Annotated in this window: 43 protein-coding genes (1 of these 43 running past the window's edge); 20 read left to right on the forward strand and 23 right to left on the reverse strand. The window is 72.4% G+C overall.

The genetic code is table 11. The features are described 5' to 3' along the window. Nucleotides 1–49: 49 nt before the first annotated feature. Entirely contained in the window at nucleotides 50–538 is a 489-nt protein-coding gene (locus NHG27_RS09285; protein ID WP_497016079.1) for a MarR family winged helix-turn-helix transcriptional regulator, read from the reverse strand. Nucleotides 539–611: 73 nt separating this feature from the next. Here NHG27_RS09285 and NHG27_RS09290 point away from each other — a divergent pair, with 73 nt between their 5' ends. After that, a complete protein-coding gene (locus NHG27_RS09290) occupies nucleotides 612–1,967 on the forward strand; it encodes an FUSC family protein (protein WP_497016081.1) in 1,356 nt (451 codons plus the stop codon). On the opposite strand, the gene NHG27_RS09295 is transcribed toward NHG27_RS09290, so the two are convergent. From NHG27_RS09295 to NHG27_RS09310, 4 genes are all read right to left on the reverse strand, one after another. Continuing rightward, entirely contained in the window at nucleotides 1,945–2,571 is a 627-nt protein-coding gene (locus NHG27_RS09295) for a GrpB family protein (RefSeq protein ID WP_497016082.1), read from the reverse strand. The two genes, NHG27_RS09290 and NHG27_RS09295, sit on opposite strands and share 23 nt — an antisense overlap. 159 nt (nucleotides 2,572–2,730) lie before the next feature. Next, nucleotides 2,731–3,990 carry an RNA 5'-3' helicase PhoH2 gene (phoH2, locus tag NHG27_RS09300; protein WP_407671875.1) on the reverse strand — a complete coding sequence of 420 codons (1,260 nt, stop codon included), beginning with the start codon at nucleotides 3,988–3,990 and terminating at the stop codon, nucleotides 2,731–2,733. A gap of 530 nt (nucleotides 3,991–4,520) precedes the next feature. Then, nucleotides 4,521–6,224, reverse strand: coding sequence for a DHA2 family efflux MFS transporter permease subunit (locus NHG27_RS09305; protein ID WP_497016084.1), 1,704 nt, complete (start codon nucleotides 6,222–6,224; stop codon nucleotides 4,521–4,523). A 78-nt stretch (nucleotides 6,225–6,302) separates the two neighbouring features. Beyond that, nucleotides 6,303–6,908 (reverse strand): PadR family transcriptional regulator, encoded by a 606-nt coding sequence (locus tag NHG27_RS09310; protein WP_497016160.1) that lies wholly within the window; start codon nucleotides 6,906–6,908, stop codon nucleotides 6,303–6,305. A 495-nt stretch (nucleotides 6,909–7,403) separates the two neighbouring features. Here NHG27_RS09310 and NHG27_RS09315 point away from each other — a divergent pair, with 495 nt between their 5' ends. From NHG27_RS09315 to NHG27_RS09335, 5 genes are all read left to right on the forward strand, one after another. Further along, on the forward strand, nucleotides 7,404–8,432 hold the full coding sequence (locus NHG27_RS09315; protein ID WP_497016161.1) for a formylglycine-generating enzyme family protein: 1,029 nt from the start codon (nucleotides 7,404–7,406) through the stop codon (nucleotides 8,430–8,432). A 4-nt stretch (nucleotides 8,433–8,436) separates the two neighbouring features. Further along, a complete protein-coding gene (locus tag NHG27_RS09320; RefSeq protein WP_193719593.1) occupies nucleotides 8,437–8,997 on the forward strand; it encodes a DUF1697 domain-containing protein in 561 nt (186 codons plus the stop codon). Between the two features lie 128 nt (nucleotides 8,998–9,125). Then, complete coding sequence (gene nhaA / locus NHG27_RS09325; protein ID WP_497016086.1) at nucleotides 9,126–10,523, forward strand: Na+/H+ antiporter NhaA; 1,398 nt, start codon at nucleotides 9,126–9,128, stop codon at nucleotides 10,521–10,523. 77 nt (nucleotides 10,524–10,600) lie between these two features. Beyond that, a complete protein-coding gene (locus tag NHG27_RS09330) occupies nucleotides 10,601–11,761 on the forward strand; it encodes a hypothetical protein (RefSeq protein WP_497016087.1) in 1,161 nt (386 codons plus the stop codon). Between the two features lie 71 nt (nucleotides 11,762–11,832). Continuing rightward, nucleotides 11,833–13,710, forward strand: coding sequence for an alpha/beta hydrolase (locus tag NHG27_RS09335; protein ID WP_497016088.1), 1,878 nt, complete (start codon nucleotides 11,833–11,835; stop codon nucleotides 13,708–13,710). 88 nt (nucleotides 13,711–13,798) lie between these two features. Here the strand turns inward: NHG27_RS09335 and NHG27_RS09340 are convergent, their stop codons facing one another. Continuing rightward, nucleotides 13,799–15,958 carry a catalase gene (locus NHG27_RS09340; protein WP_193719589.1) on the reverse strand — a complete coding sequence of 720 codons (2,160 nt, stop codon included), beginning with the start codon at nucleotides 15,956–15,958 and terminating at the stop codon, nucleotides 13,799–13,801. Nucleotides 15,959–16,290: 332 nt separating this feature from the next. Between NHG27_RS09340 and metG the strand changes: the two genes are divergently transcribed. Then, nucleotides 16,291–17,877, forward strand: coding sequence for a methionine--tRNA ligase (metG, locus tag NHG27_RS09345; RefSeq protein WP_497016090.1), 1,587 nt, complete (start codon nucleotides 16,291–16,293; stop codon nucleotides 17,875–17,877). Between the two features lie 13 nt (nucleotides 17,878–17,890). On the opposite strand, the gene NHG27_RS09350 is transcribed toward metG, so the two are convergent. Further along, a complete protein-coding gene (locus NHG27_RS09350; RefSeq protein WP_193719587.1) occupies nucleotides 17,891–19,411 on the reverse strand; it encodes a helix-turn-helix domain-containing protein in 1,521 nt (506 codons plus the stop codon). A 178-nt stretch (nucleotides 19,412–19,589) separates the two neighbouring features. Here NHG27_RS09350 and aceA point away from each other — a divergent pair, with 178 nt between their 5' ends. From aceA to NHG27_RS09365, 3 genes are all read left to right on the forward strand, one after another. Then, entirely contained in the window at nucleotides 19,590–21,023 is a 1,434-nt protein-coding gene (gene aceA / locus NHG27_RS09355) for an isocitrate lyase (protein WP_321575347.1), read from the forward strand. A 108-nt stretch (nucleotides 21,024–21,131) separates the two neighbouring features. Further along, nucleotides 21,132–22,871, forward strand: a complete 1,740-nt coding sequence (gene aceB / locus NHG27_RS09360; RefSeq protein ID WP_497016092.1) for a malate synthase A — start codon at nucleotides 21,132–21,134, stop codon at nucleotides 22,869–22,871. A 785-nt stretch (nucleotides 22,872–23,656) separates the two neighbouring features. Next, nucleotides 23,657–24,265 (forward strand): hypothetical protein, encoded by a 609-nt coding sequence (locus NHG27_RS09365; protein WP_497016093.1) that lies wholly within the window; start codon nucleotides 23,657–23,659, stop codon nucleotides 24,263–24,265. Between the two features lie 24 nt (nucleotides 24,266–24,289). Here the strand turns inward: NHG27_RS09365 and NHG27_RS09370 are convergent, their stop codons facing one another. The 7 genes from NHG27_RS09370 to NHG27_RS09400 all read right to left on the reverse strand — a co-directional run bounded on the left by NHG27_RS09370 (nucleotide 24,290) and on the right by NHG27_RS09400 (nucleotide 34,080). Further along, on the reverse strand, nucleotides 24,290–26,320 hold the full coding sequence (locus NHG27_RS09370) for a glycerophosphoryl diester phosphodiesterase membrane domain-containing protein (RefSeq protein ID WP_497016096.1): 2,031 nt from the start codon (nucleotides 26,318–26,320) through the stop codon (nucleotides 24,290–24,292). A 62-nt stretch (nucleotides 26,321–26,382) separates the two neighbouring features. Continuing rightward, complete coding sequence (locus tag NHG27_RS09375; RefSeq protein WP_497016098.1) at nucleotides 26,383–27,285, reverse strand: DUF1353 domain-containing protein; 903 nt, start codon at nucleotides 27,283–27,285, stop codon at nucleotides 26,383–26,385. Nucleotides 27,286–27,295: 10 nt separating this feature from the next. Continuing rightward, entirely contained in the window at nucleotides 27,296–28,393 is a 1,098-nt protein-coding gene (locus tag NHG27_RS09380) for a 5'-nucleotidase (RefSeq protein WP_497016100.1), read from the reverse strand. A gap of 23 nt (nucleotides 28,394–28,416) precedes the next feature. Continuing rightward, nucleotides 28,417–28,962 carry a hypothetical protein gene (locus NHG27_RS09385; RefSeq protein WP_497016101.1) on the reverse strand — a complete coding sequence of 182 codons (546 nt, stop codon included), beginning with the start codon at nucleotides 28,960–28,962 and terminating at the stop codon, nucleotides 28,417–28,419. Nucleotides 28,963–29,147: 185 nt separating this feature from the next. After that, nucleotides 29,148–31,961 (reverse strand): multicopper oxidase domain-containing protein, encoded by a 2,814-nt coding sequence (locus tag NHG27_RS09390; protein WP_497016103.1) that lies wholly within the window; start codon nucleotides 31,959–31,961, stop codon nucleotides 29,148–29,150. Beyond that, nucleotides 31,958–33,172: a DUF8744 domain-containing protein gene (locus NHG27_RS09395; protein ID WP_497016106.1), complete on the reverse strand. Its 1,215-nt coding sequence runs from the start codon at nucleotides 33,170–33,172 to the stop codon at nucleotides 31,958–31,960. Before NHG27_RS09395 ends, NHG27_RS09390 begins: the two co-directional genes overlap by 4 nt. Next, nucleotides 33,169–34,080 (reverse strand): helix-turn-helix transcriptional regulator, encoded by a 912-nt coding sequence (locus NHG27_RS09400; RefSeq protein WP_497016108.1) that lies wholly within the window; start codon nucleotides 34,078–34,080, stop codon nucleotides 33,169–33,171. The genes NHG27_RS09395 and NHG27_RS09400 overlap by 4 nt, the downstream gene beginning before the upstream one ends. A gap of 64 nt (nucleotides 34,081–34,144) precedes the next feature. On the opposite strand from NHG27_RS09400, the gene NHG27_RS09405 reads away from it, so the two are divergent. From NHG27_RS09405 to NHG27_RS09425, 5 genes are all read left to right on the forward strand, one after another. After that, nucleotides 34,145–35,017: a DUF2249 domain-containing protein gene (locus tag NHG27_RS09405; protein WP_497016110.1), complete on the forward strand. Its 873-nt coding sequence runs from the start codon at nucleotides 34,145–34,147 to the stop codon at nucleotides 35,015–35,017. A 284-nt stretch (nucleotides 35,018–35,301) separates the two neighbouring features. Beyond that, nucleotides 35,302–37,035 carry an anti-phage ZorAB system protein ZorA gene (zorA, locus tag NHG27_RS09410; RefSeq protein WP_497016113.1) on the forward strand — a complete coding sequence of 578 codons (1,734 nt, stop codon included), beginning with the start codon at nucleotides 35,302–35,304 and terminating at the stop codon, nucleotides 37,033–37,035. Next, nucleotides 37,001–37,795, forward strand: a complete 795-nt coding sequence (locus tag NHG27_RS09415) for an OmpA/MotB family protein (RefSeq protein ID WP_497016115.1) — start codon at nucleotides 37,001–37,003, stop codon at nucleotides 37,793–37,795. Before zorA ends, NHG27_RS09415 begins: the two co-directional genes overlap by 35 nt. Nucleotide 37,796: 1 nt before the next feature. Continuing rightward, on the forward strand, nucleotides 37,797–39,389 hold the full coding sequence (locus tag NHG27_RS09420) for an EH signature domain-containing protein (RefSeq protein WP_497016116.1): 1,593 nt from the start codon (nucleotides 37,797–37,799) through the stop codon (nucleotides 39,387–39,389). Nucleotide 39,390: 1 nt separating this feature from the next. Beyond that, nucleotides 39,391–42,417, forward strand: a complete 3,027-nt coding sequence (locus NHG27_RS09425; protein WP_497016118.1) for a DEAD/DEAH box helicase — start codon at nucleotides 39,391–39,393, stop codon at nucleotides 42,415–42,417. A gap of 84 nt (nucleotides 42,418–42,501) precedes the next feature. Here NHG27_RS09425 and NHG27_RS09430 read toward each other — a convergent pair whose 3' ends face one another. The 3 genes from NHG27_RS09430 to NHG27_RS09440 form a co-directional block, all read right to left on the reverse strand. Next, on the reverse strand, nucleotides 42,502–43,950 hold the full coding sequence (locus tag NHG27_RS09430) for a phospholipase D-like domain-containing protein (RefSeq protein ID WP_497016119.1): 1,449 nt from the start codon (nucleotides 43,948–43,950) through the stop codon (nucleotides 42,502–42,504). Then, complete coding sequence (locus NHG27_RS09435; protein WP_497016121.1) at nucleotides 43,947–47,228, reverse strand: type I restriction endonuclease subunit R; 3,282 nt, start codon at nucleotides 47,226–47,228, stop codon at nucleotides 43,947–43,949. Before NHG27_RS09435 ends, NHG27_RS09430 begins: the two co-directional genes overlap by 4 nt. Nucleotides 47,229–47,648: 420 nt before the next feature. After that, nucleotides 47,649–48,206 carry a hypothetical protein gene (locus NHG27_RS09440; RefSeq protein WP_497016123.1) on the reverse strand — a complete coding sequence of 186 codons (558 nt, stop codon included), beginning with the start codon at nucleotides 48,204–48,206 and terminating at the stop codon, nucleotides 47,649–47,651. A 231-nt stretch (nucleotides 48,207–48,437) separates the two neighbouring features. Between NHG27_RS09440 and NHG27_RS09445 the strand changes: the two genes are divergently transcribed. After that, nucleotides 48,438–48,719, forward strand: a complete 282-nt coding sequence (locus tag NHG27_RS09445; RefSeq protein WP_497016124.1) for a DUF2510 domain-containing protein — start codon at nucleotides 48,438–48,440, stop codon at nucleotides 48,717–48,719. A gap of 34 nt (nucleotides 48,720–48,753) precedes the next feature. Here NHG27_RS09445 and NHG27_RS09450 read toward each other — a convergent pair whose 3' ends face one another. From NHG27_RS09450 to NHG27_RS09470, 5 genes are all read right to left on the reverse strand, one after another. Next, entirely contained in the window at nucleotides 48,754–49,152 is a 399-nt protein-coding gene (locus NHG27_RS09450; RefSeq protein WP_497016127.1) for a hypothetical protein, read from the reverse strand. A 91-nt stretch (nucleotides 49,153–49,243) separates the two neighbouring features. Continuing rightward, a complete protein-coding gene (locus NHG27_RS09455; protein WP_497016129.1) occupies nucleotides 49,244–49,927 on the reverse strand; it encodes a hypothetical protein in 684 nt (227 codons plus the stop codon). A gap of 188 nt (nucleotides 49,928–50,115) precedes the next feature. Beyond that, nucleotides 50,116–51,309: a restriction endonuclease subunit S gene (locus NHG27_RS09460; protein ID WP_497016131.1), complete on the reverse strand. Its 1,194-nt coding sequence runs from the start codon at nucleotides 51,307–51,309 to the stop codon at nucleotides 50,116–50,118. Next, a complete protein-coding gene (locus NHG27_RS09465; protein WP_497016134.1) occupies nucleotides 51,302–52,882 on the reverse strand; it encodes a class I SAM-dependent DNA methyltransferase in 1,581 nt (526 codons plus the stop codon). The genes NHG27_RS09460 and NHG27_RS09465 overlap by 8 nt, the downstream gene beginning before the upstream one ends. A gap of 112 nt (nucleotides 52,883–52,994) precedes the next feature. Next, nucleotides 52,995–55,034, reverse strand: coding sequence for a hypothetical protein (locus NHG27_RS09470; protein ID WP_497016136.1), 2,040 nt, complete (start codon nucleotides 55,032–55,034; stop codon nucleotides 52,995–52,997). Between the two features lie 194 nt (nucleotides 55,035–55,228). Between NHG27_RS09470 and NHG27_RS09475 the strand changes: the two genes are divergently transcribed. From NHG27_RS09475 to NHG27_RS09490, 4 genes are all read left to right on the forward strand, one after another. Beyond that, nucleotides 55,229–55,507, forward strand: a complete 279-nt coding sequence (locus NHG27_RS09475) for a DUF3892 domain-containing protein (RefSeq protein ID WP_497016138.1) — start codon at nucleotides 55,229–55,231, stop codon at nucleotides 55,505–55,507. Between the two features lie 6 nt (nucleotides 55,508–55,513). After that, nucleotides 55,514–55,825: a hypothetical protein gene (locus NHG27_RS09480; RefSeq protein ID WP_193719566.1), complete on the forward strand. Its 312-nt coding sequence runs from the start codon at nucleotides 55,514–55,516 to the stop codon at nucleotides 55,823–55,825. Nucleotides 55,826–55,897: 72 nt separating this feature from the next. Next, the gene (locus NHG27_RS09485) at nucleotides 55,898–56,569 is read left to right on the forward strand and encodes a hypothetical protein (RefSeq protein ID WP_497016140.1); all 672 of its coding nucleotides are present in this window, start codon (nucleotides 55,898–55,900) and stop codon (nucleotides 56,567–56,569) included. A 268-nt stretch (nucleotides 56,570–56,837) separates the two neighbouring features. After that, a complete protein-coding gene (locus NHG27_RS09490) occupies nucleotides 56,838–57,665 on the forward strand; it encodes an alpha/beta fold hydrolase (RefSeq protein WP_193719564.1) in 828 nt (275 codons plus the stop codon). A gap of 4 nt (nucleotides 57,666–57,669) precedes the next feature. Here NHG27_RS09490 and NHG27_RS09495 read toward each other — a convergent pair whose 3' ends face one another. After that, nucleotides 57,670–57,671, reverse strand: a 2-nt sliver of a protein-coding gene (locus tag NHG27_RS09495) for an esterase/lipase family protein (RefSeq protein ID WP_497016142.1). The gene runs 742 nt beyond the window's last position; just 2 of its 744 coding nucleotides fall inside the window; its start codon lies off the right edge, out of view; its stop codon straddles the right edge of the window (only 2 of its three bases are visible, at nucleotides 57,670–57,671).

A 57,671-nucleotide genomic window follows, 5' to 3' on the forward strand; every position in this document is an offset into this window, starting at 1 on the left:
GTGCTGACACCCGGCCCACGCCGTTCGTCGTCCCGGGCCGGGGACGGCGTCAGTACTCGACGGGGTCCACGCGGCGCAGCACGATCGCGAGCAGCTCGGCGAGGCGCGTGCGCTCGTCGTCGGTGAGCCCGTCGAGCGCGGCACGCTCGCGGTCGAGCTGGGCGGGGAAGAGCTCGTCGACGAGCCGGGTCCCCTCCTCGGTGAGCGAGAGCAGCACACCCCGGCGGTCGCGCTCGACGACGGTCCGCTCGACGAGGCCTTCGCGTTCGAGGTGGTCGAGGCGCTTGCTGATCGAGGCACCGGGGGCCCGGGTGATGGTCGTGACCTCGCGGGCCCGCAGGGGGCGGCCGGCGCGTCGGAGCGCGGTGAGGACCTCGAGCTCGGGGCGGGTCAGCGACCGCTGCGCGAGCACCGTGTCGCTCGACTCCGCCAGGAGCGCCGCGATGCGGGTGATCCGGCCGATCGAGTCGATGGGCGACACGTCGACGTCGGGCATCTGCTGCGCCCACTGCTCGCGCAGGCGTTCCACGTAGTCCACGGCACCAGGGTAGGGCCTCGGCGCAGATAGTTCACTTGTGAAACATCTTCGAACGAAGCGTATCCTCGAAGAGATGCCACTCTCCTCCCCCCTCACCACCGCTGCGCCCGGCCACACCCCCACCGACCAGCGCCCACCCGACCACGGCTCTCCCGTGCGCACCGCGGCGCGCGAGGTCCTCGACCCCGCGCACCTGCGTGCGGCCCTGCGGCTCACCTCGGTCGACGCGACGCTCGCCGCGGCCCTGCTCTGCGGAGCGAGCGTCGCGATCGCCCTGGTGATCGCCGCCACGAGCGGCCACCAGGACCTCGCAGGCTTCGCGGCCCTCGGAGCGCTCACGTCGCTCTACGGACGGTTCGACCCGTACCGGCGCCGGGCGGCGCTGCTCACGCTCGTGGGCGTGGCCATGGTCGGGTCGATCCTCCTCACGTCCGCGGTCACGGCCGCAGGCGCCCCCACCTGGGTCGCGCTCGGGGTGGTCGCCCTGCTCGCGGGCGGGATGACCGCGCTGTGCCAGCTCCTGCGCACCGGGCCACCCGGCGCGACCATCGTGGTCTTCGCCGCCGGTGCCGGGCTCGCCGGCGCCCCCACGTTCGCCGACCTCGCCCCGCGCGGCCTCGCCGGGCTCCTGGGCGTGGCCGTCGCCTGGGTCGTGTGCCTCGCCGGCTTCCTGTTCCGTCCCAGCGGACCGGCCCGGCTCGCGGTGCGCCGCGCGACCCTCGCCGCCGAGGCCGCCGCCCTCGCGCCCGACGACCGCGGCGCCGTCGGGCGGGCGCACGACGCCGTGGCCCTCGCACGGCGCGTCCTCGCCGACGACGCCTCCCACCGACGCACGCGCGCCACCGCGCTGCGGCTCGCCGACGACCTCTCCGGGGCCGCCGGGACGCCCGCCGACCTGCCGCCACGCCTGACGCTGCGCGCGACCGCGCGCGAGTCCCTCACCGGGAGCGCAGGCTGGCGGCTGCGCTCGCTCCGCGTGACGCTCGCCGCGGCGGTCGCGGCCGCGGTCGCGCACGTCGCCGGGTTCGGCCACCCCGCCTGGGCCGCGATGGGCGCGACCGCGACCCTCCAGGGCACGACGACGCAGCACGCCGTGGTCCGCGCGCTCCAGCGCGCGCTCGGCACGGTCGTCGGCGCCCTGGTCGCGTGGCCGCTGCTCGACGCGCACCTCGGCTTCTGGGCGACCGCGGCGCTCGTCGTCGCGCTGCAGGTCGTGACCGAGATCGTCGTCGGACGCCACTACGGCCTCGCGATGCTGACCATCACGCCCATGGCGCTGCTCATGACGTCGCTCGGCGGGTCGGGCGAGGGCATCGCGCTCGACCGGGCCCTCGACACGGCCGTGGGCGCGGTGGTCGGCGTGCTGGCCGTCGTGCTCGTCCACGCGCGGCGTGGCGCGTCCCGCGTCAGCGGTACGGCGCGGACCTGACCGGCCCGCCGACGGCCCGCACCCTGCGCTCGAGCTCGTCCTGGACCTCGTCGAAGAACACCGTCTTGGCGCGCGTGTAGTCGTCGTAGTCCTCGTCGGCGGCGTGCTCGTGCGCGAGCCGCCGCTTCAGGCCCTCGTACTGCGTGCGCCGGCCCGCGTCCTCTCGCAGCAGGTCCCGGAGGGCGACCGTGTACGCGGCCCAGGGCGAGTCGGCCCGGCGGACGTGGAGGATCGCCGCCGGCGCCTCCGACACGAAGAGCGCCTTACGCCAGACGAGCGGGTCGTCCGGGCGTGAGGTCCCCCGCGGGACGTCGGCCGTGACCCCCGGGGAGTCCGGACGGCTCCCCCGCGCCCGGACGAACGTCGTCGCGCGCAGCGCGTCCTCGTAGTCCTCGACGGCCACGAGGACCGGGACGCGCACCTGCAGGTCCAGGAACGGCTTGGCGGCGAGGCCGGGCACGGCCGTGGACCCGATGTGGTCGTAGGCCATGCCCTGCGCCCCGTCCAGGACGGCGAAGGCGGACCGCACGACCGCGAGGAGCCCCACCGCCTGCTCGCCCCAGGCGGGATCCGGCGGGACGAGGGCTGCGGGGCCTGGGCTCATCCGTCGATGATGCCGTGCCGTCGCGCCGCGGCCCGTCCCGACTCGCCCGCCGGGCGCGACGGGCGCGACGGGTGAGATGGGCGCGCGCCGGTGCCGGGCTCGCTCGCGCCGCGTCGTGGCCCCGAGGCACGCGCACCGGGGCCACGACGGGCGCCGGGCTCAGACCTCGATGCTCTCCAGCATCTCCGTCACGAGCGCCGCGACGGGCGAGCGCTCGGAGCGCGTCAGGGTCACGTGCGCGAACAGCGGGTGCCCCTTGAGCGCCTCGATCACCGCGGCGACGCCGTCGTGCCGCCCGACGCGCAGGTTGTCACGCTGCGCGACGTCGTGCGTGAGGACGACCCGGGAGGACTGCCCGATGCGCGAGAGCACGGTCAGCAGGACGTTGCGCTCGAGGGACTGGGCCTCGTCGACGATGACGAACGCGTCGTGGAGCGAGCGCCCCCGGATGTGGGTCAGGGGCAGGACCTCCAGGACGTCACGGTCCACGATCTCGTCCATGACCTCCGTGGACACGAGCGCCCCCAGGGTGTCGAACACCGCCTGCGCCCACGGGTTCATCTTCTCGGCCTCGGAGCCCGGCAGGTAGCCGAGCTCCTGGCCGCCCACGGCGTACAGGGGGCGGAAGACCATGATCTTGCGGTGCTGCCGCTTCTCGAGCACCGCCTCGAGGCCCGCGCACAGCGCGAGCGCGGACTTGCCCGTGCCGGCACGCCCGCCGAGCGACACGATCCCGATCTCCTGGTCGAGCAGCAGGTCGATCGCGATGCGCTGCTCGGCCGAGCGCCCGTGCACGCCGAACACGTCCTGGTCGCCCCGGACGAGCTGCACGTGCTTGTCGGCCGTGACCCTGCCCAGCGCAGAGCCCCGCGGCGAGTGGACCACGAGCCCGGAGTGCACCAGGAGCGGCTCGGCGGCCGCGACCGTGGCGGCGTCGAGCGCCGAGAGCTCGACCGACTCGTGCTCCCACAGGTCGGCCATCTGCTCGTCGCTCACGTCGATCTCGCCCATGCCGGTCCAGCCCGAGTCGATCGCGAGCTCGGCCCGGTACTCCTCGGCACGCAGCCCCACGGCGGAGGCCTTGACCCGCATGGGCAGGTCCTTGGACACCACGGTCACGTCGCAGCCCTCGCTCGCGAGGTTGGCCGCGACCGAGAGGATGCGCGTGTCGTTGTCACCCAGGCGGAACCCTGCGGGGAGCACCGTCGGGTCCGTGTGGTTGAGCTCGACGCGCAGCGTCCCGCCCACGGCCCCCACGGGCAGCGGGGCGTCGAGACGCCCGTGCCTGACCCGCAGGTCGTCGAGCATGCGCAGCGCGCTGCGGGCGAAGTACCCGAGCTCGGCGTGGTGCCGCTTGGCCTCGAGCTCGGTGATGACGACGACGGGCAGGACGACGTCGTGCTCGGCGAACCGCAGCATGGCTCGCGGATCGGACAGGAGCACGGACGTGTCGATGACGAAGGTGCGACGCCCGGCAGGGGTCGGTTCAGGGGACTCGACGGTGACGTCGGGTGCAGCTCCAGAAGCAGGGGCGGTTCGGACCACAGCAGGCTCCCTCCGGCGCGCGGCGCCGTTCTCGCTGGGTAGGGCAGGCGACCGGCCGACGAAGGGCCGGTGCCGGCCCTCCTGCACGGAGCGAAGACTCCATCGGACGGCCTCCCGGAGGACGACGTGTGTCGTCCGTCACGTTCGAAACTACGCCCGTGCGGTTCTCCCGTGTCGAGGCAACACGCCGTGCGTCCGAGATGTCACGAGCTGTTCACGTGAGCGTCCCGCCCGCCCCCTGGGACGGGGCGGGCGGGACGCGGCTGAGGGGCGGTGCCGGGCGGGGCCGGCGGGGCACCTGCGCCCGGCACGGCGCGAGCCGGCCCGACGACGGCGCTCGCGTGCCGCCGTCGGGCCCGGTCCGCCGTGGTCCGCACGGCAGGGCGCCCCGCGGACCGGTGCGCTCAGTCCGCGTGCGCGACGTGCGTGGCACGCATGCTGAGCGCCGCGACGAGCCCGATCACGAGGACCCCCGCCGTGACGAGCAGGGTCTGGCCGACCGCGAGCGAGAACCCCTGGTGCAGCGCGGTGGTCGCGGCCTGGCGGATCTGCTCGGCGGCCTCGGGCGGGATGCCCGCAGGCAGCTCCATGCCCTGCGCTCCCCCGGTGAGCGAGCCGCCCGCCGCGGCGAACCCGTCGACGAACTGCTGGCGGAGCTCGGCAGGCAGGGCCGCCGACGCGTCGCGCGCGGCGGCCGGCAGGGTCGCCGAGAGCCTGCTCGTGAGCGTCGCGACGATCGCGGCCGAGCCGATCACGCCGCCCACCTGGCGGAACGTGTTGAACGCGCCCGCGCCCGCCCCGGCCGTGCGGTGGTCGAGCCCCGAGGTCGCGAGGTTCGCGAGCGGCGAGAACAGCGCGCCCGTCCCGATCCCGAACAGGGTCATGGGCGCGACGATCGCCCAGACGCTCGCGTCGGGCGTCGCCGCGACGCTCAGCCACACGACCGAGGCCGAGAGCAGCGCGAAGCCCGAGGCCACGACCCACTTGCCCGGGACCCGGTCCGAGAGGCGGCCCGCGAACGGCGCCACGACGCCGGACACGAGCGAGCCGGGCAGGTTGATGAGCGCCGCCTCGAGGGGAGAGAGACCCAGGATCGACTGCAGGAAGATCGTCAGCGGGAAGAAGATCCCGATCATGCCGAACGACACGGCCATGCCGGACACGTTCGCGAGCGAGAAGTTGCGCGAGTGGAACAGCGTGAGCGGCAGGAGCGCGCGCTCACCGAGGTGCCGCTGCCACAGCACGAACGCCGCGAGCACCAGGACGCCCAGGCCGATGATCGTCCAGATGCTCAGCGGGCCCACGACCGTGCCCCAGTGGTACGTCTCGCCCTCCTGCAGGCCGAACACGAACAGGAACAGCCCCACGATCGAGAGCGCGACGCCGATCATGTCGAAGCTGCGCTTGCTGGTCGGCAGGGACGGCAGGCTGCGCAGGGCCAGGACCAGGGCCACGACCCCCACGGGGATGTTGACGAAGAAGATCCACTCCCAGCCCCAGGTCTCGACGAACACGCCGCCGAGCAGCGGGCCCGCGATGGTCGCGACGCCCGCGACCGCGCCCCACAGCCCCATCGCCGCACCGCGCTGACGCGGCGGGAAGACGCGCGTGATCATCGACATGGTCTGCGGGGTCATGAGCGCGGCACCCACGCCCTGGACCGCGCGGGCCACGATGAGCATCTCGACGGACCCGGAGAGCCCGCACCACAGCGAGGAGAGCGTGAAGACGACGAGCCCCAGGACGAACACGGGCCTGGGGCCGAACCGGTCACCCAGGCGACCGGCCAGCAGGAGCAGCACCGCGTACGTGAGCAGGTAGGCGCTGTTGACCCAGCCCACCGCGGTCAGGGTCGTGTCGAACGTGTCGACGAGCGTGGGCACCGCGATGTTCACGATCGTGGTGTCGACCATGATCATGAAGAAGCCCAGGCACAGGGCCGGGAGGATGCTCCACGGGCTGCGCCCGCCGAGGTCGACGAGCGGGGGTCCGGCGGGAGCGCCCGACGCGGGGCCCGCGGGAGCGGTGGCCGTGGCCGACGGCGCCGCAGCGCTCGACGCCGGGTCACCGGTCGCGGGCAGGCTCCCTGAGGGAGGGGTCGTGGTCATGGGGTCCTCTGAGGTCGGAGAAGTGTGTTCGGGAGGCTGCGCGAGCAGCCGCTCGCCGGGCGCGATCCCGGCGGAAGGTCAGGGCACGTGGTCCGTGGCCTGGGCCCGCGAGCGGGCGGCGACGAAGTCGCGGAAGGACTGCGGGACGGGTTCGTCCCAGTCCAGGGCGCCGGAGTCGAGGTCGGCCAGCAGGCCGTCGAGCCAGGTGAGCTCCGACTCGATCCGGTGGAGGTCGTGCTCGACGTCGAGCAGGAGGCGACGGGGCAGCCCGTGGCTCCGCACGTCGTCGTACCTGCGGGTCCAGGCGGTGAGCTCGTCGGCCAGCGCGGCGCGACGGGCACGCAGCGCCGTGAGGGCGCTCGCCCGGTCGATCGCGTGGGCCTGGGACAGTGCGAGCGGGAACCAGGGGTGCTCGCGCCGCGGCGCACCGAGCAGCCGGGCCGTGCGGGCCGCGAAGACCTCGCGTCCTGCATCGGTCAGGCGGTAGGTGGTCCGCTGGGGCCGGTTGCCCTCGCGGTCGGTGCCGACGACCTCGACGAGCCCGTCGGACTCGAGCCGTTCCATGGCGTGGTAGACCGAGCCCGGGGTGATGCTCGCGAGCCGGTCGTCGCCCCGCTGCTTGAGCGTCTGGTGGACCTGGTAGGGGTGCATGGGCTGCTCGTGGAGCAGCCCGAGGAGGAGCAGGGCGGCAGCGGAGAGCTCCTTGCGTGCCGTGTCGCCTCCTCGTGCTCACCCCTGACGGAATACTCCGGCTGGAATATACGCCTCGGGCAACGGTCTGGTCGAGGGGGTTCGCCCTCCCGTGAGCGGCATCACGGCGAGCACCCGGACCGCCCGGGCTGCGCGTCCCCCGGAGGTCCGGGGCTGACGGACGCACGTGCCCGGCGCTAGGGTCGGGGGAAGCAGCCCGGGGCTCCCCTGTCGGACGGGTGTCGTCGCAGGTCAGAGCGACGACTGCACCATCCTGGGGAGGCCTTGCGCACGCCGGGTCCCGGCCGCCGACGACACCGGGACGGCATCGAGGACGAGCTCGACACGAGGAGACGCATGGACAGGACAGCGGGCACGGCGCAGGCAGCGCGCACGACAGGTGGACCGAAGGGTGAGACGCCGCTCGCGCACGCCGACGCCCCGGCCGGGCTCTCGCCCCTGGTCCCCCTGCCGGGCGGCTCGTTCCGCATGGGCTCGACCGAGTTCTACCCCGACGAGGCGCCGGCCCACGAGGCGACGGTCGCCGCGTTCGAGATCGAGGCGCACCCCGTGACCAACGCGCAGTTCGCCGCGTTCGTCGCCGCGACGGGGTACGTGACCGTCGCCGAGCGCGCGCTCGACCCCGCCGACTACCCCGGCGTCGCGACCGAGGACCTCGTGCCCGGAGCGCTCGTGTTCACGCCCACGACCGGCCCCGTCGACCTCGCGGACTCGCAGCAGTGGTGGCGGTGGCGACCCGGCGCACGGTGGGACGCGCCGCACGGGCCGGGCACGTCGGTCGAGGGCCGCGAGGACCACCCGGTCGTGCAGGTCTCGTTCGCGGACGCCCAGGCGTACGCGACGTGGGCAGGACGGTCGCTGCCGACCGAGGCCGAGTGGGAGTACGCGGCCCGCGGTGGGCTCGACGGCGCCCGGTTCGCGTGGGGCGACGAGCACCGCCCGGACGGCGAGCTGCTCGCGAACCACTGGCAGGGCTCGTTCCCCCACCGCAACACGGGCGCGCAGGGGTGGGTCGGGACGAGTCCCGTCGGGACGTTCCCCGCGAACGGGTACGGCCTGGTCGACATGACGGGCAACGTCTGGGAGTGGACCACGTCGTACTACACGCCCGACCACGCCGGACGGGCGCGCTCGGCCGCCGAGGTCGCGGCGGCCCGCGCCGCCCTCACGGTCGAGATCCCCGCGTACGTCCTGACGGGCGCGGCGCAGGACGGGCCCGGCGAGCACCCCGACCGCGCGATCGCCGGGTCCGGCGACGCGCCGGACCCGCGTGCGGCCGCGAGCGCCGAACCCGGCTCGACGATCCCCCGCATGGTGCTCAAGGGCGGCTCGCACCTGTGCGCGCCGGAGTACTGCCTGCGCTACCGCCCCGCGGCCCGGTCGCCGCAGGCGGTCGACACCGCGACGAGCCACATCGGCTTCCGCTGCGTGGTGCGCCCTCCGGTCGCGGTGGCCCCCGCCGTGGCGCCCGTGTCCGCGCGCGACCTGCTGGGCTGAGCCCATGACGTCGGGGTTCGCCGTGCTCCTGCGGGGCGTCAACGTGGGCGGGGGCCGCAAGGTCCCGTCGGCGGACCTGCGCGCGGTCGCGCAGGACGCGGGGTTCGCGGGAGCGCGCACGCTCCTCGCGAGCGGGAACCTCGTCGTCGCGCCGGGGACGTCGGGGATCACGGGGCCCGACGACGTCACGCACCTCGTCCGCGCAGGCCTGCGCGAGCGGCTGGGTCTGGACGTCGACGTGCTCACGCTGACCGCTGCGGAGCTGGCGGCGGCGGTCGCGGACAACCCGTTCCCCGAGGCGGCCCGGGCGGATCCCTCCCACCTGCTGCTGGCCTTCCACCCCCACGCGCCCACGCCGGACCGGCTCGCCGCCCTGGACCCGGCGCGGTACGGCGTCGAGCACATGGCGTGGTCGGGGCGCGTGAGCTACACCTGGTACGAGGGCGGGGTCGGGACCTCGAGGCTGACGCCCGCGGTGCTGCTCCGGACGCTCGGGGTGTGGGGCACGGCGAGGAACTGGAACACCGTGACCCGGCTGGCCGCACTGGTGGAGGATCCGGGCTGACCGAGCCGGTCGGCCCGCCGTGCGCCACGGGCTCACCCGCCGAGCCACGCACCCCGTACGATGGGACGCTGGTGTGCCGGGAAGTCTGGTCGGCGTGACGTCGACGACCCCTCAACCGCAGGAGACCTGTGAGCACGCACGAGCACACCCCCACCCCGGACGAGACCCCCCGCGAGGCCTCCCCGTCGCCCGTCCCGGCCCACCCGCAAGGCGGCACGGGTGCCCCGACGGGCGCGACGGCGTCGGGCGACGTCCCTCCCGCGACCACCCGGCCGAGCGCCGCACGCCGCTGGAAGCGCTGGGTGACCCGCGAGACCACGGGTGGGGCGCTGCTGATCGGCGCCGCGGTCCTCGCGCTGCTGTGGGCCAACTCGCCCTGGCGTGCGGCGTACTTCGACCTCGCGGCCTTCACGATCGGCCCCGAGGCGCTGCACCTGGACCTCTCGCTGTCCACGTGGGCCGCCGACGGCCTGCTCGCGATCTTCTTCTTCGTCGTGGGCGTCGAGCTCAAGCAGGAGTTCGTCGCCGGCTCGCTGCGCAACCCGCGCGAGGCGGGCGTGCCCATGCTCGCGGCCGTGGGCGGCATGGTCGTGCCCGCGATCATCTTCGTGAGCGTCGCCCTGTGGGGCGGGGGCGCGGACGCCGTGCACGGCTGGGCGATCCCGACCGCGACCGACATCGCGTTCGCGCTCGCTGTCCTCGCGGTGTTCGGCCGCGGGCTCCCGACGGCGATCCGCACCTTTCTCCTGACGCTCGCCGTGGTCGACGACCTGCTCGCGATCGTCGTCATCGCCGTGTTCTACACCGACACCCTGCACTGGGCACCGCTGGGCGTCGCGCTCGTGGGCGTCGCGCTGTTCGCCGTCCTGGTGCGCCGCCGCCGCACGCGCTGGTGGCTCCTGCTGCCCCTCGCGGTCGTCGTGTGGGCGCTCGTCCACGCGTCCGGCATCCACGCGACCGTCGCGGGCGTCCTCCTCGGTTTCACGGTCCCCGCCCTCGCGATCCACGGCGAGCGGACCTCCCGGACCCACCGGTACGAGCACCGCATCAAGCCGATCTCCGCCGGGATCGCGCTGCCGATCTTCGCGTTCTTCGCGGCGGGCGTCTCGCTCGTCGACGGCGGCGGGATCGGGGAGATGATCGGCCAGCCCGTCGCGATCGGCATCATCGCCGGGCTCGTGATCGGCAAGGGCATCGGCGTGCTCGGCGTCACCGCGCTCGTCACGAGGCTCACGCCCCTGCGCCTGGCCCCCGGCATCGGGGTGCGCGACCTGCTGCCCGTGGGCCTGCTCGCGGGCATCGGCTTCACGGTCTCGCTCCTCATCGCCGAGCTGTCGTTCCCCGACACCGCGCACACCGAGTCGGCCAAGGCCGCGGTGCTCCTCGCGTCGGTCGCCTCGGCCCTGCTCGCCGCGACCGCGCTGCGGTGGGACGCCCGGCGCAAGCGGTCGGACGACATGAACGAGGACGGTCTGCCCGACGACGTCACGACATACATCGGCGACACCACGGACGACGAGCGCTGACCACGGGCCCGCCGGCACCGACGGGCACCGATGCGGACGGGACCTGCTGAGCGCGACCGTGCCTGCATTGAGGAGTCATGCGCGACTCCCTCGACCCGACCGACGCCCGCTCGTGCGAGGCCACGTGCGACGGGGACACCTGCCGCTGCTCGACCTCGACCGCCAGGCGACCCCGCAGCCGATCCGTCGGGTGGCGGCTCGTGGGTGTCGCCCTCGTCGTGACGCTCGTGAGCGCGACGGCGACCGTCCGCGGCGGCGACTCCCCGGCGTCCGCGACCGACGGCACCGCGGCGGTCGCCGTCGACACCCGGGACGCAGAGCGCGCGCAGGCGCACGCCCGGGCCACCCGGCTCGTCGAGCGCGCGGTGCTCACCCACGAGCGGTCCGCCGGCAAGGTCGACGAGGTCCTGCGCAGCGCCCTGGACCGCGCGACCGGCGACGTGACCGCCCAGGCCGCGAGCACGGCACAGGCACCGCGCCCCCTCCTCGTCCGGAGCCTCGTGCGGCTCCGCGCCGCCGTCGAGCGCACCGAGCGCCTCGACGCCCAGGTCCGCCAGGAGGCCGCCCGGTACGACGTCGAGCAGGCAGAGGCCGCCGCCGCGGAGGCCGCGCGGATCGAGGCGGAACGGCTCGAGGCCGAGCGGCTCGCCGCAGAGCAGGCCGCAGCAGCCGAGGCAGCCGCGGCGGAGGCCGCGCGCGTCGCGGCCGAGAAGGTGGCGGCGGAGCAGGCCGCAGCGGCGAAGCGCGCCGCCGACGAGCAGGCCGCCCGCGCCGCGGTCGCGGAACAGGCTGCCACGCCCGCGGCACCGGCTGCCCCGGCCCGCTCGATCCGTGAGGTCGGCGAAGCGACCCTGCGCGGGCTCCCCGGCAACGGCGGGGTCTCGCTCTCGTGGGACGACCCCGGCCTCGCCGGCCACCTCGGCGGCGTGTGGAAGGGCAACACGTCGACCATCCTGGTCAACGCGACCCGGCTGGGCGACCAGACGTCGAAGACCAAGGACGTGATCCGCCACGAGATGGCACACATCTACCAGGGGCGCCTCATGGCGGCGCACGGGATGTCGTGGTCGCAGATCGACGGCCTCATGGCAGGGGCGTTCGGCAGCAACGCGAGCGAGAAGGTCGCCGACTGCGTCGCGCTCCGCTTCGGCGCCTCGTGGGTCAACTACACGAGCGACTGCTCGGGCGCCGACAAGCAGGCATGGGTCGACGGCCTCATCGGCGGCTACCTGCCGTGAGCGTCGCGGGCCCCGCGGGGCCCGCCTCGCTCGCGGTGGCGCGATCCCCCCAGCCCCGTACGATCGCAACCGTGCAGCCAGACGCCACGCGCCGGTCCGAGGACGCCCCGAGCGACCGGGCGGCGAGCGCCGCCCGGACCACGGTCCGCCCCCTGGCGACGACCACGCCCGACCCCACCCCAGCGACCGCAGGCCCGCCCCCCGGCGCGGACCCGAGCGCCCGGCCGCCGCTGCGCCGTCGGGCCTGGGCGTGGCTCCAGCACTACCTCCGACGTTTCTCCACGACCGGGCTCGTGCTCGCCCTGCTGTTCTTCTGCTACTCGCTCACGCCCTCGCTCATCCCCCGCGCCTGGTACTACCAGGCGCTCATCACGGGCATGAGCATGGTCGGCGGGTACGGGATCGGCGCGTTCGTCGAGTGGTTCGCCCTCAAGGTGGGGCTGCGGATCCGCTGGAGCCCGCGCGTGAGCCGCATCGCCTGGTGGGTCCTCGGCGCCGCGACCCTCGTCCTGGTGCCGCTCTTCCTGGTCCTCGGCGCGCGCTGGCAGCACGAGCTGCGCGCCCTGTTCGGCATGCCCGAGCAGGCGCCCGCCAACGACGTCGTCGTCGTGTTCGTCGCGGTCCTCGTCGCGCTCGCCGTGCTCCAGGTCGCCCGAGCGCTGCGCCGCGTCGCGCAGTGGGTCAGCCTGCTCGTCGACAACGTCGTGCCCAAGCCCGTCGCCCGGTTCCTGAGCGGCCTGATCGTCGCGGTCGTCGTGGTGCTGCTGTTCAACGGCGTCATCTGGGCCGGCGTGCTGCACATGCTCAACAACGTCTACGCGACCGCCAACGAGAAGATCGACCCCGACCTCACGCCGCCCACGTCCCCCGACCGCTCGGGCTCGCCCGGGTCCGGCTCGTCCTGGGAGTCGCTCGGCGCCGAGGGGCGCCGGTTCGTGGCGCTGGGCCCGACGCAGGCCGAGCTGACCGAGTTCGCCGCGGGCGGCGACGTGATCGACCCGGCCGACGTCCGCGAGCCCATCCGCGTGTACGCGGGCCTCGACCCCGCGGGCGACCTCGAGGCGACCGCGCAGCGCGTGGTCGACGAGCTCGACCGCACGAACGCCTGGGACCGCTCGGTCCTGGTCGTGGCCACCACGACGGGCACCGGCTGGGTGGACCCCGGCATGAGCAGCTCGCTCGAGCTCATGCACGGCGGCGACACCGCGATCGCCTCGATGCAGTACTCCTACCTGCCGAGCTGGATCAGCTTCGTGGGCGACCGCAGCACCCCGCCCGACGCCGGCAAGGCCCTCTACGAGGCCGTGTACCAGGCGTGGTCCGCCCAGCCCGCGGACTCACGGCCGCAGCTCATGGCGTTCGGCATCTCGCTCGGCTCGTTCGGCGCGCAGGGCGCGTTCAGCGGGCTGCAGGACATGACGACCCGCACCGACGGCGCGATGTTCGTGGGCACGCCCAACTTCACGCCCAACTGGACGCACTTCACGACGAACCGCGACCCCGGCTCGCTCGAGTACTCGCCCGTGTACGAGGAGGGACGCCAGGTCCGCTGGGGCACCGAGGTGTCGAGCGCTGCCAACGTCTGGGACGTGCCGGGCACGTGGGAGACCCCACGCGTCGTGTACGTCCAGCACGCGTCCGACGGGGTCACGTGGTGGTCCCCCGCGACCCTCTGGTCCGAGCCCGACTGGATGCGCGAACCCCGCGGCCCCGACGTGCTCGACGCCGTCGAGTGGCGGCCGTTCGTCACGTTCTGGCAGCTCACGGGCGACCTCTTCGTCGCCGCCGCCTCCGACATCCCGCCCGGCCACGGGCACGTCTACTACCTCGAGTACGCGGACGGCTGGTCGGCGCTCAACGCCCCCGACGGGTGGGACGACGCCGACACCGCCCGGCTCAAGGACCTGATGCGGGCCGAGCAGACGACGATCGAGAGCTCGACGAGCTGAGCAGCCCCTCCCGGCCCGACGGCGGAGCGCACCTCCCGCGGGAAGGCGCGTTCCGTCGTCGGGCCGGGTGGGGCGTGGCCCGGGGCCGCTACCAGGCCTGCGTGCCAGCGGCCTCGAGCGCCGAGAGCCTGCCCCACGCGCGGTGCAGACCCACGGCCTCGACCAGGCGGTCGAGGAGGTCGTCGGTCAGCGCCACGGACGTCAGGACACCCTCGGCCTCGGTGTCGATCCCGGCGGCGACCAGGACGTCCACCCCGTCACCCCAGGCCGCGATCGCCTTGCCGTGGCGGAAGGCCTCCTCCAGCACCGTCCGCGTCCGCGGGTGCGCCGCGAGCGCCGACCCGGCGGCCCCGTCGGCGATCACCACGGCGTCGAGCTCGATCGAGCGGACCGTCGCGGGAGTGCGGTCCACCGCGAGCGCGCCGTCCCCGGCCCCTACCGTCCCGCCGTGCGACGCGACCACCTTGAGCAGGGCCTGCGTGGCCTCGACACGCTCCCGCAGGGCCCCGAACCCGTCGCCCGCGCCGTCACCCACGAAGACGCCGACGTTCCTCCCCGCGATCGGCCCGGGCACGTCGCTGACCTCCGAGATCGCGGCCGTTCGCGTGACGCCGTCGGGCTCGCCCGCCCCCGGGCCCTCGCCCGCACCCTCGCGACCGTCGCCCGGCTCGCCCTCGGGGACCGCCAGGCCCAGGCCTGCGGCGACGCGCGCGACCAGGTCGGCGTCGATCTTCGCCAGGGCCCGCAGCTGGTGCACCCGGACGTCCTCGCTCTCGCACTTGCCGAGCTCGAACGTGTAGGCGGCCACGGTCTGCGTCTGCTCGATCGGCGTGAGCGAGTTCCAGAACATGCGCGGCTGCGTGAAGTGGTCGGCGAACGACACGGGGTTCTCCCGGACCTTCTCGCCCGCCACCGGGGTCGGGAGCGTCACGAACACCCCCGGGTCGCTCACGGGGCACACCGCCGGGAGGCCGCCGGCCAGGGAGTTCGGCTGGTACGTCCCGAGCCCCTCGTGGACCGCGGTCTGGTGCATCCCGTCACGCAGCATGTCGTCGACGGGAGCGTGCGGGCGGTTGATAGGGAGCTGCGCGAAGTTCGGTCCGCCCAGGCGGCTGATCTGCGTGTCCAGGTAGGAGAACAGGCGCCCCTGGAGCAAGGGGTCGTTGGTGACCTGGATCCCGGGCACCAGGTGGCCCGGGTGGAACGCGACCTGCTCCGTCTCGGCGAAGTAGTTCGACGGGTTCGCGGTGAGCCGCAGCCGCCCGACCTTCTGCACCGGGCACAGCTCCTCGGGCACGATCTTGGTCGGGTCCAGGAGGTCGATGCCCATGAACGTCTCGTCCGGGGTGTCGGGCATGACCTGCAGGCCCAGCTCCCACTCGGGGAACGCGCCCGCCTCGATCGCGTCGGCCAGGTCGCGCCGGTGGAAGTCGGGGTCGAAGCCCGCCGCGAGCTGCGCCTCCTCCCAGACCATGTTGTGCACGCCTGCCACGGGCTTCCAGTGGAACTTCACGAGCGAGGTCTCGCCCGCCGCGTTCTCCATGCGGAACGTGTGGACCCCGAACCCCTCGGTCGTCCGGTACGACGCCGCGAGCCCGCGCGGCGACATGACCCACATGGTCGTGTGCTGGGCCTCGGTGTGCCGGGACACGAAGTCCCAGAACGTGTCGTGCGCGCTCTGCGCCTGCGGGATCTCACGGTCCGGCTCGGGCTTGACCGCGTGGATCAGGTCCGGGAACTTGATCGCGTCCTGGACGAAGAACACGGGGATCACGTTGCCGACCAGGTCGTACACGCCCTCGTCGGTGTAGAACTTCGTCGAGAAGCCCCGGACGTCACGCACCGTGTCCGCCGAGCCCCGCGACCCCGCGACCGTCGAGAAGCGGACGAAGACCTCGGTCTCCGTGCCCTCCTGCGCGAGGAAACCCGCCTTGGTGACCGCCGAGGCGTTCCCGTACGACGTGAAGACGCCGTGCGCGGCAGCTCCCCGTGCGTGCACGACCCGCTCCGGGATGCGCTCGTGGTCGAAGTGCGTGATCTTCTCGCGCAGATGATGGTCCTCGAGCAGCACCGGGCCGCGAGGTCCGGCCTTGAGCGAGTGGTCCGTGTCATGGACGCGCAGCCCCTGGGCCGTGGTCAGCCGGTCGCCCTGCTGGGCGCGGGGGTCCGGGTCCCGCTGGTCGGCCGGGACGCCCGTGGGGCTCACGTCCGCCGGAGGTGCCTGGTCGGGGGTTCGTCGCGCACTCATGGAAATTCCCTTCGGTCGGGGCATCGGCTCGTCGACCCGGGGACCGCCGGTCGCTCGTGGCGCCCGGCACCCTCGGGCCCGCCACCGTAGGCACGGCCCTCGACGGCTCGCACGCGGGCGCCGGGAGCCCCTCCCCCGCTCCCGGACCCTGCTAGGGTCGGGCCATGAGCTGCTCGTCGACCGTCATGATGCGCCCCACCCGGGGCCCCTCGTGATGCGCTGACCACGCGCTCCACCACCCAAGGCCTCGCTGCAGCGAGGCCTTTCGTGCGTCCGGGCCCGGTGCGGTCGAGGTACCACAGCAGACACGCACCGCAGTGAGGAACCTTCCCATGCCCACCTCGACCGCCCAGGCAACCAGCCGCCCCACCTTCTACGTCACGACGGCGATCCCCTACGTCAACGGCGACCCGCACCTCGGCCATGCGCTCGAGCTCGTCCAGACCGATGTCCTGGCCCGCCACGCGCGACTGCGCGGGCGCCCGACCCGATTCCTGACCGGCACCGACGACCACGCCCTGAAGAACGTGGCGGCCGCCCGGGCCGCAGGCCGCACCGTCGGGGAGTTCGTCACCGAGCGCGTCCAGGACTTCCGGGACCTGCGCTCCGCGCTGTCGCTGTCCACGGACGACTTCCTGTCGACGTCGGCCGACCCCCGCCACCGACCGGGCGTCGAGGCACTGTGGCGGCGCTGCGCCGAGGCGGGCGACTTCTACCGCCGCTCCTACGACGGCCTGTACTGCGCGGGCTGCGAGCAGTTCTACGCCCCCGAGGAGCTCGACGCCTCGGGCCGCTGCGGCGAGCACGCACCTCTGCCCGAGCACGTCGTCGAGGAGAACTGGTTCTTCCGTCTCTCGCGCCACGCCGCCCGGGTCCGCGACGAGATCGCGTCGGGGCGCGTGCGCGTCAACCCGGCCGCCAAGCGCAACGAGGTCCTCGCGTTCCTCGATGCCGGGCTCGAGGACTTCAGCGTCTCGCGGCCCGCGACCCGCTCGGACGGGTGGGGCGTCCCCGTCCCGGGCGACCCGTCGCAGGTGGTCTACGTGTGGTGGGACGCGCTGACCAACTACGTCACCGCGCTGGGCTACGGCTCCGACCCGGCCGATCCGGGCGCCGCGGACGACTACCGCGCCTGGTGGTCCGGTGGCGACGAACGCGTGCACGTGATCGGCAAGGGCATCACGCGCTTCCACGCGGTCTACTGGCTCGCGCTCCTGCTCTCGGCGGGCGAGCCGCTGCCCACCACGATCCACGTGCACGACTACGTCACGGCCGGGGGCGCCAAGCTCGCCAAGTCCGCAGGCACCGCGGTGCACCCCGTCAGGCTCGTGGACGCTTACGGCACCGACGCGCTGCGCTGGTGGTTCGCGCGCGAGGTCCCGCTCCTGGGCGACGCCGAGTTCACGATCGAGCGTCTCGTGGCCCGGCACGACGACGAGCTCTCGAACGGCGTGGGCAACCTGGTCAACCGCACGCTCACGCTCGTGCACCGGTCCCGGGACGGCGTCGTGCCCGCGCTGCCCCACGCCCTGGCGACGGGACCCGGCGAGCTGGGCTCCGCCGTCGGGCAGGTGCAGGAGACCGTGGACGCCGCCCTCGCCGATGACGACCTGCGGGCCGCGACCGGGGCCGTGCGGCGCATCGTCGACGCGGCCAACCGGTACCTGAACGCCGAGAAGCCGTGGGAGCTCGCGGTGCGCGAGCGGGCCGGGGAGCCCGGCGCGGGCGAGCGGCTCGACGAGGTCCTCGCGCGGCTCGTCGAGGCGTGCCGCGTGGTGGCCGCCGAGCTCTCGCCGTTCGTGCCCGATGGCGCCGCGCGCCTGCGCGAGCAGCTCTTCCCGGCCGCGACGGCAGACAGGCAGGCGGCCGGGCGTGACCGCGTGGGCCCGCCCGTGCCGACCTTCCCCCGCCTGGCCTGACCCGCGTCCCGACTCACCGCAGGGCCGGCGCGTGCGCCTCCAGGAACCGGAACACCTCGGTCTGGTCCACGCCCGGGAACGCCCCCACGGGCATCGCGGCGAGCATGCTCGCGTGCGGGCGAGCGCTCGGCCACGACCGGTCCGCCCAGCGCTCGGTCAGCGCGGCGGGCGGGCGTCGGCAGCACGACTCGTCGGGGCAGCGCGAGACCGTCCGCTCGGTCGTCTCACGCCCGCGGAACCACTTGACGTGCCCGAACGGCACGCCCACGCTCACCGAGAACTGGCCGTCGTCGGAGTCCTGCACGCGCGAGGTGCACCAGTACGTGCCGGTCGGGGTGTCGGTGTACTGGCTGAACGGGCTCAGGCGGTCCTCGACCGCGAAGACCGTGCGGGCGGTCCAGTTCCGGCACACGTACTGGCCCTCGACCGCGCCGAGCGGGTCCGCGGGGAAGCGCACGCCGTCGTTCTCGTAGGCCTTGTGGATGATCCCCGACTCGTGGATCTTCATGAAGTGCACGGGCACGCCCAGGTGGGTCGTGGCGAGGTTCGTGAAGCGGTGGGCCGCGGTCTCGTAGGACACCGAGAACGCGTCGCGCAGGTCCTCGACCGAGATCGACCGGTCGTCCTTGGCCTCCTTGAGGAGCTTGACGGCGTCGCGCTCGGGCAGCAGGAGCGCGGCCGACAGGTAGTTGGCCTCGACGCGCTGGCGCAGGAACTCGCCGTAGTCGCGCGGCTCGTGGTGTCCCAGGACGTGCGAGGCGAGCGCCTGGAGCAGGGCCGAGCGCGGGTCGCTCGACGCGCGCGTGCCCGTGCTCGGCAGGTAGACGCGGTGGTGGCGCAGGTCGATGACCGAGCGGGTCGAGTGCGGCAGGTCGTGCACGTAGTGCAGCGAGAAGCCCAGGTGGGTCGCGAGGTCCGCGGCCACACGCTGCGACATGGGTCCGCGGGCGTGCCCGACGCCGTCGAGCAGCTCGCGCGCGGTCGTCTCCAGCTCGGGGAAGTGGTTGTCCTGGGCGCGCATGGTCGCACGGAGCTCGGTGTTGGCGCGGCGAGCCTCCTCGGGGGTGGCGGCCCGCTCGGTGTGCAGGCGCTCGAGCTCGCGCTGGAGGCCCACGATGGCCTCGAGCGCGTCGCTCGGGAGCGACTTGCCGACCCGCACCGCTCCCAGCCCGAGCGAGGCGAACAGGGGGCCGCGCTGTGCGCGCTCGAGCTCGATCTCGAGGGCCGCGCGGCGGGTGGGCGGCTCGGCCGAGAGCAGGTCCTCGACGCTCGCGCCGAGGGCCCGGGCGATGGCCTGGAGCTGGGAGAACTTGGGTTCGCGACGGCCGTTCTCGATCACGGACACCTGCGAGGGCGCGCGGCCGATCGCGGCGCCGAGCTCGTCGAGGGTCATGCCGCGCTCGGTCCGCAGGTGCCGGACGCGGCGCCCGATCGTGAGGGCGTCGGCCTCCTCCTCGACGGGCAGCGTGCCGACGGGCGGCGCCTCGCCGAGCCGTACGGGGATCTTCCGAGCCGACCGGGGGTCAGTTGCCATGACTGAGGGTGACACACGTCACTCCTTGCGCACAACAGAAGAAGTGGAGTTCTTCTGCCAAGGAAGTCCTTGTGGACCCCTTGCGTGGCGAAGGAAGGTCGTTCCACGGCCACCGCTCCTCCCGAGCGGGACGCCGGATCGAGTACCACCGCACGCAACGAAGCTCTGGAGGCACCCCGTGACCACCCCGCCCATCATCAGCCGCCGCTCCGAGAACGAGTACGCGACGCCGCGCACCGCGTCCGCCCGGGCAGAGTCCGTCACGACCCCCGTCGCGCCCTCTGGCCACACCCCCGGGCACGCACCGACACGCCCCGGCGACCAGCGTCAGTCCGCCGCCGACCTCGCCCTGTCCTGGTCGACCGACCCCCGCTGGGCCGACGTGCAGCGCGACTACACGGCCGAGGACGTCGTGGCCCTGCGCGGCTCGGTGCGCGAGGAGCGCACCCTGGCCCGCCGCGGCGCGGAGAAGCTGTGGGACCTCATCCACACCGAGGAGTGGGTCGCCGCGCTCGGCGCCATGACCGGCAACCAGGCCGTGCAGCAGGTGCGCGCTGGTCTCAAGGCCATCTACCTCTCGGGCTGGCAGGTCGCGGCCGACGCCAACCTGTCGGGCCAGACGTACCCCGACCAGTCGCTCTACCCCGCCAACTCGGTCCCGGCCGTCGTGCGCCGCATCAACAACGCCCTCCTGCGCGCCGACCAGATCGAGACGGCCGAGCGCGCCGGCTCCTCCGCGGGCGCCACGCCCGAGCGTGACTGGCTCGCCCCCGTCGTCGCCGACGCCGAGGCAGGCTTCGGCGGTCCCCTCAACGCCTACGAGCTCATGCACTCGATGATCGAGGCCGGCGCGGCGGGCGTGCACTGGGAGGACCAGCTCGCGTCCGAGAAGAAGTGCGGCCACCTGGGCGGCAAGGTCCTCGTCCCGACCTCGCAGCACATCCGTACCCTCAACGCGGCCCGCCTCGCCGCCGACGTCGCGGGCGTCCCGACCGTCATCATCGCCCGCACCGACGCGCTCGCCGCGGACCTCATCACGTCCGACGTCGACCCCCGCGACCAGGAGTTCCTCACGGGCGAGCGCACGGCCGAGGGCTTCTACCGCACGCGCCCGGGCATCGACACCGTCGTCTCGCGCGGCCTGGCCTACGCCCCCTACGCCGACCTCATCTGGGTCGAGACGGGCGAGCCGGACCTCGAGCTGGCCCGCCGGTTCGCCGAGACCATCCACGCGCAGCACCCCGACAAGAAGCTCGCGTACAACTGCTCGCCGTCGTTCAACTGGAAGAAGCACCTCGACGACGCCCAGATCGCGAGCTTCCAGAAGGAGCTCGCCGCGATGGGCTACGCGTTCCAGTTCATCACCCTGGCCGGCTTCCACGCCGTGTCCCACTCCATGTTCGAGCTCGCCCGCGGGTACAACGACCGCGCGATGAGCGCCTACGTCGAGCTGCAGGAGGCCGAGTTCGCCTCCGAGTCCGACGGCTACACGGCCACCCGCCACCAGCGGGAGGTCGGCACCGGCTACTTCGACCGGGTCGCCACGGCACTCAACCCCGACAGCGCCACCCTCGCGCTCGCCGGCTCCACCGAGACCGCCCAGTTCCACTAAGCCTCGCCGCCTCGCCGACGTAGAGGTCTCGTCGTCGAGGGAGAGCGCCCCGGCTCTCTCCCTCGACGCCCCGCCTCCACCTCGCGGCACAGACCATCGGAGCACGCCATGCCCATCACCCTCACCACGCACCCCTCCGGCCCGACGGCGGAGCGCACCCCGTCCGGTCGGCCCACCTCCGCGCGGCGCGCGACGCCGTCGGGCACCCTGGACGTCACCGGACACCTCGGCGAGCGCTACCGCGAGATCCTGACCCCGGACGCCCTCGGCTTCCTCACCGCGCTGCACGACCGGTTCCTCGCCGCCCGCCACGGGCTGCTCATGGACCGCCAGCAGCGCCGCCAGGACGTCGCCGACGGGATCGACCCCGACTTCCCCGCCGCGACCCGGCCCGTGCGCGACGACCCGTCGTGGCGCGTCGCCGGCTCGCACGGTGCCCCCGGCCTGGAGGACCGCCGCGTCGAGATCACGGGCCCGACCGACCCCAAGATGGCGATCAACGCCCTCAACTCGGGCGCCAAGGTGTGGCTCGCCGACCAGGAGGACGCGTCGTCCCCCACGTGGCGCAACGTCATCGAGGGCCAGCTCGCGCTCCACGACGCGATCCGCGGGACGCTCGCGTTCACGTCCCCCGAGGGCAAGCAGTACGCGCTGCGCTCGACCGAGCTGACCGACCTGCCGACCATCGTGTTCCGGCCCCGCGGCTGGCACCTGATCGAGAAGCACCTGCGCTACGTCGACCGCGCGGGCGTGGCCGTCTCGGCCTCGGCGTCGCTCGTCGACTTCGGGCTGTACTTCTTCCACAACGCGCGCGAGCTCGTCGAGCGCGGCCGCGGACCGTACTTCTACCTGCCCAAGCTCGAGGGCTACCGCGAGGCGCGCGTCTGGAACGACGTGTTCGTGTTCGCGCAGGAGTACCTGGGGATCGAGCAGGGCACGATCCGCGCGACCGTGCTCGTCGAGACCCTGCCCGCCGCGTTCGAGATGGAGGAGATCCTGTACGAGCTGCGCGACCACTGCGCAGGGCTCAACGCAGGCCGCTGGGACTACCTGTTCTCGGTCATCAAGTCGTTCCGCACGCGCGGCGACCAGTACGTCCTGCCCGACCGCTCGCAGGTGCCCATGACCGCCCCGTTCATGCGCGCCTACACCGACCTGCTCGTCGCGACGTGCCACAAGCGCGGGGCGCACGCGATCGGCGGCATGAGCGCGTTCATCCCCGACCGCCGCCGCCCCGACGTGACCGAGAAGGCGTTCGAGCAGGTCCGCACCGACAAGCGGCGCGAGGCCGGCGACGGGTTCGACGGCACGTGGGTCGCGCACCCCGACCTCATCCCCGTGGCGCGCGCCGAGCTCGACGCCGTGCTCGGAGACCGGCCGAACCAGGTCTCGCGCCTGCGCGACGACGTGACCGTGGGGCAGCACGAGCTGCTCGACATCGGGTCGGTCCGCCGCGCGGGCGCCACCGTCACGGCCGCCGGGCTGCGGTCCAACGTCTCGGTCGGCGTGCGGTACGTCGAGTCCTGGCTGCGTGGCGTGGGCGCCGCGGCGATCGACCACCTCATGGAGGACGCCGCGACCGCCGAGATCTCCCGCTCGCAGATCTGGCAGTGGATCGCGTCCGGCACGCGCACCGAGAACGGGGTGCCCATCACCCGGGCCCGCGTCGAGGCGCTGCTCGCCGAGGTCGTCGACGACCTGCCGCGCGGCGAGGGGAACCGGGTCGACGACGCCGCGCACGTGTTCCGGGCCGTGGCCCTCGCGGAGGACTTCCCGACGTTCCTGACCATCGGGGCGTACTCGCAGTTCCTGGTCGGGTCGGCCGTGGACGGGCCGCGCGAGGGCTGACCACCCTGGGGCGGCTGGCCGGCCGGCGGGTGCCGGTGCCGGTGCCGGTGCCGGTGCCGGTGCCGGTGCCGGTGCCGAGAACGAGGTTGTGGTCGTTATCGAGGGGATAGCGACCACAACCTCGTTCTCGCGTGCGTGGAACCTCGTGCTCGGCAGCGGCAGCAGGAGGGCAGCGGCCGCGGCCGCGGCGCAGAGCCTGGCCGGTCCGACGCCCTGGCCTGCACTGATACCCCTGGCGCGCGGCCGCTCTCCGGTGGGATGATCCGGGCGCGCGGCGCGCGAGCTGCCGAGCGACACCCTTCCCGGACCAGCCGGTCCCGTCGCACCGTGGAGCACCCGTGAGTGATCTGTTCGCCCCGCCCTCGTCGCCGATCCCGTCGCCGATCCCGACGCCGACCCCATCGCCGGGCACGCCCGTCGACGCGGTGCTGCCCGCACCGCACCAGCCGCCCGCACCGCACCAGCCCCTCCCGCAGCGGGCGTCGGCCCCTGGTCCTGACGACGGCTCCGCCCCTGGCCCTGGCCTGCAGAGCAGCGGCCCCGGCGCGCCGAGCAGCACTGCCCGGCTTCCGGCGAACGTCCTGCCCGTCACGCCAGGCGTCGCCCGGGGGTTCCCTCCGGCCGGCAGCAGCCCGCACCCTGGTCAGCCGTCACCACCCCCGGCCGCACCGGGCACGCCCCACCCGTACGGTCCCCCACGCCCCCACGCCCCGGGTCAGGGCCGCCCTGCGGGTGCCCCGGCGTACGGGGCGAGGCCGCCGGGTCCCTCGCGCGTCCTCGTCGGGGTGCTCGCGGGGATCGCGGGCCTGGTCGTCGGGGGCGTCGGCGCGACCGCGGTGACCCTGGCGGTCGTGGCGGGCAGCGAGCTCTTCGCGGACGCCGCGGCCGAGCCGCGGCCTGCTGGCCCGGTCCCCGACGAGGCGTGGGACGGACACGGCGACGACCAGGTCGCGGGCGAGGACGGAGGGACCTTCGACGACCCGTGGGCGCTCGAGGGCGAGGTGTACACCGACGAGTGGTCGGTCCTGCTCGAGCTCCCGCACGAGGCGACCGCCGAGATCCTCGCGCACAACGACGTCAACGTGGCACCGGCCGAGGGCATGGAGTACTGGATCGTCCCGGTCGACGCGATGTACGTCGGGCCGTCGAGCACCGTGACCGCCCACGGGTCGATCGACCTCTGGTTCGTGGACCGGGACGGCACCGAGTACGCGGAGGGCTGCGGCGACGTCCCCGACTCCCTCGTCGGCACGGGCCTGATCGGCACGGACGACTCGGCCCGGGGCAACGTCTGCCTCGAGGTCCCCGCGGGGGCGGACGGCCTGTGGGTCCTCGCGGTCGACGACTACATGCCGGTCCACCTGTCCACCGACGTGGCGATCACCGAGTCCTGAGGCAGCGCGCTCCTCGACGGCGCCTCACCACGCGAGCGCGTCGCGCAGCTCGTCCTCGAGGCGTGCCGACAGGGCCAGGTCGTCGCGCACCGCGGCACGCTCGGTCACGGCACGGCGTGGGCTGCTCGTGATGATGCCGTCGACGCCGCCGCGGAGCTGGGCCCGCATCGCGGCCGGGTCGTTGACGGTCCACACGAAGACGTCGATCCCGGCCGCACGTGCCTCGGCCCGCACGCGCGAGGAGTCCGACGACTGCTCGATCGCGACGAAGTCCACGGGCGGCGTCCCGAGCGGTCCGCGCAGGAACGGGATCACGTAGCCGACCGCGATCTCCGGGCCGAGCGCGTGCACCTCGTCGGCCTGCTCGGGGTAGATCGACTGGACGAGGTACTGGTCCGCGACGCCGTGGGCCCGCAGGAGCGCGACGACGTCCGCGACGAACGTCGGCGTCTCGTGGCCGTGCGCCTTGAGCTCGACCAGGAGCGGCACGTCGAGCTCCTGGGCGCGCTCGACGAACTCCCCGAGCGAGGGGATGGTCGCCTCGAACCCGCCCTGGCGGACGGTCGTCGACGTCAGCTCGTCGAGCGTCATGGTGTGCACGGCACGGTCGGAGCCCGCGAGGCGTCGCAGGGTCAGGTCGTGGAAGACGACGAGCCCGCCGTCGGCGGCCTGGAGCACGTCGAGCTCGACGTAGTCCGCCCCGAGCGCCGCGGCGGACTCGAGCGACGCGATCGAGTTCTCGACGCCGCCGCCCGGGTCCCCGCGGTGCGCGACGACCGCGCCGGGTTCCTCGCGCGCGAGGGTCGTCATGGCGCGCGTGTTCGCGACGGTGACCGCCACGAGCACCAGCACGGCCACCAGCCCGACGGCGGCACGGACCCCGCGAGGTCGGCTCGCCCAGCCGCGTCCGAGGACGGGCGGCACCCGGCCCGACGAGGCGGGGGCGTCGGCTGGCACGCCGACCACGGGAGCTCCGACCAGTCCTGCCCCGTCGTCCGGCGGCCCCGGGTCCCCTGGCACCGGCCCGGGCGAGGAGGCGTCGCCGACGTGAGCCGCGCCGTCGGGCAGCGACTCCTGCCGCTCCCCCGCGACCGCGACGACGACCAGCGTGAGCAGCGCCGCGACGACTCCGACGAGCACGAACCCGACCACCTGCACGAGCGTGAGCGTCACACCCGCGACCACCGGCGCGGCGCCGGGCGCTGCCACGTCCGCGACGCGCGTGGGGACCAGGGCGAGCGTCACGATCCCTGCCGCGACCACCACGACGCCCAGCACGACCACCGCGAACGTGCCCAGGAGACGCGGCCAGAGCCCGCGCGTCGCGCGCCAGCTCGCGGCCATCGCGCCCGACACCGAGGCGTCGGACGTCAGGAGGAACGCGAGCGTCAGGACCAGCCGCACGTTGAGGAACAGGACCCCCGCGAGGAACGCGACGTAGACGGAGAGGCCGCCGTCGAACTTGAGGAGCTCCCCGACGACGAACTCCGGGATCGCGATGCCGCGCACCAGGAACGCCGCCGTCCCGAAGTTGCCCACGGGCACGAGCACGAAGAAGTAGCCCACGAACAGCAGGAGCTGCGGGCCGAGGAGCTTGCGGCTCGTGCGCGCGAGGTCGGCGCCCACGGCCCGCACCGAGACCGTCTCCCCCGCGCGCAGCCGGGCACCGATCGCGAGGAACGCGCCCTGCTGGCACAGGACCACGACCGACGCGACGAACGCCACGACCAGCAGGAGGACCACCGCGACCGGGCTCGACAGGACCCGCAGCACGTTGAGGTGCGTGAGCGCGCCGACCCCCGCCGCCGCGAGCGCCACGTCGAACAGCCACACCTTGAGCGGCACCGCGACGAGCACCGCTGCGCCCTGCAGGAGCAGCACCGCCCGCAGGTAGGTCGGCAGGTGCGCACGCACCGTGCGGGCGGCGGGTCCGAGCAGGGCCGTGCGCGGCGGTCGCTCGACGGCAGGGCGTCGCGGGCGGCCCGCGCCGGGGCGCGGCACGCCCGGACGTGCGGGGGTGGCGCGGGGCGTGGTCGGGCGGGCGGCTCGGGGCACGCCCGAAGCCTATGGTCGGACGGGTGTGCCGTCCCTACCCCGGACCGCCTGCGCGGCTGACTTCACCCGGGCTGCGCGTAGGAGATGCGCACGGTCGGAGCCTCCTGCGCCGTGAGCCCGCCCGTCGGGACACCCTGCGCCCGCACGACGCGGCGCCCCTCCCCCGCGCCCACGACGAGCTCGGTCACGAACGTGAGCACGATCAGCGGGAGCAGCAGAGGCAGCGCGACGAGCCCGGTCCCGACCGCGCCGAGCAGGCTGCCGGTCGCCGCCGGCACCCACCGGGCGCGCTCGGCACCGTCCGCTGCCGGGCGGCTCTCGATCCCCGCCCCGGCGGCCAGGGCGATCAGCACGGTCAGCGCGGCCGCGGTCACGACCAGCGCTCCGACGAGCCAGTCACCGGCCGTCCCCCCGGTCCCCGCGCCGGTCGCCGCCAGGCAGAGCGCGACGACGCCCGCGACGACCGCGAGCAGGAACACGACCGCGACCGGCAGGCTCCCGAAGATCCGGACCGCGGCCCACATGAGCCACCGCCGGACAGGACCCGTGCCGGTCTCCCGCAGGGTGCCGCGGAAGAGGTGGTCGGCGTCGCGGCGCGCAGCCCGTCGACTGCTCGCCGGCCGGTCGGGGTCCGCGAGCGCCCGCGACGTCGCGTCGTGCAGGATCGCGGGCAGCGTCTGGCGGCCGTAGCTCGCGATCACGCCCCACAACGGCATGGGCACCGACGCGAGGTCGGTCACGAGTCCCACCGGGACGGTCTGCTCGACCGACGCCCGGAACCAGACCGGCCCGTCGGCCGACTGCTCGTCGGCCGGGCGCGAGCTGTGGCCGAACGGGGTCAGGACCTCGAACCACACCTTCCAGCGGCTCGTCACGGGCAGCTGACGCAGGTCGACCGTCGCCGCCGGGACCCAGCGCTCCGGCGTCCCGGGGTCGGGCGAGGGCAGCGGCGCGAGGAACGGCACGGCGGGCGCCTCAGCCGACCGGGCCCGCGACGACGGCAGGCACGAGTGCCTCGCCGTCGGGGTCGGGCTCGACGGGGACGGCCGCCACCGGCACCTCCTCGTTCGTCACGCCGTACGGCACCAGGACGCTCGCGACCTCGCGCGCGACCGGGTCGAGGTGCCCGCGCTGGTCGTCGAAGAAGATGTGCGGGCGCAGGACGCGCAGCACGCGCCCCTTGTCGGCACCGCCCATGAAGAACGCGTCGTTGACCGTGACGCCCCACGAGCGCAGCGTGTTCACGGCCCGCTCGTGCGAGGGCGCGCTGCGCGCGGTGACGATCGAGACGCGCACGCGGGGGCGGTACGTGGGGTCCTCGACCGCACGCTCCTCCTCACGGCGCTGGATCGTGCTCAGCGCCCGCAGGAACGGCAGGATCGGCCCGGCATGGTGCTGGGTGACCTTGCGTGCGCTCTCGTACTCGTGGAACTGCTCGAGCCCGTCCGACTGGAAGATGCGCTCGGCGCTGTCGTCGGCGAGCACGCCGTCGAAGTCGAAGGCGACGCGCAGCTCGGTGTCAGCCGTGTCGTCGCGCGCCCCGGGCGTCCCGCCCGGGGTGACGGACGCTCCGGGGGTGCGCTCCGCCGTCGGGCCGGACGAGGCGCCCTGCCCGACGGCGGCGCTCCCCAGGACCTGACCGGCCGGGTGTCCCAGCAGGGTCGCCGTGCGGACGTCGCGGGCGTCCCCCGAGAGGAAGAGCGAGATGTTGAGCGCCGGGATGTACGCGTACGGCGCGACCCCCTGCGTGAAGATCGACCGGCTGATCGGCAACCCGTGCGCCGCGACCGAGCTCATGACGCGCAGCCCCGTCGTCGGGTCGTTCTTCGACAGGACGAAGACCTCGACGAGCGGGTCCTGCGGGCTCGGCGACAGGTCGTTGAGGCTCAGGAGACGCTGGACGAACTCGAACGCGACGCCGGGGCGCAGCGTCCGGTCCAGGTGCTCGTCCTGGTAGGCGCGGTACGCGTCGATCCCCTGCTCGTCGAAGACGCGCTGCGAGTCGGACAGGTCGAACAAGGCGCTCGAGGAGACACCGACGACGAGCCGGTGGTCGAGGTCGTAGGGCGGCACGGGGCTCCTTGGTTCAGCGGCGGTCAGGTCGGCTCGGCCCGGCCGGCGGGCTCGACGGGCCGGAACACCGGGTCCTGCGGGTGGCGGCGACGGTACCGCACGACGCACTCCTTGCACATGGGCATGGTCGGCAGGCGCGCGGCCTCGCGCGGCGTCATCTCCCCGATGACCTTGGCGCCGCACAGCCCGCGGTCAGGGTGCACGATGTGCCCCCACTCCGACTCCCACCGGTACCCGAACCGGTACGGCGGGCGGACCTGGAACTCCCGCACCTGCGGCGCCGAGCGCAGCGCCTTGGCCTTGTCGATGCCGTCCTCACCCCCCGCCCCGTACCCCTGGGGCTGCCGCTGGCACACGTGCCGGACCCGGAACGGCATGGTCGGCCTGTACGCGAGCTGGGTCCCCGGCACGGCTCCCCGGTTCGACGTCAGGAACCAGCGCACCTCGTCGCCCGCGTGCACGCTGCGGACCTCGTCGAGCGCGAACGCCCGACGGCGCCCGTCGTAGCACGGCAACCACTGCACGTCGCCGCCGCACTGCTCGCAGCGGCCCAGGCGGACGTCGCTCATGCGGGGCCCCCGGCGCGGAGCGACGGCGCGACGGCCACCGGCACGGGCGGCGGGACGACGGGGGTGCCTGGCGGGCGGGTGCGCAACGGACTCCTCCGGCAGGTGGTCGGGACGGGTGGTGCGGCGCGATCGATGGCGGCCCAGGACACTGTACGTCTGCTGTCGGCGCCGGGCGGGCACGTCGGCTACCCGTCCTCGCCCGACGCGTCGGCCTCCGTGACCGCGAAAGTCCCGTGCGCGCCGCGCTCGGCGTCGATCATCGCGTGGCTCACGAACGGGTACCGGCCGGCCTCGGGGAAGGTCATCTCGACGAACCCGCCCTGCGCGACCGCGAGCCCCAGCACCTGCGAGCCGCCCGCCTCGGCGTTGCCGGGACGCAGCCGGTAGGCGCCCTCGCTGAAGACCGTGTCGAACTGGCCACCGACCACGTGGAACGACGTCCCCCGGTTGGGCCCCGCCGCGAGGACCCACACGCGCACGCGCTCGCCCACCCGGGCCGGCAGGGGCTCCGCGTCGTACTGGTTGGCGTAGCCGTTGAAGGCCACGACGTCGGGGTCGCCCGTCGCGAGCCGGTCCACGTCGACCTCGCCGCCCTGCGGACCGAGGTAGTACTCCGACTGGACCAGCAGGTACTCGCGGTCGACCGGCGCGAGGCCCGGCGGGTCGATCACGACCGCCCCGAACATGCCGTTCGCGATGTGCGCGGACATGGGCATGGTCGAGCAGTGGTACATCCACACCCCGGACATCGTCGCCGTGAACGTGTACGTCAGCTCCTCCCCCGGTGCGATGGTGCGCATGGGACCGTCAGGGGCGAGCGCCCCCGCGTGGAAGTCGATCGAGTGCCCGATCGTGCCGTCGTTGACGAGGGTGATCTCGAAGCGGTCCCCGACCTTCCCGCGCAGCGTCGGCCCCGGCGCGCTGCCGCCGAAGGTCCAGAGCTTCTGCGTGACCCCGGGCGCGACCTCGGTCACGAGCTCGGAGACGGGCAGCCGCACGCGGTGCACGGTCTCGGCGCTCGCGGGCGCGAGCTCTGCCGGGTGCGCCGTGAAGTCGTCGCCCGGCGTCGCCATGAAGTCCAGGTCGGTCGCGGCGCTCGCGGCGCCGGACCCGTCGTCCGAGCCGCCCGCACCGTGGTCCATGCCCGCCATGCCGTCGTGCCCGGCCGAGCCGGAGCCCGTGGCAGTCTCTGTCTCCTCGTCGGCCAGGCTCGTCGCGTCCGCCGACCCGCCCGTCGGCTCGATCGAGAGCACCATGCCCATCTGGCGGTGGCCCACGACCGTGCACCAGCCGTCGATCGACCGCCCCACGACCCCGACCTCGAACGTCTCGGTCTTCCCGGGCGCGATCCGCCCGCTCGTCTGCCCGGTGTCGAGCGCGAGGTCGTGGACCGTGGTGTCGGTGTTGGTCACGACCAGGACGAGCCGGTCCCCGGCGGGGACCTCGATCTCGCTCGGCACGAAGCGCATGTCCGCGGCCTCGACCTCGACGGTCGTGGTGCGGCCCGTGGCAGCCACGGTCCCGGACGCGCCGGCGGCGGACGTCGCCCCGGTGCCGAGCGCGGCCGGGTCGAGGGCCACTCCCCCGGCCGCGACGAGCAGCAGCACGCTCAGCGCGGCCACGGCCAGCCCCTTGCGGCGCGGCCCCGTCACGGCCTCGACGGGCGGCGCCTGGCGCCCGCCGGACCTCTCGCGCGTCTCGCGGCCGAGCGCGTGGGCCGCGGCGACGTCGTCGGGCGCGGGCGGGACGGAAGGCGTGCGGCGCGCGCGACGACGGGCGCGCAGGGCCCCGACGAGCAGGGGCAGGAACGCGACGAGGGCGCCCAGCGCGACGAGCGAGGCGAGCACGTGGACCAGGCTCGGCGCGGGCAGGACGAACAGCACGAGGGCCCCGTCGAACAGCACGACCCGCAGCACGGCCCCGCGCTCGAGCACGGCCGCGGTCGAGCGCACGGCCGCGGGGCCGCCGCCCAGCACCACGGGCACGAGGTAGGTGAGCGCGCCGAGCAGGATCTGGGCCGCGAAGCCGGCGACGAGCGGCACGGTCACGATCCCGACGCGGGCAGCCGCCTCGGCCCACGTCCCGCTCAGCGCCAGGACCCCGACCAGCGTCGCGAGCGACCCCACGAGCCAGGCCAGCGCGCACGCCGCGGACCACGTCGCGAAGGTCGCGGGCGGACGCCGTCGGGCCGCGGTGACCAGGGGGCGCACCGAGACCAGGACGCCCGCGAGGTACGTCGCGAGGCCCACGGCCGCGACGGGCGGCGCGGACGCCAGGACCGCGGCGACCCCGCCCGCCAGGCCGACCAGCATGAGGACGAGGGTCGTGCGCGCGGCGCGGGGCGCGTCGTCGGCCATCCTGGTCCGCAGCATGGTCGGCCACAGCGTGAGGAGCGTGCCCATGACGGTCAGGCCCACGAACCCGAGCAGGTTGAGGCCCGCGTGCGCGAGGACGACGCGCGGGTGCCAGGCCTCGTCGAGACCGCGCGCGAGCGTCGCGCCGAGCCCCGCCCCGAACGGCAGCAGCCAGGCCGCCGCGACGTAGAAGCCCACGCAGACCCGGAAGCGGGCCGCGAGCGCCCGACGCGACTGGAGCCACAGCGCCGTGCCGTGCGCGGCGACCGCGACACCCACGCCGACGGCCCCGACGAGGGTCACGACCCACGCCGCGGTGACCATGCCGGCGACCGTCGCGGCGACCGCGACGTTGAGCAGCACCAGGCGGGCGGCCTGCCAGCGCCGCGAGGCGGGCGTGACCCGTCGGCTCAGCAGCGCGTCGGTGAAGTGCTGGCTCCACACGCAGATCGCGTTGGTCACCGCGCCGAGCAGCAGCAGGTGCACCAGCAGCCACGGGGACGCCGGGATCCACCGGTGGCCCACGGCGACGACCACGGTCGCCACGAGCCAGCCGACCACGGGCGCGTTGGCCCGCAGGTGCCAGGCGGCGCGGTCAGCCAGGGGCTTGAGGGGTGCGGGGGCGGGCGACAGGTCGAGCTTCACGGAGCGGTCTCCTCGGCGGGCGCGGGCCCGACGGCGTCGCGCGCCCCGGGTTCCGGCGTGCGGGTCGGGTCGGGGTGCGGGGTGAGGGGGGCGGGTGTCGTCGGTGCGGTGGGCCCCTGCCCGCCCGACACCTGTGGGCGGGCGGCGCGCGCGAGGTTCGCGCGCACCCCGACCGAGACCATGACGACGACGAACGCGAGCACCGCCACGACGTCGAGGACGCCGCCCACCTGGTGCGCGACGGGCAGGTCGCGCGCGTCGCCCAGGCCGAGCCTGACCAGGAGGCCCAGGTGCAGGAGCACGGCCGGGCCGTACAGGAGGGGCGTGTACGGCAGCCGGACGCGCAGCACCGCCGGCAGGATGACCGGGGCGTGGGCCATGATCATCGAGATCGTGAACCCCAGGAAGACGGCGTGGATCACGGCGTCGTAGCCCGGTCCCGTGGCCTGGCGCCCGGCGAGGAGCCAGATCGCCCCCGCGACCGCGAGCCACGCGTAGGCCGCGAGCAGGCAGGCGGCCATGTAGCGGGCGAGGCCGGTCGAGCGGATGGTGCGCCGGGCGACGTCGTGCACCGCGAGCCAGCCGCACAGCGTCAGGACCGCGGCCCCCAGGATCGCGTAGCCCACGGTCGGCCACAGCAACGAGGCCACGCACCCGACCGCGAGCGCCCAGCAGACCCACAGGACCGTGTCTGCTCCGCGGGACCCCAGGAACGCGACCCGGGCCAGCTCGAGGCGCTCGCCCGCGATGGTCGCCACGACGAAGCACGCGAGCCACGGCAGCACGTCCGCGACGCCCGTTCCCCCGAGCCACAGCAGCGCGCCGCACGTCGCGAGGACCGCGCCGAGGAGCTGGACGAGGACCGCGTCGTCGTGCTGGCGGCGCCACAGCGGGACATAGACCAGGCACAGCGCGGCGCACCCCGCGACGAGGAGCACCTGCCCGACGACGAGCGGCGCCGGGCCGAGCAGGAACAGTGCCCCCGCGCCCAGCAGCGCCGGGGCTGCGAAGCCCTGGCGCGTCCGCAGCGCGACGGCCCGTTCGAGCGCGATGACCGTGCCGACGAACCCCAGGACGAGCAGCACACCGTGGACGACGGGCAGGCGGTCGGTCGTGACCGGGGCCGGCACGTCCAGGAGCAGCAGGGCCGCATCGAGCCCGGCGAGGAGAGCGAGCCCGGCCGGGAGCATCAGGACCGCGCGACGCGTCACGACCGCTCGCTGCCGGTGCTGGTGCTGCTGCTGGTACCGGTGCTGTCGTGCCGCGCCCGCGCGGGACTCGCCGAGGCGGTGGGCCGGAGGTGCAGACGGCACGCGCCCGGCTCGGCGAACGGCAGCAACGACGTGCCCTCGACCGGGGCGCCGAGACGCTCCAGAGCGCCCTGGGCGAGGCCGAGGTGCACCGAGCACACCACCTCCGGGTTGCGGTACGCGGCCTCGAGCAGCGGGCACCGGGTGAGCGCGACCGAGGCCGCGTCGTCGTCGGCACGCGGTGCGAACCCCAGACGGTCCAGGAGATCGACGACCTCGCGCCGCGCGGACCGCCCGGCGTCGCCGGGTCCTCCCGGACCCGTCTCGTCGCCCTGCGGACCGCCGCCCGCGCTACCAGGGTGCCCGACGCCGTCGGGCGCCCCCGCGGTGCCGGCCGTGCGCTCCGGGCTCACCGCCGGGTCGGGGGCCGCGACGAGGTCGGCACCCCAGGCGCGGCCTGCTGCGAGGGCGTCGCCGACGGGGTCCGCGCTCGACCGCGCGATCTGGGCCGCGAGCGCCGAGGCCAGGCCGGCGTACTCCGCGGCGCCCGCGGTCGTCGGGGACTCCGTGACGGGGGCGTAGAGCCGGGCCGGCCGGCCGCGCCCGCGGGCCGGGGCGTTCGCGCTCGTCGCGAGCCCTGCCTCGACCAGGCCCTCGAGGTGCTCGCGCACGGTGTTGGCGTGCTGGTCGAGGGCCGTGGCGACGGAGCTGACGGAGCAGGGCTCGGGCTGTGCGGCCAGGACGTCGAGGACGGCGAGGCGCGCCTTCGACAGCCTTGGGGGGCGCACCGCGCGGCGCGTGAGCGGGGGGCCGTAGCCGGGGCGGGGGGCGGTCGCGTGCCCGGCGGGGAGGAAGTCCGTATTTTCCACGGAATAAAGTGTACTAATGTCAGAGGCGTTCGGAAACCACGCCCGCCCCCGGAGGTCCCCCGTCATGAGCAGCATCGTCCTGGCCACGTCGGCCGAAGACTCACGCGCCGTCGAGGCCGTCGTCGCCCACCACACCGAGATGAACGGGACCCTCGGGATGCTGGTCGAGGCGCTGACCCAGGCCGTCGCGTCGGGCGCACCGTCCGCCGCGGCCCACCGTCGGCTCGCCGACTGGACGCGCTCCGACCTCCTGCCGCACGCGCAGGCCGAGGAAGAAGCGATGTACCCGCACGCGCACCGCGACCCACGAGCCCGGCTGCTCGTCGACGCGATGATCGCCGAGCACCGCGTGATCGGCGGGCTGGTCGACGCCCTCGACGGTGCGACGGACCCCGTCCGCGCCGCGGCCCACGCCCGCGCGCTCCAGGTGCTCTTCGAGACCCACCTGACCAAGGAGAACGAGCAGATCCTGCCGCTCCTCGCACTGTCCACCGACGTCTCGCTCGCGGGCGTGCTCGACGGCATGCACGACCTGCTCGGACACTCGCACGGACACTCGCACGACGAGGCCGGGGCGCCCGGCTCAGGCGAGGGCGCGGGGGGCGGCTGCGGGTGCGGCGGGGAGGACGGCGCAGGGTGCGGGGGCGCAGCGGCCGAGACCGAGGGCGAGGCCCCGGGCCGCTCGTGCGGCTGCGGCGGGCACGACGACGCCGACACCCTCCCGGTGCTCGACGCCCGCGCCGTGCCGCACGCGATCCGGCACGCGACCATCTTCGGGGCGCTCGACGGCGTCGCGCCCGGGGAGGGCATGGTGCTGCTCGCGCCGCACGACCCCCTGCCTCTCCTGGCCCAGGTCGACGCCCGCTGGCCCGGGACGTTCGCCGTCGAGTACCTCGAGCGCGGCCCGGAGACGTGGGCGCTGGCGTTCACGCGCTGAGACCCGCCGGCGGCTTCCCGCCCGGGCCCCGGGAGGTCCGTCTCGCCGAGCACGAGGTTGTGGTCGTTCTTGGCTTCAGAACGACCACAACCTCGTGCTCGGCAGCCGCACAGGACGCCCAAGCCTCGCCAGCGACCCGGCGACCCGCCCGGAACGGCGCCCACGGAGAGGTTCGTCACCCGGACGGATTATCTGCAGTTCACGCTCACATGGGACCATTTCGCGAGCCTCCCGACGATGTCGCGATCGAGGCCTCCTTCCGCGCGAAAGGCAGTACCCCGCTGATGTCCGACGACGGCATCCTCAAGTCCCTCCAGAACCTGCTTCCGGACTTTCCGGCTGCCCTCAATGGCGACACGCATGCGTTGATCGTGGTCGTCTTCGTGGTCCTGATCATCGGAATCGCCGGCTGGGCGCTGCTGTACACAGCCATCCAGTACAGGGCTGCGACGAACGCCATCGCATCAGTCGCCAGAATGCTCGACGGTGTCCACCAGGACGAGCTGCCTAGGCTCCGGAGCGAGTTGCTCGCGACGTCGGAGAGTATCTCGGCGTCGAGCGAGGTCGGCGCCCTCTGGCGTGAGTTCGACGAGACCCTCGTCGAATCGGACGGCAGGCTCTGGAACACTGTCGAGGCGGACCACTACTTCAACACCGACCGGCTCGCGCCGCGTCTGGTGAGCAACCGGCTCTTGACGGCGGCCCCGGCCGTCCTCACAGCCGTCGGACTGCTCGGCACGTTCATCGGCCTGGCCACGGGCCTGAACAGCCTCAACCTCAGCGAGAGCGCGACGGTCGAGGAGATGCGCTCCGGTATCGAAGGACTCGTAGCGGGGGCCGGCCTCGGCTTCACCGCCTCCGTCTGGGGCGTCTTCTTCAGTCTCGTGGTCAACATCATCGAGAAGCTCGCCGAGCGACGGGTAGCAGCTGAGACGGCACGGCTCCAGTCACGGATCGACGAGCTCTTCGTCCTCCATTCTCCCGAGCAGTCGTTCGTCGAGATCGAGAAGAACACCCACGACTCCGCGATCGCCCTCAACGAGCTGCACGAGAAGATCGGCACCCAGCTCCAAGAGGCTGTTGCCGGCATCTCCCAGGAGATGCAGGACGCGATGGTCCGCGCCATCGAGACGTCGATGGCCCCCTCCATGGCGTCGCTCGCGGAAAGCACCGCCACGCAGTCGGCTGAGGTCTTCGAGAACCTCGTCGACAAGTTCGCGGCCGCGTTCCAGTCGATCGGAACGCGTCAGGCCGAGCAGCTTGGCGCTGCGTCCTCGACCTTGGACGCCACGGTGACGTCCGTCTTTGACCGTGTCGGAGGCGCGATCGATCAGCTCCAGACGAGCGCCGCCGCACAGTCGAACGCCACGGCGGAACAGGCCGAGGCCTTCCGCGAACAGCTCACCGAGCTGTCCGAGCTCACGGCACGCCAAGCCCGCCTGCTCGACGGCTCTCTCTCGGCGATCACCCTGGGCCTCGACTCGGCGGCCACGAAGATGGGGACCGCGACCACGTCGCTCGACACGTCGTCGACCACCTTGCAGGGCACCGCACGAACGTTCGCGCAGACGAGCGAACGCTTCGAGTCGTCATTGAACGCGGGCGCCCGGGCGCTCGAGGGGACGGCCGAGGCCCACGCGCAGGCGGCTTCGACCCTCAGCAACCACACGAAAGCGCTCGAGCAGATCAACTCGGCCTCGCTCGACGCGACCGAACGCCTCACCCAAGCGGCTCGGGCTGCGGGGACGAGCTTCGAGACCATGCAGGTCCACCAGAGCCGTTTCCTGAACGACCTCAGGTCGCAGGTCGACAACCACTCCGCCTCGCTCAAGGACTGGCTCGACCAGTACTCGGACCAGGTCCACCACCAGACCTCCGAGCGGATGAGCGACTGGAACAAGCACACGCACGCGTTCTCCTCGCACATGCTCGACGCGACCAACGCGCTCTCCGAGGTCATCGCCGAGATGGAGGTGAGGATCGGTGCGCAGGACGCGGGGAAGAGCTCGCTCTCGTGAGGAGGCGGAGAACCCGTACTGGATCTCCTTCTCGGACCTCATGACGGCTCTCTTGGCCGTCTTCATCCTGGCCGTGGTCGCACTGGTCCTCCAGCTCACGGAGAAGCAAGAGGCCCTCGCCGCCGAGCAGAAGACCGCACAGGAGCAACGCAGCCTGTTCTCGGACCAGATCACCTCCCTGCAGCACGCCGAGGAGGTCCGGTCGGACGTGCTGGTCGAGGTGGCCACGACGCTCCAGGCGCAGGGTGTCGACGTCATCGTCAGCCAGGACAACTCGGTGCTGAGCATCCCGACGGCCCTCCTGGGTTTCGACTCGGCCTCGTTCGAGATCCGGCCCGAGCACCGGGACGTCGCCCTCGCGATCGGGGCTGCGATCGACGACTCCTTGCGCTACGACGAGCGTTTCCGCTACCTCGACACCGTGTTCGTCGAGGGTCACACCGACAACCAGTCGTTCGACGGGCTCGAGGGCACAGGCAACTGGGGGCTCTCCACGTTCCGTGCGATCTCGCTGTGGCGCCTGTGGGAGACCTCGTTGCCCGACGGCGGAGGTCTCGACGACCTGCGCCGTACGGACGGGAGCCCCCTGTTCTCCGTCTCCGGCTACGGTGAGACGCGACCCGCGACGACCGTCCAGGAGAGCGAGGCGGATCGCGCCGCGAACCGGCGCATCGACGTGCGGTTCACCGTGATCCGTCCGACGGCGGAGGATCTTTCGGCGATCCTCGAGGATGCCGACGCGACCGGCCAGGTGCCCTGACGTGGGGACCAGGCCCGAGCTCTTCCTCCCCGGATGGCCTGCCGGGTCCTTCGACTCGTGGGACCGGCTCACGGACCGTGCCCAGCGCCTCACGGCCCGCGCCGGCACGGGCCGACAGTTCGACCTGCTGCTCGCCGAGGTCCGCCGCCTGATCGACGCGGGGCGGACGGATCTGCTCTCCGCACGCCTCCCCGAGCGCCGGTTCGCCCGCGCCGTCGTGACGGTCTGGTCGGAGGACCGCGAGCGTGCCCGCGCGTCGATGACCCCGGCTGTCGTTTCGCTGCTCGTCGACTCGCAGGCCCCTCGTCCCTCCCGGTTGCTCGTCGCGGCGCTCGCCTCGATGTTCCTGACGCACTTCGACCGCCTCGACTCCTGGACCCCGGGCCTGTTCGCGGCGACGAGCACCACCGTGGAGCGAGCCGTGACGCAGATCCCGGTCCGTAGGACTCGCGCGGAGGCGCCGCCCCCACCCCAGGCAGGGACCTCCGTCCAGCCTCCCTCATCATCGTCGTCGAACCCGCCCGCGAGCCGCGACATCGTCGACGCCTTCCGGTACAACTCCGAGTTCCTCCTCGACACCGAGGCGCCGCGGGCCGTCGCGCAGGGGCTGAGAGCCACGGGAATGGCTCTGGTGGACTGGCTACGTCTCGTCGGTGTCAACGGGCACGTCAACGGCCGGTACGGCATCCGCGTCCGTGAAGCCGTCTTCCTCGAGGAGATCAAGGCGGCCGACCACACGCGCGCCGACGGGCTCGGCTTCCTTGCGGAGCTCACGTCGAAGACCGTCGTGGAGTCCTTGGGCACGAACGACATGTACTTCGGGCACCAGATCCTCGTCGCCATGACGGACAAGCCGGACACCGCTCCGTGCGACGAGTGGCTCGACGCGATCGTGAAGATCGGTGGCGACCCACGACTCCAGCGACAGGCGCAGTGGCACACCTGGTGGGAGCCGCTACCCCAGGCTGCCCGCGACAAGGCTGTCCGGTGGATGAGCGTCGAGGATCTGCGGCTCTTTCTTACCGCCGTGGAGAACCATGGCAAGCTCACCCGCAACGCAGAACTGCAGCGAATGTTTCCGGCTCGCAAGGAGTTCCTGTGGGGACTGTACGAGAGCGGTCTGGTGCGTGAGTCCCGGGTCGTCCTGGGGTCCGGCGCTCGGACGTCGGTCCAACGGCAGATGGGACGCCGGCACATCAACGCTGCGAGCCTCACGCAACGTGCCGACACCGCGATCGTCATTCTGGACTGCGGGGACTTCCACGTCGTCGAGGGGTCACACAGCTTCAAGTTCTGGATCTACGCGGGCCGCCCCACTGCGCCGCTCTTCGACTACTCCCATCGGGTCTTCACCCCGGACCAGCTCATCAAGGACATCCCCGCGGCTCACTCACAGGCGCATCCTGCTGGCAGGCGGGCCCACGTGGGTATCACCCACGCTGCCACGACATGGCAGAACCATGCACTGAACTTCCTGATCGAGACTCTCGGTGCGCCGGTGGACCCGCAGAGCGTCCTCACTCCCGAGGACTACTCGACGCTCAAGCACCGTTTCGGCCTCCCGATCCACCACCGCACCCCGCTGAGGAGCTGACATGGGCCTGCGTGACCTCCTGCGAGCCCGGCGCATGCGCCCTGATGACACCGAGTCGCCCATGCGGCTGTTCGCGGTGTCGTACGACTCCGACGGCGCCAACTTCGTCACGACGCCCGACGACCTCGCGCTGCTGCACCGAGGCGAAGGGCAGCGGTCGGCCCAGGAGCAGCACCTGGTCCTCGAGATGCTCGCCGAGCAGGGCGCGGCCTACCTCCTGCCCAACGGCTTCGCGATGCGCTCGGTGGACGTGGCCCGTCTGGGCGACGACGAGGCCGAGGTCCTCGGTCTCCCCCGGCGCCTGCCCGGCACGCTCGAACCGGAGGTCCGGGGCAACACGACGTCCCGCACGTTCTCCGTCACGCTCAGGGCCCGCATCGGGAGCCACCTGGAGCCGTGCCGCCGGAACGGTCCCGTCCTGACGATCGGCACGGCGACCCACTACCGGCTCTCGCCACGCGCGCTCAAGGTGATCTGCGCCGTCGAGCACCACGAGGCGCTGGCCTTCGAGGACCGCACCGAGACGAACAACGTCCGTCTCGTCGCCGAGCTCCAGGCTGCCAGGATCCCCCTGCCCGACGACCCGGACCGCGACGAACCCTTCCCGCTCCCCCTGGGGCACCTCACGAGCTGGTCCACCACGGTCCCGGACCGGGTCGGTCTCCTCGTCGACGAGCAGCCCGACGGCTCGTTGCACGTCTCTCCCGACCTGGGGCCCGACGTCGACCCGGATCGGTTGGCGAGCAGGTGGCACCAGATCGAGGGCGACCGGCAGTCCGGTGTCCTGCGCGTCGACGAGCAGCTCGTCCTCCTCGACGAGCAGCGTCTCGCAGGCGTGCGGGACGTGCTGGCCACGCCCCGCATCCCGGCAGAGAGGGCACGGGACTTCCTCACGGCGCCGGGGCAGTTCTTCGACCACGAGCTCGTCGACATCGAGCTGAACTTCGGGGTCCGCGTCGCTGGCGTGGGCATCATCGTCCCGCAGAGCTTCGCCGATGCGAGCGAGTCGGGCATCTCGTGGTTCGGGGACTCGGACGGCGTGCAGCCGGCCAGCATCCTCGCAGGGCTCATCGCCACCCTCCCTCAGCTGGACACGGTCGAGCAGGACGTGCGCGCCGCGCAGGACCAGGGCCGATCCGTCATCGCGATCGGTGACCAGCTGGTCGACATCAGCGACAGGTCCACGGTCGACAGCGAGCTCGCCACGGCGCGTGATCGCCTCCTCGACGAGACTCCCCTGCCTGAACCGGGCGACGACCCGACCGATCCGTCGGACCCGGCGACCCCTCGGACGGTTCAGGTCGGTGTGCACGTCGCGGACGTCCAGGACGTGGGCGAAGCGCTCCGGGCCTCCGCGTCGAGCACACCTCCTGCTCGCCCGGTCGACTACGCGAGCCTCCTGCGCTCGCCGTACCCGCACCAGCGCGAGGGCATCGAGTGGATGGTGCGGCTCATGACCGCGTCTCTCCTCAAGCCCGACGGCGACCCCTCGCGCGTCCAGGGCGCGATCCTCGCGGACGACATGGGCCTCGGCAAGACCTACATGACGCTGGTCGCGCTGCGCGAGTTCCTCGAAGCACAGCGCGCCCGTGGGGGGACGGTCCGCCCGACGCTCGCGGTCCTCCCGGTCTCGCTGATCGAGAACTGGCAGGCGGAGATCGACGCGACCTTCGCGACGAACCCGTTCGAGGACGTCGTGGTGCTCCAGGGCAAGGGCATCACGGCCTTCCAGGAGCTGGGGCGGGGCAAGGAGACCACGGCGAGCGTCGTGAACCTCGACGACCAGGGCATGCTGCGTGCCGACGCGATCCGCTTCTCGCTGAAGATCGGTCCGGAGCACGGCAGGAGTCGGCTCGACATGCCGGGCCGGCTGGTTCTCGTGACGTACGAGACGCTCGCCTCGTACCAGCTCTCGCTGGCGCAGGTCGACTGGGGTGCGGTCGTGTTCGACGAGGCCCAGACCATCAAGAACCCCGACGCCCTGCGCACCCGGGCCGCCAAGGCGCTCAAGGCGCGGTTCATGCTGCTGGCCACGGGAACCCCGGTCGAGAACAAGATGCTCGACTTCTGGTGCCTCATGGACGCCGCCCAACCGGGGCTCCTGGGTTCCTGGGCCGAGTTCCGAACGCAGTGGGTCTCGCGGATGGAGAAGGCTCCGAGCGAGGAGAAGTCCCGGATCGGGCAGGAGCTGCGTGAGCTCGTGGGCCCGTTCATGCTGCGACGGATCAAGGAGGACCACCTCAGGGACCTTCCTCCCAAGACCGTCTACGGCCCTGAAGGCGGGCCCGCGCAGGTCGCCCGCCCAGATCTCGGCGTCGTGATGCCCGTGCCTCAGCGCGACGCGTACGACGCGGTGCTCGAGGGCTACCGGCGCAACGGCCCGGGGGTCCGCGGGGCGGCGCTCGCGACCGTCCAGGCTCTGCGTGGAGTGAGCCTCCACCCGTCGGCGTCGGGGGACGCGCCTCTGTCGAGCGATCCCGCGGACCTCGACCTGTCCGCGCGCATGGTCGCGGCGGTCCGGGTCATCGACGAGGTGCGGGCGGTGGACGAGAAGGTCATCGTGTTCGTCATCAACAAGAAGGTCCAGGCTCGGCTGGCCCTGTGGTTGCAGGAGCGCTACCGGCTGCGGGTTCGTGTCGTCAACGGCGACACCGCCGCGGTGGGTTCGGGCGCGACGCGCAAGGGGATCATCGGGGAGTTCGAGCGAGCGCCGGGCTTCAACGTCATCATCATGTCGCCGCTCGCGGTCGGGGTGGGGCTGACGATCGTCGGGGCCAACCATGCGATCCACCTGGAACGGCACTGGAACCCTGCCAAGGAGGCGCAGGCCACGGACCGCATCTACCGGATCGGTCAGACGCGGCCCGTCCACGTCTACCTCCCGATGGCCCTCCACCCGGACACGACGTCGTTCGACCTCAACCTCGACCGGTTGCTGCAGCAGAAGTCGACGCTGCGGGACGCGATCGTCGTGCCCGAGGCCGTGGGAGAGCAAGAGGTCGTGGCTGCGCTAGGGCTCGGCGGCTGACGCCCGGCGCCAGGAGATATGCGGCCCGACGACGGCGCGTACCCCCCGCGATCCGGTGATCTCGGGGGTGCGCACTCTGCTGCCTCAGGCTTCTTCGACCTCGTCGTCCTCCTGGAGCTGCCACGCGTCGCGCAGCCCGTCCCAGGTGTCCCAGAACTCGACCATGCTGAAGGGGAGCTCGAGCAGGACGCCCGTCGTACCGAGAATCGCCTCGACCCCCATCTCGTTCCCGTCGGCGTCCTTGTGCAGGTCGAGACCGACCGGGTCGTGGTCGAGCTCGTCGATGATCGCGTCCGTCGCCGACGCCAGGTCGGTCGCTCCGAGCACAGCGAACAGGTCGCCGAGCGACTCGACCTGGCGCACCTGCTCTGGACCCCAGTCGCGGCGCCGACCTTCCCAGCCGCACGCTGGGCAGACGTGCGTGGGCATCGGGCCCGACCCGATCACGCAACCACCCAACACGTAGACGTCGGGATCCGGAGGACCTGCCGGCAGTCCTCGAAGGACGACGCGCAGTCTCGTCTCGCATCGAGGACAACCGATCGGTCGCTCCCGAAGGGCGTCGACCTCCACCTCGGCTGCGCGCCCCTCGGTCTCCGCGAGGGCTCGCCGCACGGTCGCGGCCGCACGAGTCGTCAGTGGCCCCGAAGCATAGAACTCCTCACCCTCGGCGTGCACCAGTCTGCGGACCTCGGAGTACGTCATCGAGGGGCCTTCGAAGGGGCCGACACAGATCGCCGCGTGAGTGGGATCGCCCACCTCGTTCACAATCCGCACCACTCGGGAGACCGGCCATGACCGGCGGTTTCCGTGCGGCTCCCCCTGTCCGTCCTTGACCGCGAAGAGCAGCAGCTCGTCGCCGGGCCGCACGAAGATCTCCCCTTCGCTCAACCGATAGCTCTCGACGCTCAGGTCGGTGAAGCGCGACGCGAAGTGCTCGATCGCCGCCTCCTCGGCCGGTGACGCGGGGGAGTCGTCAGGCGTCCATGGCGCAATCCACAGACGCCGGTGCGACTCACGCGGGAGCCCGGCCCGACGCGGAGGCAGTGGGACGCTGCGCGGCCTGTAGATCGTCGTCGCGCGCTCGATCCACTCCTGGTCCACCCACTCCGCTTCCGGATCCCCGGACCACTCGTCGATCTGAAGGTCCGCCTGTGCGGCGACCTCGACGTCGTCGGTCAGGAGCGCCGCCTCACGCAGCGACGTGCGCGAGCGCTCGGAGGCGTTGGCCGATCCGACGAGGGTCTTGCGCTCACCGGTCTCCTCGGACCCGCCGACGATCACCTTGGCGTGCAGCCGGGCGACCGACACCAGGACCACGCCACGGTCGAACAGCACCTGGAGCGCAGCGGGGTTCGTGGTGCCACCGGAGAGCGACTCGTCGGACCCGTCGAACACCAGCGTGTCCCCCGCGCCCAGAGGCAGCAGGTCTGGAGCCTCACGTCCCACGTAGGCGATCGCGGCCCGCACCGGCGTCGGCCACGTAACGTCCCGCAAGGACTCCCAGACCTTCTCCGACACGAGCTCGATCACGCCGCCCCCTCCTCGCGCTCCGCGTAGCGCGGGGCCATCGACTCCATCTGTTCCATGACGAGCTTGATCGCTCCGGGCTGCTTGTCCGGCGGGTAGCCGTGCTTGACGAGGAGCCGCTTGATCGAGGAGCGCAGCTTGGCGCGCACGTCCTCGCGCACGGTCCAGTCGGTGCGCACGTCGCGCCGCAGGACCGTGAGGAGCTCGCGGGCGATGTCGGCGAGGACCCCGTCCCCCTGGACCTCGACGGCCGACTCGTTGGCCCGGACCGCATCGTAGAACGCGAGCTCGTCGCTCGTGAGGGGCGGCGAGAACCGGGCACCGCGGTCACCTTCGGCCGAGACCTCGTGCGCCATCTCGATGAGTGCTGCGATCACCTCGGCGGACGTGAGGTTGGAGTTGGTGTACCGCGTCATGAGCTCGTTGAGCCGGTCGGAGAACGCGCGCTGGCGCACCAGGTTGTTGCGGGTCGCGGCGCGCGACTCCTCCTGGATCACCTTGCGAAGCGCCTCGATCGCGAGGTGCGGGTTCTCGGCGTGCGTCGCCGTCGCGAGGAAGGACGTGTCGATCTCGTCGATGCGCGGCGACTCCATGCCTGCCGCCTGGTAGATGTCGAGCACCTCGCCCGAGTCGACGCTCTCGGCGACGAGCTGGTTCAGCATGCGCTGGACGTCGTCGGGGATCGCCTCACCCCGCGCCTGGCGGTCCTCGGCGTCGAACTTCCCCATCCAGACGCGCACCTCCTCGAAGAACCGCACGTCGTCGGCGATGTCGGTGAGGTGGTCCGCTCCCCCGGCGAGGGCCCAGGCCCTGTGCAGCTGACCCGCCTGACGGCGGAAGGTCGCGCCGAGCGTGTCGCTGCCGTCCTCGACGTCCTGCGGCCGGTTGCCGACCGTGCCCGGGTCGCGCAGGTGGTTCACGGTCGCGTGGACGGCCAGGACGTACGCGCGCTTGTCGTCCACGGCGAGCCGTGCGCGCCAGTCGAACCCGGAGAGCGTCGCACGCACCTGGGTCACGAGCAGCTCGGCCAGCGCGACGGCTTCCTCGACCTGGCGTCCGAGGGGTCGGGTCTTCTGGTCCTGGGGCGAGTACTCGCGCAGCGCGGCGGCGAGGTTCTCCGCCACGGGGGCGTAGGCGACCAGCAGGCCTGCGGTCTTGCCGCGGAACGTCCGGTTGACGCGGGCGAGCGTCTGCATGAGCAGCGCGCCCTTGATGGGCCGGTCGAGGTAGAGGGTGTGCAGGGGCGGGGAGTCGAAGCCCGTGAGCATCATGTCCTTGACGATCACGATCTCGAGCTCGTCGTCGGGGTCCTTGAGCCGCTGCTTGATGGCCGCGTTCTCGCTGTCGCGCCGCACGTGATCGCGGATGGGCGCGGGGTCCGACGGCGTCCCCGAGTAGACGACCTTGATCTTTCCGGTGGCCAGGTCGTCGGAGTGCCAGTCGGGGCGCAGGGTGACGATCTCGCTGTAGAGCCGTGCACAGATCTCGCGGGTCGCGCCGACGACCAGCGCCTTGCCCGGGGTGCGTTCGTGCCCGGCGCGGCCGAGCGACTCGAACATCGCGGCCCGGCGCCCTTCCCAGTGCGCGACGAGGTCGGCCGCGAGCGCCTCCAGGCGGGCCGGGGCACCGTAGATCGCGTTGACGACTGCGACGCTCGACTCGATGCGGCGGCGCTCGGCGTCGTCGAGCCCCGTGGTCATCTCGTCGGCGGCCGCGTCGATCGTCGACTCGTCGGCACCGTCGACGAAGTCGACCTTCACGAGACGGGAGTCGAAGTACACGGGGACCGTGGCGCCGTCGTGCACGGCGCGGGAGAGGTCGTAGACGTCGATGTCCTCGCCGAACACCGCACGCGTGTCACGTTCGGCGGTGCTGATGGGTGTCCCGGTGAACGCGATGAGCGTGGCGTGCGGGAGGGCGCTCTTGAGGTGCCAGGCGTAGCCGTCGAGGTCGTCGTAGTGGCTGCGGTGGGCCTCGTCGACGACGACGACGATGTTGCGCCGGTCGGACAGCAGAGGGTGCTTGGTGCCTGCCTGCTTCTCGGCGGGCGAGAGCCCGAACTTCTGCAGTGTCGTGAAGTAGATGCCGCCGGTCACCCGGCCGGCGAGCTCGGTCCGCAGCTCCTCGCGACGGCGGATCTGGCGGGGCTCCTCGGGCAGCAGCTGGCTGCGCCGGAAGGTCTCGTAGAGCTGGCCGTCGAGCTCGGTGCGGTCGGTCACGACGACGACCGTGGGGTTACGCAGCCGAGGGTGCCGCATGACCTGGTTGGTGTAGAGCTCCATCTCCATGGACTTGCCCGAGCCCTGGGTGTGCCAGACGACGCCCGCCTTGCCGTCGGACGCGACCGCGGTGATGGTCTTCTCGATCGCCTTGGAGACCGCGAAGTACTGGTGAGGCTTGGCGACACGCTTGCTGAGCCCTTCGCTCCCCTCGTCGAACGCGACATATCCGTGCAGCAGCTGGAGGAAGCGGAGCTGGTCGAACAACCCGTAGAGGGCGAGCCGCAGCGCGGTGACGGGCTCGTCCTCGGCGGGCGTGTCGCCGTCGGGCCCCTGCACGCCGTCCGGGCGGCCGGACGGCCCGACGGGGCGGCCGTCGTCGTCGACGTTCCACGGCGAGAAGTGGTTGAACGGCGTGAAGGGCGTGCCGTAGCGCGCAGTGATGCCGTCGGAGAGGACGGTCAGCACGACGAAGCGGAAGACCAGCGGCAGCTCACGGACGTAGGTCGCGACCTGGGCGTGGGCCGCGGCGAGGTCGGCTGCCCTGGTGCCCGCGTTCTTGAGCTCGATCACGCTGACGGGCATCCCGTTGAGGTACAGGACCACGTCGAAGCGCCGTTCGACGTCGCCGCGCACGACCGTGACCTGGTTCGCCGCGAGCCAGTCGTTCTCCGACGGCTCGCTGCTCACGAGGCGGATGGTCGGGTTCTGCTCGATGCCCTCGACGTCGATGTAGCTGATGCCACGGAACCCGTCGGTCAGGAAGTCGTGGACGCGCTTGTTCTCGGCGATCGCGTCGTTCGACGTCGGGGCGACGATCGCGGCGAGCGCCTGGTCGAGGTACTCGCGCGGCACGTCCGGGTTGAGAGCGCGCAGCGCGGTGCGCAGGCGGGTGGGGATGAGGAGCTCGTCCCACGACTCACGCTCGGGGACGGGGTGCCCGTCCGGCCCGACGACGGCGCTCGCCCCGGGCGCGATCTCCTTGCCGTGCTTCACGGTCCAGAAGAGCTCGCCCAGGTCGTCGAGGGCCAGGTGTTCCCAGGCGTCCTCGGTGAGCTTCATGGATCCTCCGTGATGTCGGTGCGGCGACTGCTGCGCTGCGGTGCTGCGGTGCTGCGGTGCTGCGGTGCTGGGGTGCTGGGGTGCTGGGGTGCTGGGGTGCTGGGGTGCTGCGGTGCTGCGGTGCTGGTCCGGAGCCTATCGGCGCCATGACTCATTCTTGGTGGTCTCGTGGCGGGGCGCGGTGGGTGAAGTGATATGGGGGTTATCGGCGTGTGCCCCGCGCGGCCGGCCTTCGGGTAGCTGTCGCCGGCTCGACGCCCTCACTGCCGGCCAACTTCCGTGGCAGCGGCGCCGCCATACCCAGGATCTCGGAGGCGAAGGAGAACATCTCCTCGCGCTCTGCCCGCTCGGCGTCCGCCTTGCGCTGGGCCTTGCTCGTGGTCGCGCTCGTGGACCTGCTCCTGCTCGTCCGGTCGCTCATCACTCCGCCCCCTCCACCGTCACGACCCCGTCCATCCCCCGGTCCGGGTGATATGACCAGGCGACCGTGATGCCGTCCCAGCTCTCCTCCTGGCGCCCGTCCATGGACGTCGTCTGCCCCATGTGGGAGAGCACGCTGGACGGCGCCTCGAGCGCGTCGAGCACACAAACGAGATCCTCGAGCGCGCCGCCGGTGAGCTGGTCCTCCCCCTTGTTGTCGAACGTCAGGGTGGATCCTTCGTCGGCCACGACGAACCACGGATCGCCTGCGAGGTCGCAGGTCTCGACAGCGTCCGTGAGCACCGCGCTCTGAGCCGTCCTCGCTGCCGCAGCCTGCCCCGCGCCGATCGCGGCCATGCCGCCGGCACCGACGACGAGTCCGATCACTCCCGTCACGACGGGCAGCACCCATGTGGGTCGCTTTCCCGGCCCGACGGCGGGGCTCCCCTCTCCCGTCGACGCCGCCCAGACCTGGGCGTCGGTTGGCGACGGGGGCGGCGGAACGTCGGCAGCGAGTTCGCCGCTGTCCGGGACGGGCGGGGTGGGCTGGTCAGTCATGGTTTCTCCTGGGATCACGGTGGAACGGGGTTCAGGGGATCGACCCCGTGCTCAGTCTCTGCGGCGCAGGGGTGGGACGCGACGAGTGCCGCGATAAGGGGATGATCAGATAGATCGCGATCGCCGGTAGCGTCTGCAGGTGATAGTCGGCGGTGCCCGGCGAGCCGCATCCCAGCCGTCGACGCCGAGCACCTGAGCACGGAAGACACCACCACAGCCGAGGAGAACACCGTGACCCACCAGCCCGGCTGGTACCCCGACCCGTACGACCCGCGGCTGGTGCGCTGGTTCGACGGGCAGCAGTGGACCCAGCACTCACAGGCCGTCCAGACCGCGCCGTCGCCAAGCCCCCGGAAGCTGAGCACGGTTTCGATCGTGCTGATCGTGGTGGGCGCGATCCTCCTCCTGTGCGCGATCGTCGCGATGATCCTCGGCGTCGTCGCCCTCGTTGCGTTCTTCGCGAATATCGCTCAGGGAGTCGTCTGCGGAGAGAGCCCGCACTACTGCACGTAGCAGGTCCGGTCGGAGGCGCTCACCGCAGACATGTTCAGCCCCCGTTGAGCGCGTTCTCGTACTCCAGGGCGGACTGCATGAGCTCGTCCTCGGTCACGAAGCCGTCCCACTCACGCAGGTACGGCCTGTCGAAGTCGATTCCGTTGCTGCACTCGACGTCGTCGTGCCAGTCCTCGTTGAAGGTGATCGAGAGATAGCACGACCAGGCTGCCGGCTGTTCGGGCGCCATCTGTTCCCACTGGTATTCCAGGTCGTACTCTTCCGGGACACCCTCTTCTGGTACGTAGATCGCAGGCTCTTCGTAGTTTCCGAAGTCGTCGATGTCGTTGGCCCAGATTCCATGGGACCCGGTTCCGCCCGGCGCGTAGGCGGCGCAGCCCGTCGTCAGGAGTCCCAGGAATGACAAGACGACGAGCCCAGCTGTTCTCCGCACCGCGTTCCGCTCCTTCTACGCTTCGATCGTCTTGTGCGCGGGCCCGATATTAGTCGCCTCCGTCACCGTCGGACAGGGTCGGCCGGGTGGACTATCCGAAGAATCCCGCGACCACGACGGAGGCGAGACACGCCGCGATCGAGGAGACGAGCATCGGAGCTGCTCGCCGGCGGGCATCCCGTCGGAGGCGCCCGGTCTCCGATGCTCTCTCGGCCTCCCAGGCCGCGACGAGCCCCGGGTACGCGGCGGTCGCGCGGTCGAACTCGACGTTGAGACGAGCCTGGCGTTCCGCTTGATCGGCCCGCGCACGAATCATCTCGGCGACCCAGACGCCGTGGTCCGGGTTCGCCTGGTGGGCGTAGCGCGGGCCGTAGCGCTTGATGCACGTCGAGCCGACCCGGGCTCGCATGCTCTCGCCGTTGGTCAGCGGCCGGCCACAGATCACGCACACCCGCGAGAGCAGCGGGATCTGCCGCGGAGGCTCGCGCCGGACGCGCCCCCGCCTCGCGACCGTGCGATGCGGCCGGCGTGGGCGACGGTAGTCGAGGTGTCGGCCGAAGAGGACAGCGCTCACCACGAACCAGACGAGGCTCGAGAGCAGGGCGACCGCCACAGCGGGTCCTCCGAGGAGTCCGAGGGCGCCGACCAGGAGGGCGCCGACCAGCAGCAGCCAGCGCTTCCGGCCCGACGGCGCCGGTCCCGTTCGGAGGCCGGGCTCGGCGGGTGCGGTAGTCGCCTCGCGCGCCGCGTCAGTGACGCCGGCGTGATGGTTCATGACTTCCTGCTGTCGGGTGAAGGGTGCTGCGTGCAGGGGAGATCGGGCGGCGAAGGGATCGCCGCCCCGGGAGGGTCGGTCGAGATGAGCGGTGATCGAGATGCGGCCAACGGGGGCTGATCAGGCGCTACGACCCCCCTTAGCCGCATCTCGATCACGCAGGATCGCGGCGGCGTCGCGAACCGCGGTCAGGCGACCTCGGAAACGATGCGCTCGGCATCCCTGACCCGGAGCTTGCCGGACATGAGCTGCGGGAGGAGGGTGTCGCGGGTGGCGGCGAGGGTGCGGTTCTCCTTCTGAGAGGCGTCGACGATGTCGAGTAGCCCCCGGATCGCACCCTCAAGAACGTCGAGCGAGTCAGCGTCGAGCCCCGGGACGGACAGGTGATCAAACGTCTTCATCGTGATGGTGTCGAAAACTGAACCATGCGCTAGCGCCTTCGCGTGGTCAGTTGCCGCCCGAATGGCAAAGTACAAGACCGAAGCAGGCAACGCCCCAGGCACGAACCCGTAGCACGACTGGTTGAAGGACGCCGACTCCGCCAGCCGCGCGACCGCACCGACGGTGCCGCGGGCCGTCAGAATGACCGAACCGGCAGGCAGCGGCTTCGCTTTGGTCGAAGCGATCGCGAGATCTGTGATCTTCTCCTCAGTGTCAAGAATCACCGACTGCCCTGCACCCGTGACGTCACGCGCAGATATCCAGAGATTGTCACCGTCCCAGAATTCAATCATCGAACGCGCAGGGGTCCCTCCCAGCACTGGCATCAAACGCGAACTCATTGGAACCATCTCCACACCACGCGTCGCCTCGCGATAGATTGCCTGCGCAAGGGCCTCGGCTGTGGAAGCAAGCTTGGCGTTGGCCGCGACCTTGTCGTCGAGCGCACCCAGCACCTCGGCAACTCCGTGCTGAACCTCAAGACTCGGCAACGGCACAATCAGTCGAGCGAGATCCGACCCGCGTATGCCTGCAGCCGCCACTTGGTTAACAATGCTCTCCATATTACGACGCCCTGCGGGAGATCGGAAGTAGTAGAAGTAGTACGACGATAACGCGCGCTCCTCGTCCAGACGAACTCGAATCAGATGACTCTCCCAGGTTCGATCATGCGATGAACCTAGAACAAGGGAGCACTTTCCGGCACCTTCGAATGTCAGGGACTGGCGAGCAAAAAGCAAATCCCCTTCAACCAGAAGACAGGTCTCCATCTCGCGGTCATTAAGTGGAGCTAACTCAAAATCGCCCTCGCCAATTCGATCGAGCGCGAATATCTCCTTCATGTTCACCATGGGAACACCCGACCCGCGCCGCGCCGAAGAATAACTCACACCATTCCTGAGCGGAATCGAGAACAGTTCGTCGAATGCAACCTCAGCCACCGATCCTCCCCAGCTGCTCCCGCACTACGGCCTCGAGCCGTGCCGACTCCTCGAACTGAGCAAAGAGCTCAGAAGTCAGCCGCGCGATCTTGTCCTCGATGGGCTCGCCGTCATCCTCGACCTCGGCGGCACCGACGTAGCGTCCGGGCGTGAGCGCGTATCCCGCGTCCTTGATCTCCGCGAGGGTGACGGACTTCGAGAAGCCCAGCTCGTCGTCGTACACCGCTCCCGCGGTAACCGCCGAGGGTGTGCCGCGCCACGCGTGGTAGGTTCCCGCGATCTTGGCGATGTCCTCGTCGGACAGCGCGCGCTCGGCGCGGTCGACCATGTACCCGAGGTTGCGGGCGTCGATGAACAGCACCTGCCCGGTGCGATCCACAGAACCGCGAGCGCCCGCCGTCTTGTCCTTGGCGAAGAACCAGACGCACACGGGGATGCCCGTCGAGCGGAAGAGCTGGGTCGGCAGCGCGACCATGCAGCTCACGAGGTCGGCCTCGACGATCTGCGCGCGGATCTCGCCCTCGCCGCCCGAGTTGGACGACATGGACCCGTTGGCCATGACCACGGCCGCAGACCCGGTGGACGTCAGCTTGGAGAGGATGTGCTGGATCCACGCGTAGTTCGCATTGCCCACGGGCGGCACCCCGAAGCGCCAGCGCGGGTCCGACTCCGAACGCGACCAGTCTTTGATGTTGAACGGCGGGTTGGACATGACGTAGTCCATCTGGGTGTCCGCGTGCTGGTCGCGCGCGAACGTGTCCCCCCAGCGGGGCCCCAGGTTGCCCGTGAGGCCGTGGATCGCGAGGTTCATCTTCGCGAGGCGCCACGTGCGCTCGTTGAGCTCCTGGCCGTAGACCGAGATCTCCTGCGGGCTGCCGCCGTGCTTCTCGATGAACTTCTCGGCCTGCACGAACATGCCGCCCGACCCGCACGCCGGGTCGTACACGCGCCCGCTGTACGGCTCGAGAACCTCCACGAGGACCCGCACCACGCCGGCGGGCGTGTAGAATTCGCCGCCGCGCTTGCCCTCGGCACGCGCGAACTTCTCCAGGAAGTACTCGTACACCTCGCCCAGCAGGTCGCGCGCCTTGGACGCGCCCTCGCCCGTGAAGCGCGTCGAGTTGAACAGGTCGAGCAGCTCGCCCAGGCGTCGCTGGTCCACGTTGTCACGGTTGAAGATGCGCGGCAGCGTGGCCGCGAGCGACGGGTTGGACCCCATGATGTGGTCCATGGCGTCGTCGATCAGCTGCCCGATCGGTGCGAACGGCTCGCCCATGGCCGCCGGCCGGCCCTTCGCGTTCTCCGCGAGGTAGCCCCAGCGCGCTTGGAGAGGGATCCAGAAGACCCCGCGGCTCGTGTACTCGTCGATGTCCTCGAGGAACTGCTGGCTCTGCTCCTCGCTCAGGCCGTCGGCGGCGAGCTCCGCGAGGATCTCGCCGCGACGCTCCTCGAACGCGTCCGAGACGTACTTGAGGAACACGAGCCCCAGGATCACGTCCTTGTACTGCGAGGCGTCCATGGAGCCACGGAGCTTGTCCGCGGCCTTCCACAGCGTGTCCTTGAGCTCCTTCATTGACGAAGGAGCTGAGGGAGCCGCCTTGCTCGTGGCTGCTGCCTTGGTGCGGGGAGGCACTGGTCCTGCTTTCTTCGGGGTCGTGGGGACGTCGAACAGGGTCGGGGCGTCGTCAGGCATTGTCCACCGTTCGGAGCTGGATGAGGGCGTCGGCGACGCCCCGGGTCAGGGTCGTGCGGAGCTCGGCGAGGCGTCGGGCCTCGTCGAGCACCAGGGTTTCGCGCTGCCCGACGGCGGCGAGCAGCTCTTCGAGAGCGCTCACCTGGTCCTCGGGGACCTCGCGCACCTCCCACGTGCGCCACCGCTTGGCGGTCGCACGCTGGGACGAGATGTCCGCGGCGAGGACGTGCGGGACGAGACCAGGGGCTCGAGCCCGGTCGATGCGCAGCACCTGCGCCGGGAACTCCACCACGGACAGTCCGACGTGGTCGACCACCGCGGCCGGGTAGGGCGCGGTGCAGAAGATCACGTCGCCAGGCTCGGTGTACCGGGCGGCGGGGAGCGCCGAGAACGTGAGCCGGTCCATGAGCCGCTCGCCGAGGATCACGTCACCGGTCAGCTCGGCAGGACCGACGACCGGCACCTCGCCGACCGCACCGACGGCACGCGGGTCCAGCCGGTTCCCGGAGATCCTCCGCACGCCACCGCGAGCCTCGACCGACCGGAGCGTCTCGCGGCGCGGGTCTCGCCCCGGGCCGGGGACGACGGACTCGGCCCCCGCGAGCCCGAGCCCCGTGGCGAGCTCGTGCGCACGCACGGCCGCACGACCGCCGTCGTCGCGCCGGCCCACCCGGAGCCGACGGAAGTCCACCGAGAGGTCGCTCCGTGAGGCGACGAGCGAGGACGTGTAGGCGAAACGCGTGAAGCGGAAGGCGTGCCCCTGGACGTCCCTGCGAGTCCCTTGAGCGGCGACGACGTCGGTCACGAGGTCGTCGATCACGCCCTCGTCGAGCGCTCCCCCGGTGACGCGCTCGCCCGCGAGGTCCGAGACGGTCGTCCACTGCTCGGCGAGCCCGACGTCGGCGGGCGGGTCGCCCAGGACCCAGATCGCGAGGCGCTCGCGCGAACGCCCGGGGAGGAGCCCCGCAGGGAGCTCGACGACGCTCCGCACCTGGTCGTTGCGCAGCAGGCTGGACCGGAGCTTCTCCGCCTCGCCGTCGACCGCTCCCACGAGCGCGCTCGCGGGCCCCAGCACGACGGCGAACCGGCCGGGCTCGCGCTGCACGGCGAGGGTCTCGACCGCGCGCAGGACGTCGTCGTCGGACCACGGGGTGCTGCCGACGGGAGGGAGCTGTGCCACGATCGTCGCGCCGGGCGAGACGGCGTGGCCCACGGCGTCGTCGGCGTCGAGGTCCAGCACACGGACGCCGAGGACACCCAGGCGCCTGCGCGCGAGCCGGGTCGCGGGATCCGTGCGAACGTCGGGCACGGCGCAGGCCGGGGCGTCGTGATCGCCGTTCGCGTCGCTCCCTGCCCGGACTGCTGCCACCAGCAGGTCGCCGCAGTCGGCATGCGGGTTGGCGAGCGTGAGCGGCCCGCGCCCGGACGTGAGCGCCAGGACGATCCTGCCCACGACGTCGAGGGCTCCCTCGGATGCTGCCGACTCGGTGAGCGTCCTGCGTCCGGCCCGGTGCCGGTCGAGCAGGACGGCCTCGAGCGCGCCCGCCGGTGTGTAGGCGGCGTCGGCCGCCGTGTCGGCCAGCTCGCACAGGTCGCCCAGCCGGTCGCCCAGCGCCTCGATCTCCGAGTAGGCCAGGTGGTCGTCGGGGTCCACCTCGTCGGCGAGGTCGAGCACCTCTGCACGACCGAGCGCACCGAGGAGCTCACCCGTCTGCGCCTTGAGGTAGAGCAGCGACGTGAGGCCGTCGAGCGCCACGTCCGCGTCAAGACCGGGGACCTCGTCCAGCGCGGCCCTCATCGCGACGTCGGCCGCGAACGAGGGGTTTCGGCCGAGTCCGCTGCGCTCGATCCACGCCGTCACCTCGGAGGCCCGGAACCGCTGCTGGTCACGACGGGTAGCGACCGCCTCCGGGAACGGCGAGACCGCCGTCGCGTACCGCCGGCGCCACATGGAGACCACGGGGCGCTGCACGTGCGCCAGCTCGGCGATGTCCGGCAGCGACAGCGTGAGCGAGTCGAGGACCGACGGCACAGCAGCTCCCTTCGTCAGGACCGGTAGGTGAGCGAGCTCGTCGGGCGAGCTCGCTGGAAGGACAGTAGCGCGGATCTCTCCTTTCGACCGGCGTCCTTTGATAAGCAGCCTTATCACGCCGGTCGTGGCCGATGCGCCCTCAACTCGGCCACGCTCCTCTCATTCGATCACCGCCAACCACGAGAGGAACGACCATGAACTACATCCGCTCCGTCTACGTCGCCGACCCTGGCACCTCGAACCAGCACATCACCCACGTCGGGTGGTCCACGACATCTGCCGGCCCCCTCACGACGACCACGCGTGAACAGGTCCACGCATGGATCACCGAGGGACACACGTTCCGGTCCCACAGCCCCCAGCAGACACAGGCCGACGTCGTCGCCAAGATCTCGACGGCGGGGACCCGCTACATCGCCACCGTCGCCGACGGCCGGGAGACCAACAATCTCCTGAACCTCCCTCGCTTCTGACCGCGCATGCCGTTCATTCGTGCGATCCGCACCATGCCGCTCGACCCCGACGGTGACGGCGTGTGCGCCGTGGGACCGCAGGTCGAGCACCTCGTCGCCGTCCTCCACTCGGTGACGACCACGGGTCCGACGACAGCCACGAGCGTCGTCGCAGTCCACCGACGTATCAGGTCCGGCGAACGCTTCCGGACCTTCGACGAACGCAACCACCACCAGGCCGACGTCGTCGCCCGGACCGATCACCACGGGCGCCGCACGCTCTCTACAGCTGTCGACGGTCGCACGAGCGACCACTTGTGGCGCCTCCCGCGCTTCTGACCGGCAGCCGCCCGGCCAGGTAAGAACCGCTCGACGGCATGAACGCCGTCGGGCCTCCACGAAGGACATCCCATGAACACCGTCGATCGCTCCACCCCACCCGCGCCCCTGCCGGGCCGCCCCTCGGCCAGGTCCACGACAACGAGATGCCGCCGCCTTGCTCTGACCGCTGCGGCCCTCGGTCTCGCCGCCGGGCTGACCGGCTGCAGTCTGAGCTCAGACGACCTGACCGCGTCCAGCGAGACCGCCATCCAGCCACCCTCGACGACCACGCCGGACACCGGTGCCGCTCCCGTCGAACCCGCCACCCCGCCGGAATCGCCCGCTGCCGAGGCAGGTACGCGCGCCAACCCGCACCCCGTCGGGACCACGGTCGGGAACGAGGACTGGTCCCTCGTCCTCGGCACCCCGCGCGAGGCCTGGGGGGAGATCAGCGCCGAGAACCAGTTCAACTCTCCGCCCGAGGCCGGGCTCGAGTTCTGGATCGTCCCCGTGACGGCGACCTACCAGGGTGCGACCTCGGGAACTCCGTGGCTCGACATCACGGTCAAGTTCGTCGGCGACGACTCGGTCACCTACGAGGACTACTGCGGTGTCATCCCGGGCGACCTCGACGAGGTCGGGGAGCTCTACGCAGGTGGTGTCGCCGAGGGCAACGTGTGTGTCGCGGTGCCCGCCGGAGCCCCGGGGCTCTGGACCGCGACCACCGGGTGGGGCGAGCCGACCTTCTTCACGGCCCGCTGACCGCGAGGCTCGACGGGTCGGGAGGGGGCACTGTCTCGCCGAGCACGAGGTTGTGGTCGTTCTGGGCTTCAGAACGACCACAACCTCGTGCTCGGCAGCCGCACAGGACGCCCAAGCCTCGCCAGCGACCCCGCGACCCCGCGACCCCGCGACCCCGCGACCCCGCCCGGATGCTGCTCGTCGCCGCCCCACCCCTCCCCGAGGAGACGACGAGCAGCATCTCGCGGCACCGGTGGCCTGCGCCCCACCGCTCTGCCACGATCGGCTCATGGCCGCGAACACCGCCGGATGGACCGAGGACACGGCGGAGATCGACGGGCACCGCGTGTTCTACCGGCGCAGTCCCGAGGTCCCCGACGCCCTGCCGATCGTCCACGTGCACGGCTTCGGGATCTCCGGCTCGTCCCTCCTGCCGACGGCCGAGGTCCTGGCCGCACGGGCCACGAACCTCGTCCCCGACCTGCCGGGGCACGGCCGGAGCGAACGGTGGGACCGCACCCTCGCCATCCCTGGGCTCGCGCACGCCCTGATCCGCATCCTCGACGCCCTGGGGCTCGAGAGGGTCGTGCTGGTCGGCAACTCGATGGGCTGCCCGGTCAGCCTCGAGGTGGCGCACAGCGCGCCGGACCGGGTGGACCGCATGGTGCTCGTGTCCCCTGCCGGGGGCCGTCACAACCAGGGGCTCGCGCGCGCCATCGGCCAGCTCGCGCTCGACGGTCCGCGCGAGAGCCCCCGGATGGCACGGCTCGCGGTCCCGGACTACCTGCGGTTCGGGCCCGTCAACACGTTCAACCTGTTCAGCGAGCTGACCCGCTTCCCGTCCTTGGAGCGCATCATCACCTCGACGGTGCCGACGCTCGCCGTCGTCGGGAGCAGGGACCCGCTCATGCCGCCGCCCGCACGGGTCCGGGAGGTGGGCCGTCTCGCGGGGGACCTGACCACGGTCGCCCTCATCGAGGGCGCGGCGCACGCGATCAACTTCAGCCACCCGGGCGAGCTCGCGCACGTGATCGGCTCCTGGCTCGACGGGATCGAGATCGTCGACGACCCCGGCTCCCCCGGTCTGACGCGCGTGCTGCAGCTTCCTCGGGGTTGACCGGTC

It is taken from the genome of Oerskovia sp. 140933 (assembly GCF_059651515.1).

What these genes read in the sequence shown, in the direction of transcription:
- NHG27_RS09295 (WP_497016082.1), bottom strand. Translation starts at nt 2,571, where the DNA reads ATGAGCCCAGGCCCCGCAGCCCTCGTCCCGCCGGATCCCGCCTGGGGC.
- aceB (WP_497016092.1), top strand. Translation starts at nt 21,132, where the DNA reads ATGCCCATCACCCTCACCACGCACCCCTCCGGCCCGACGGCGGAGCGC.
- NHG27_RS09425 (WP_497016118.1), top strand. Translation starts at nt 39,391, where the DNA reads ATGGGCCTGCGTGACCTCCTGCGAGCCCGGCGCATGCGCCCTGATGAC.
- phoH2 (WP_407671875.1), bottom strand. Translation starts at nt 3,990, where the DNA reads ATGCTGCGGTTCGCCGAGCACGACGTCGTCCTGCCCGTCGTCGTCATC.
- NHG27_RS09435 (WP_497016121.1), bottom strand. Translation starts at nt 47,228, where the DNA reads ATGAAGCTCACCGAGGACGCCTGGGAACACCTGGCCCTCGACGACCTG.
- NHG27_RS09290 (WP_497016081.1), top strand. Translation starts at nt 612, where the DNA reads ATGCCACTCTCCTCCCCCCTCACCACCGCTGCGCCCGGCCACACCCCC.
- NHG27_RS09465 (WP_497016134.1), bottom strand. Translation starts at nt 52,882, where the DNA reads ATGAAGGAGCTCAAGGACACGCTGTGGAAGGCCGCGGACAAGCTCCGT.
- NHG27_RS09350 (WP_193719587.1), bottom strand. Translation starts at nt 19,411, where the DNA reads ATGGCAACTGACCCCCGGTCGGCTCGGAAGATCCCCGTACGGCTCGGC.
- NHG27_RS09485 (WP_497016140.1), top strand. Translation starts at nt 55,898, where the DNA reads ATGAACACCGTCGATCGCTCCACCCCACCCGCGCCCCTGCCGGGCCGC.
- NHG27_RS09480 (WP_193719566.1), top strand. Translation starts at nt 55,514, where the DNA reads ATGCCGTTCATTCGTGCGATCCGCACCATGCCGCTCGACCCCGACGGT.
- NHG27_RS09320 (WP_193719593.1), top strand. Translation starts at nt 8,437, where the DNA reads ATGACGTCGGGGTTCGCCGTGCTCCTGCGGGGCGTCAACGTGGGCGGG.
- NHG27_RS09315 (WP_497016161.1), top strand. Translation starts at nt 7,404, where the DNA reads ATGGGCTCGACCGAGTTCTACCCCGACGAGGCGCCGGCCCACGAGGCG.
- NHG27_RS09305 (WP_497016084.1), bottom strand. Translation starts at nt 6,224, where the DNA reads ATGACCACGACCCCTCCCTCAGGGAGCCTGCCCGCGACCGGTGACCCG.
- zorA (WP_497016113.1), top strand. Translation starts at nt 35,302, where the DNA reads ATGTCCGACGACGGCATCCTCAAGTCCCTCCAGAACCTGCTTCCGGAC.
- NHG27_RS09455 (WP_497016129.1), bottom strand. Translation starts at nt 49,927, where the DNA reads ATGAACCATCACGCCGGCGTCACTGACGCGGCGCGCGAGGCGACTACC.
- NHG27_RS09385 (WP_497016101.1), bottom strand. Translation starts at nt 28,962, where the DNA reads ATGAGCGACGTCCGCCTGGGCCGCTGCGAGCAGTGCGGCGGCGACGTG.
- metG (WP_497016090.1), top strand. Translation starts at nt 16,291, where the DNA reads ATGCCCACCTCGACCGCCCAGGCAACCAGCCGCCCCACCTTCTACGTC.
- NHG27_RS09490 (WP_193719564.1), top strand. Translation starts at nt 56,838, where the DNA reads ATGGCCGCGAACACCGCCGGATGGACCGAGGACACGGCGGAGATCGAC.
- NHG27_RS09405 (WP_497016110.1), top strand. Translation starts at nt 34,145, where the DNA reads ATGAGCAGCATCGTCCTGGCCACGTCGGCCGAAGACTCACGCGCCGTC.
- NHG27_RS09330 (WP_497016087.1), top strand. Translation starts at nt 10,601, where the DNA reads ATGCGCGACTCCCTCGACCCGACCGACGCCCGCTCGTGCGAGGCCACG.
- NHG27_RS09475 (WP_497016138.1), top strand. Translation starts at nt 55,229, where the DNA reads ATGAACTACATCCGCTCCGTCTACGTCGCCGACCCTGGCACCTCGAAC.
- NHG27_RS09440 (WP_497016123.1), bottom strand. Translation starts at nt 48,206, where the DNA reads ATGACTGACCAGCCCACCCCGCCCGTCCCGGACAGCGGCGAACTCGCT.
- NHG27_RS09340 (WP_193719589.1), bottom strand. Translation starts at nt 15,958, where the DNA reads ATGAGTGCGCGACGAACCCCCGACCAGGCACCTCCGGCGGACGTGAGC.